Source organism: Epilithonimonas xixisoli (genome assembly GCF_004365655.1).
Classification (GTDB): Bacteria; Bacteroidota; Bacteroidia; order Flavobacteriales; family Weeksellaceae; genus Epilithonimonas; species Epilithonimonas xixisoli.
In genome coordinates, this window is the sequence record NZ_SOEO01000003.1 from 230,687 (window position 1) to 288,357 (window position 57,671).

General features: G+C 36.1%; 58 protein-coding genes (2 of these 58 running past the window's edge). 32 read left to right on the plus strand and 26 right to left on the minus strand.

Features of this window, described 5'->3' with window-relative positions; translation table 11 throughout:
• Positions 1-303: the 5' end (the start) of a tyrosine-type recombinase/integrase gene (locus tag B0I22_RS13060; RefSeq protein ID WP_133945593.1), read on the minus strand. 990 nt of this gene lie to the left of the window's left edge; the window shows 303 of its 1,293 coding nt (coding positions 1-303); the start codon lies at positions 301-303; the stop codon falls past the left edge of the window.
• Between the two features lie 660 nt (positions 304-963).
• Here B0I22_RS13060 and B0I22_RS13065 point away from each other — a divergent pair.
• From B0I22_RS13065 to B0I22_RS13075, 3 genes are all read left to right on the plus strand, one after another.
• Entirely contained in the window at positions 964-1,368 is a 405-nt protein-coding gene (locus B0I22_RS13065; protein ID WP_133945595.1) for a hypothetical protein, read from the plus strand.
• Positions 1,369-1,497: 129 nt separating this feature from the next.
• Complete coding sequence (locus tag B0I22_RS13070) at positions 1,498-2,835, plus strand: UDP-N-acetylmuramate--L-alanine ligase (RefSeq protein ID WP_133945597.1); 1,338 nt, start codon at positions 1,498-1,500, stop codon at positions 2,833-2,835.
• 11 nt (positions 2,836-2,846) lie between these two features.
• On the plus strand, positions 2,847-3,368 hold the full coding sequence (locus B0I22_RS13075) for a phage tail protein (protein WP_133945599.1): 522 nt from the start codon (positions 2,847-2,849) through the stop codon (positions 3,366-3,368).
• Here B0I22_RS13075 and B0I22_RS13080 read toward each other — a convergent pair.
• The 3 genes from B0I22_RS13080 to B0I22_RS13090 all read right to left on the minus strand — a co-directional run bounded on the left by B0I22_RS13080 (position 3,362) and on the right by B0I22_RS13090 (position 6,777).
• Positions 3,362-3,817, minus strand: a complete 456-nt coding sequence (locus B0I22_RS13080; RefSeq protein ID WP_133945601.1) for a thioredoxin family protein — start codon at positions 3,815-3,817, stop codon at positions 3,362-3,364. The two genes, B0I22_RS13075 and B0I22_RS13080, sit on opposite strands and share 7 nt — an antisense overlap.
• 32 nt (positions 3,818-3,849) lie before the next feature.
• On the minus strand, positions 3,850-5,940 hold the full coding sequence (locus B0I22_RS13085; protein ID WP_133945603.1) for a TonB-dependent receptor plug domain-containing protein: 2,091 nt from the start codon (positions 5,938-5,940) through the stop codon (positions 3,850-3,852).
• Between the two features lie 153 nt (positions 5,941-6,093).
• Positions 6,094-6,777, minus strand: coding sequence for a Bax inhibitor-1/YccA family protein (locus tag B0I22_RS13090; protein ID WP_133945605.1), 684 nt, complete (start codon positions 6,775-6,777; stop codon positions 6,094-6,096).
• 448 nt (positions 6,778-7,225) lie between these two features.
• Here B0I22_RS13090 and B0I22_RS13095 point away from each other — a divergent pair, with 448 nt between their 5' ends.
• From B0I22_RS13095 to B0I22_RS13105, 3 genes are read left to right on the plus strand one after another with little or no spacing between them, the layout of a single operon-like run.
• On the plus strand, positions 7,226-8,380 hold the full coding sequence (locus B0I22_RS13095) for a homogentisate 1,2-dioxygenase (protein WP_133945607.1): 1,155 nt from the start codon (positions 7,226-7,228) through the stop codon (positions 8,378-8,380).
• Between the two features lie 20 nt (positions 8,381-8,400).
• Positions 8,401-8,982 (plus strand): Crp/Fnr family transcriptional regulator, encoded by a 582-nt coding sequence (locus B0I22_RS13100; RefSeq protein ID WP_133945609.1) that lies wholly within the window; start codon positions 8,401-8,403, stop codon positions 8,980-8,982.
• Between the two features lie 55 nt (positions 8,983-9,037).
• Positions 9,038-9,454: a hypothetical protein gene (locus B0I22_RS13105; protein ID WP_133945610.1), complete on the plus strand. Its 417-nt coding sequence runs from the start codon at positions 9,038-9,040 to the stop codon at positions 9,452-9,454.
• Between the two features lie 36 nt (positions 9,455-9,490).
• On the opposite strand, the gene B0I22_RS13110 is transcribed toward B0I22_RS13105, so the two are convergent.
• Both B0I22_RS13110 and B0I22_RS13115 read right to left on the minus strand, forming a co-directional pair.
• A complete protein-coding gene (locus B0I22_RS13110; protein WP_166668238.1) occupies positions 9,491-9,931 on the minus strand; it encodes a hypothetical protein in 441 nt (146 codons plus the stop codon).
• 100 nt (positions 9,932-10,031) lie between these two features.
• Entirely contained in the window at positions 10,032-10,322 is a 291-nt protein-coding gene (locus B0I22_RS13115) for a hypothetical protein (RefSeq protein WP_133945614.1), read from the minus strand.
• A 165-nt stretch (positions 10,323-10,487) separates the two neighbouring features.
• On the opposite strand from B0I22_RS13115, the gene B0I22_RS13120 reads away from it, so the two are divergent.
• The 6 genes from B0I22_RS13120 to B0I22_RS13145 all read left to right on the plus strand — a co-directional run bounded on the left by B0I22_RS13120 (position 10,488) and on the right by B0I22_RS13145 (position 16,640).
• On the plus strand, positions 10,488-11,759 hold the full coding sequence (locus B0I22_RS13120) for an acetyl-CoA hydrolase/transferase family protein (protein ID WP_133945616.1): 1,272 nt from the start codon (positions 10,488-10,490) through the stop codon (positions 11,757-11,759).
• Positions 11,760-11,828: 69 nt separating this feature from the next.
• A complete protein-coding gene (locus tag B0I22_RS13125; RefSeq protein WP_133945618.1) occupies positions 11,829-12,623 on the plus strand; it encodes a hypothetical protein in 795 nt (264 codons plus the stop codon).
• Positions 12,624-12,956: 333 nt separating this feature from the next.
• A complete protein-coding gene (gene hppD / locus B0I22_RS13130) occupies positions 12,957-14,087 on the plus strand; it encodes a 4-hydroxyphenylpyruvate dioxygenase (protein ID WP_133945620.1) in 1,131 nt (376 codons plus the stop codon).
• Between the two features lie 90 nt (positions 14,088-14,177).
• Positions 14,178-15,434: a fumarylacetoacetase gene (gene fahA, locus B0I22_RS13135; RefSeq protein WP_133945622.1), complete on the plus strand. Its 1,257-nt coding sequence runs from the start codon at positions 14,178-14,180 to the stop codon at positions 15,432-15,434.
• Positions 15,435-15,535: 101 nt separating this feature from the next.
• Positions 15,536-16,360 (plus strand): flavin reductase family protein, encoded by an 825-nt coding sequence (locus tag B0I22_RS13140; RefSeq protein ID WP_133945624.1) that lies wholly within the window; start codon positions 15,536-15,538, stop codon positions 16,358-16,360.
• Between the two features lie 34 nt (positions 16,361-16,394).
• Positions 16,395-16,640, plus strand: coding sequence for a hypothetical protein (locus tag B0I22_RS13145; RefSeq protein WP_133945626.1), 246 nt, complete (start codon positions 16,395-16,397; stop codon positions 16,638-16,640).
• Here the strand turns inward: B0I22_RS13145 and B0I22_RS13150 are convergent.
• The 5 genes from B0I22_RS13150 to truA form a co-directional block, all read right to left on the minus strand.
• Positions 16,615-16,962, minus strand: coding sequence for a type II toxin-antitoxin system RelE/ParE family toxin (locus tag B0I22_RS13150; RefSeq protein ID WP_133945627.1), 348 nt, complete (start codon positions 16,960-16,962; stop codon positions 16,615-16,617). The genes B0I22_RS13145 and B0I22_RS13150 overlap by 26 nt on opposite strands.
• Entirely contained in the window at positions 16,952-17,182 is a 231-nt protein-coding gene (locus tag B0I22_RS13155) for a hypothetical protein (protein ID WP_133945629.1), read from the minus strand. The genes B0I22_RS13150 and B0I22_RS13155 overlap by 11 nt, the downstream gene beginning before the upstream one ends.
• Positions 17,183-17,237: 55 nt before the next feature.
• The gene (locus B0I22_RS13160) at positions 17,238-17,777 is read right to left on the minus strand and encodes a hypothetical protein (protein WP_133945631.1); all 540 of its coding nucleotides are present in this window, start codon (positions 17,775-17,777) and stop codon (positions 17,238-17,240) included.
• A 22-nt stretch (positions 17,778-17,799) separates the two neighbouring features.
• Entirely contained in the window at positions 17,800-19,548 is a 1,749-nt protein-coding gene (locus B0I22_RS13165; RefSeq protein ID WP_133945633.1) for an ABC transporter ATP-binding protein, read from the minus strand.
• Between the two features lie 95 nt (positions 19,549-19,643).
• Complete coding sequence (gene truA, locus B0I22_RS13170; RefSeq protein WP_133945635.1) at positions 19,644-20,378, minus strand: tRNA pseudouridine(38-40) synthase TruA; 735 nt, start codon at positions 20,376-20,378, stop codon at positions 19,644-19,646.
• A gap of 80 nt (positions 20,379-20,458) precedes the next feature.
• On the opposite strand from truA, the gene B0I22_RS13175 reads away from it, so the two are divergent.
• The 4 genes from B0I22_RS13175 to B0I22_RS13190 all read left to right on the plus strand — a co-directional run bounded on the left by B0I22_RS13175 (position 20,459) and on the right by B0I22_RS13190 (position 22,367).
• Entirely contained in the window at positions 20,459-20,761 is a 303-nt protein-coding gene (locus tag B0I22_RS13175) for a hypothetical protein (protein WP_133945637.1), read from the plus strand.
• Between the two features lie 19 nt (positions 20,762-20,780).
• On the plus strand, positions 20,781-21,275 hold the full coding sequence (locus B0I22_RS13180; RefSeq protein WP_133945639.1) for a metallophosphoesterase family protein: 495 nt from the start codon (positions 20,781-20,783) through the stop codon (positions 21,273-21,275).
• A 148-nt stretch (positions 21,276-21,423) separates the two neighbouring features.
• Positions 21,424-21,918, plus strand: coding sequence for a Smr/MutS family protein (locus B0I22_RS13185; protein ID WP_133945640.1), 495 nt, complete (start codon positions 21,424-21,426; stop codon positions 21,916-21,918).
• Positions 21,919-21,977: 59 nt separating this feature from the next.
• On the plus strand, positions 21,978-22,367 hold the full coding sequence (locus tag B0I22_RS13190) for a DUF1398 domain-containing protein (RefSeq protein ID WP_133945641.1): 390 nt from the start codon (positions 21,978-21,980) through the stop codon (positions 22,365-22,367).
• A 63-nt stretch (positions 22,368-22,430) separates the two neighbouring features.
• Here B0I22_RS13190 and B0I22_RS13195 read toward each other — a convergent pair whose 3' ends face one another.
• Positions 22,431-22,979 carry a YqgE/AlgH family protein gene (locus B0I22_RS13195; protein ID WP_133945642.1) on the minus strand — a complete coding sequence of 183 codons (549 nt, stop codon included), beginning with the start codon at positions 22,977-22,979 and terminating at the stop codon, positions 22,431-22,433.
• A 213-nt stretch (positions 22,980-23,192) separates the two neighbouring features.
• On the opposite strand from B0I22_RS13195, the gene pdxH reads away from it, so the two are divergent.
• Both pdxH and B0I22_RS13205 read left to right on the plus strand, forming a co-directional pair.
• Entirely contained in the window at positions 23,193-23,846 is a 654-nt protein-coding gene (gene pdxH / locus B0I22_RS13200) for a pyridoxamine 5'-phosphate oxidase (protein ID WP_133945644.1), read from the plus strand.
• Between the two features lie 88 nt (positions 23,847-23,934).
• Entirely contained in the window at positions 23,935-24,516 is a 582-nt protein-coding gene (locus B0I22_RS13205) for an N-acetylmuramoyl-L-alanine amidase family protein (protein WP_133945645.1), read from the plus strand.
• Between the two features lie 54 nt (positions 24,517-24,570).
• Here the strand turns inward: B0I22_RS13205 and B0I22_RS13210 are convergent, their stop codons facing one another.
• From B0I22_RS13210 to B0I22_RS13240, 7 genes are all read right to left on the minus strand, one after another.
• Positions 24,571-25,386, minus strand: coding sequence for an aminotransferase class IV (locus tag B0I22_RS13210; protein ID WP_133945646.1), 816 nt, complete (start codon positions 25,384-25,386; stop codon positions 24,571-24,573).
• Between the two features lie 51 nt (positions 25,387-25,437).
• The gene (locus B0I22_RS13215; RefSeq protein ID WP_133945647.1) at positions 25,438-25,824 is read right to left on the minus strand and encodes an START-like domain-containing protein; all 387 of its coding nucleotides are present in this window, start codon (positions 25,822-25,824) and stop codon (positions 25,438-25,440) included.
• Positions 25,825-26,223: 399 nt separating this feature from the next.
• Positions 26,224-27,402, minus strand: a complete 1,179-nt coding sequence (locus B0I22_RS13220) for an aspartate aminotransferase family protein (protein WP_133945648.1) — start codon at positions 27,400-27,402, stop codon at positions 26,224-26,226.
• Positions 27,403-27,649: 247 nt separating this feature from the next.
• Entirely contained in the window at positions 27,650-29,395 is a 1,746-nt protein-coding gene (locus tag B0I22_RS13225; RefSeq protein ID WP_133945649.1) for an OstA-like protein, read from the minus strand.
• Positions 29,395-29,874, minus strand: coding sequence for a Fur family transcriptional regulator (locus B0I22_RS13230; protein ID WP_133945650.1), 480 nt, complete (start codon positions 29,872-29,874; stop codon positions 29,395-29,397). The genes B0I22_RS13225 and B0I22_RS13230 overlap by 1 nt, the downstream gene beginning before the upstream one ends.
• A 28-nt stretch (positions 29,875-29,902) precedes the next feature.
• Positions 29,903-31,882: a KUP/HAK/KT family potassium transporter gene (locus B0I22_RS13235; protein WP_133945651.1), complete on the minus strand. Its 1,980-nt coding sequence runs from the start codon at positions 31,880-31,882 to the stop codon at positions 29,903-29,905.
• Positions 31,883-32,050: 168 nt separating this feature from the next.
• Positions 32,051-32,377, minus strand: a complete 327-nt coding sequence (locus B0I22_RS13240; protein WP_133946563.1) for a hypothetical protein — start codon at positions 32,375-32,377, stop codon at positions 32,051-32,053.
• A gap of 231 nt (positions 32,378-32,608) precedes the next feature.
• Between B0I22_RS13240 and B0I22_RS16170 the strand changes: the two genes are divergently transcribed.
• Positions 32,609-32,785: a C1orf53 family protein gene (locus tag B0I22_RS16170; RefSeq protein WP_157966692.1), complete on the plus strand. Its 177-nt coding sequence runs from the start codon at positions 32,609-32,611 to the stop codon at positions 32,783-32,785.
• 5 nt (positions 32,786-32,790) lie between these two features.
• A complete protein-coding gene (locus tag B0I22_RS13245) occupies positions 32,791-33,330 on the plus strand; it encodes a DUF4136 domain-containing protein (protein WP_133945653.1) in 540 nt (179 codons plus the stop codon).
• A gap of 111 nt (positions 33,331-33,441) precedes the next feature.
• Here the strand turns inward: B0I22_RS13245 and B0I22_RS13250 are convergent, their stop codons facing one another.
• From B0I22_RS13250 to B0I22_RS13260, 3 genes are all read right to left on the minus strand, one after another.
• Entirely contained in the window at positions 33,442-34,281 is an 840-nt protein-coding gene (locus B0I22_RS13250) for a restriction endonuclease (protein ID WP_133945655.1), read from the minus strand.
• A 46-nt stretch (positions 34,282-34,327) separates the two neighbouring features.
• The gene (locus tag B0I22_RS13255; protein WP_133945656.1) at positions 34,328-35,650 is read right to left on the minus strand and encodes a sensor histidine kinase; all 1,323 of its coding nucleotides are present in this window, start codon (positions 35,648-35,650) and stop codon (positions 34,328-34,330) included.
• A 102-nt stretch (positions 35,651-35,752) separates the two neighbouring features.
• The gene (locus tag B0I22_RS13260; RefSeq protein ID WP_133945658.1) at positions 35,753-37,096 is read right to left on the minus strand and encodes a sigma-54-dependent transcriptional regulator; all 1,344 of its coding nucleotides are present in this window, start codon (positions 37,094-37,096) and stop codon (positions 35,753-35,755) included.
• 214 nt (positions 37,097-37,310) lie between these two features.
• Between B0I22_RS13260 and B0I22_RS13265 the strand changes: the two genes are divergently transcribed.
• The 9 genes from B0I22_RS13265 to B0I22_RS13300 all read left to right on the plus strand — a co-directional run bounded on the left by B0I22_RS13265 (position 37,311) and on the right by B0I22_RS13300 (position 50,661).
• The gene (locus B0I22_RS13265) at positions 37,311-38,552 is read left to right on the plus strand and encodes an efflux RND transporter periplasmic adaptor subunit (RefSeq protein ID WP_133945659.1); all 1,242 of its coding nucleotides are present in this window, start codon (positions 37,311-37,313) and stop codon (positions 38,550-38,552) included.
• 44 nt (positions 38,553-38,596) lie between these two features.
• A complete protein-coding gene (locus B0I22_RS16175; protein WP_166668239.1) occupies positions 38,597-38,758 on the plus strand; it encodes a hypothetical protein in 162 nt (53 codons plus the stop codon).
• Positions 38,736-39,374 (plus strand): GIN domain-containing protein, encoded by a 639-nt coding sequence (locus B0I22_RS13270; RefSeq protein ID WP_133945661.1) that lies wholly within the window; start codon positions 38,736-38,738, stop codon positions 39,372-39,374. The genes B0I22_RS16175 and B0I22_RS13270 overlap by 23 nt, the downstream gene beginning before the upstream one ends.
• A 50-nt stretch (positions 39,375-39,424) precedes the next feature.
• The gene (locus B0I22_RS13275) at positions 39,425-40,867 is read left to right on the plus strand and encodes a DUF4932 domain-containing protein (protein ID WP_166668240.1); all 1,443 of its coding nucleotides are present in this window, start codon (positions 39,425-39,427) and stop codon (positions 40,865-40,867) included.
• A 26-nt stretch (positions 40,868-40,893) separates the two neighbouring features.
• A complete protein-coding gene (locus B0I22_RS13280; RefSeq protein ID WP_133945664.1) occupies positions 40,894-41,616 on the plus strand; it encodes an ABC transporter ATP-binding protein in 723 nt (240 codons plus the stop codon).
• An 86-nt stretch (positions 41,617-41,702) separates the two neighbouring features.
• Positions 41,703-44,117 carry an ABC transporter permease gene (locus B0I22_RS13285; protein WP_133945666.1) on the plus strand — a complete coding sequence of 805 codons (2,415 nt, stop codon included), beginning with the start codon at positions 41,703-41,705 and terminating at the stop codon, positions 44,115-44,117.
• 114 nt (positions 44,118-44,231) lie between these two features.
• Positions 44,232-46,658, plus strand: a complete 2,427-nt coding sequence (locus B0I22_RS13290) for an ABC transporter permease (RefSeq protein ID WP_133945667.1) — start codon at positions 44,232-44,234, stop codon at positions 46,656-46,658.
• Between the two features lie 94 nt (positions 46,659-46,752).
• Positions 46,753-48,039 carry a TolC family protein gene (locus B0I22_RS13295; RefSeq protein ID WP_133945669.1) on the plus strand — a complete coding sequence of 429 codons (1,287 nt, stop codon included), beginning with the start codon at positions 46,753-46,755 and terminating at the stop codon, positions 48,037-48,039.
• Between the two features lie 522 nt (positions 48,040-48,561).
• Positions 48,562-50,661 (plus strand): type IA DNA topoisomerase, encoded by a 2,100-nt coding sequence (locus B0I22_RS13300; RefSeq protein WP_133945670.1) that lies wholly within the window; start codon positions 48,562-48,564, stop codon positions 50,659-50,661.
• 65 nt (positions 50,662-50,726) lie between these two features.
• Here the strand turns inward: B0I22_RS13300 and B0I22_RS13305 are convergent, their stop codons facing one another.
• Complete coding sequence (locus tag B0I22_RS13305) at positions 50,727-52,214, minus strand: glycoside hydrolase family 28 protein (RefSeq protein WP_133945672.1); 1,488 nt, start codon at positions 52,212-52,214, stop codon at positions 50,727-50,729.
• Between the two features lie 503 nt (positions 52,215-52,717).
• On the opposite strand from B0I22_RS13305, the gene fabV reads away from it, so the two are divergent.
• A complete protein-coding gene (gene fabV / locus B0I22_RS13310) occupies positions 52,718-53,920 on the plus strand; it encodes an enoyl-ACP reductase FabV (RefSeq protein ID WP_133945674.1) in 1,203 nt (400 codons plus the stop codon).
• Positions 53,921-53,996: 76 nt separating this feature from the next.
• On the opposite strand, the gene B0I22_RS13315 is transcribed toward fabV, so the two are convergent.
• The 3 genes from B0I22_RS13315 to B0I22_RS13325 form a co-directional block, all read right to left on the minus strand.
• Positions 53,997-54,794 carry a lysophospholipid acyltransferase family protein gene (locus B0I22_RS13315; RefSeq protein WP_133945676.1) on the minus strand — a complete coding sequence of 266 codons (798 nt, stop codon included), beginning with the start codon at positions 54,792-54,794 and terminating at the stop codon, positions 53,997-53,999.
• Between the two features lie 43 nt (positions 54,795-54,837).
• Complete coding sequence (locus B0I22_RS13320) at positions 54,838-55,467, minus strand: NUDIX hydrolase (RefSeq protein WP_133945678.1); 630 nt, start codon at positions 55,465-55,467, stop codon at positions 54,838-54,840.
• A gap of 105 nt (positions 55,468-55,572) precedes the next feature.
• Positions 55,573-56,919 carry a TolC family protein gene (locus tag B0I22_RS13325; RefSeq protein ID WP_133945680.1) on the minus strand — a complete coding sequence of 449 codons (1,347 nt, stop codon included), beginning with the start codon at positions 56,917-56,919 and terminating at the stop codon, positions 55,573-55,575.
• A gap of 225 nt (positions 56,920-57,144) precedes the next feature.
• Between B0I22_RS13325 and B0I22_RS13330 the strand changes: the two genes are divergently transcribed.
• Together B0I22_RS13330 and B0I22_RS13335 are read left to right on the plus strand one after the other, a co-directional pair.
• Entirely contained in the window at positions 57,145-57,390 is a 246-nt protein-coding gene (locus B0I22_RS13330) for an addiction module protein (RefSeq protein ID WP_133945682.1), read from the plus strand.
• On the plus strand, positions 57,387-57,671 hold the 5' portion of the coding sequence (locus B0I22_RS13335) for a type II toxin-antitoxin system RelE/ParE family toxin (protein WP_133945684.1). Its footprint extends 9 nt past the window's final position; the window shows 285 of its 294 coding nt (coding positions 1-285); it begins with the start codon at positions 57,387-57,389; the stop codon falls past the right edge of the window. Before B0I22_RS13330 ends, B0I22_RS13335 begins: the two co-directional genes overlap by 4 nt.

Here is a 57,671-nt window from a genome sequence, read left to right on the forward strand (position 1 = left end):
CTCTATGCGATTGTAGAATTTATCAATCTTTTCAGCTAACCAATCTTTTGAGAAAATAACGCCTTTGGAATAATCGGAATTATATTCTTTCAAAACAAAGGTTTCCAACTCATTTAGCTCTGTGTAAAGTATTTTGAACTCTGGTTGGGTTTGGATAGGTCGGGATGTTTTTACGCTCCAGTATTTCGGATTGATGATTTTCCCTGTTTTGATTTGGAAAACATTATCTCTATCAATTGAAAAACGGATATAGATTTGAGCGTTCTCGGTTTTGTGTAAAACCCGAAATTTAACGGTTGCCATATTTGAAATTTTTGAACAATCAAATGTACAAAATCCGTTGGAATTAATTCCAACCAAATTCCAACCGTTCTGAAATTTAGTAAAACGCTATGCACTTACATACCATTGTAGAGTACTATAAATAAAGGGTTTGCGGTGTATTTTTAAGTTTTACGAAAATGCTATAAAACTCGTTTGTCGGGTACGCTAGGCACCTCAATGGTAAACCCTAATTCATTTATTGACAATGTTTTAGGGTTTTTTATTTTTGTTATGTTTGAAATTTGAGCATAAAAATTCTTTGGAAACAAAATAAAATAGGGAGACCAACTAAGCGTCCCCCTACTTATTCTTAAAAAAAACTATATAAGTGTGAATGGTATTTGTTCATAAACAATTATGTTGCCAAACATATTTTCTCAAATAAAATAAATTTCCCAAAACTCAAATTTATTTCAATCCAGTTTTTGTTTTAAATTTTAAAAATCGATTCACAAATTTTGTCGATCTTATTAAATTTATGCTTTACATAATAAAAGCTTAAGTTTATTTAGTTTTTCATTATCCTGTTTAACTGTTAAAGTTTCCCTTTTGTAAGGAAAATCGATTCGTTTAAGATTTTTGGCAACGATTTTGTAATGTAGTACTTACCTATTTATAATCACAAAACATTTTCACAATATGGAAGCCACAGAACTTAGACTCAACAATTTGGTCATCTATGAAGATGAGATCGTACCAGTAATCGGGATGGAAAATAAACACAATGGTCTTTTTGTAAAGATTGATTCCTTCACTGCGGTAGATCAAAGAAAGCTAAAACCGATTGCACTTACGGCAGAATGGTTTTCAAAATTGGGATTCAAGGAAGTGTATCGTTCATCTACTAGAGTGCGATTCGACCTTCCGAATTTTTGCAGATATGATTTTGACCTTAGTTCAAACAAAATTCTTGAAGGATTTTTGTTCTTTGGAAATTACATCAAATGCACCCATCTTCATCAATTACAAAATATCTATTTCACGCTCACAGGCGAGGAATTGAAAGTTGAACACAATCTTACACAAAAAGAGATTGTAGCTTAAAAAATAAAAAACCTGATTTGCAAAAACGAATCAGGTTTTTTTATATCTGAATTTAATGAAAGTAAAAATCTAGGTTCTGGCTTCTAACTTCTCACATCTTTCCTTACTTTTGTCTAAAATTATTCAGAATTGAAAACCCATTTCATTGCTATTGGCGGTTCTGCGATGCACAATCTTGCCATTGCGCTCAAAGATAAAGGCTATCAGGTCACAGGCTCAGATGATGCTATTTTCGAACCTTCAAAATCCAGATTGGACAAAAAAGGAATTCTTCCCGCAGAATTGGGCTGGTTTCCGGAAAAACTGACTTCGGATATTGATGCCGTAATTCTCGGAATGCACGCTCACGCAGACAATCCTGAGCTCGCAAAAGCAAAAGAATTAGGTTTGAAAATCTATTCTTATCCGGAATTTCTCTACGAACAATCCAAAGAAAAAACCAGAGTTGTCATCGGCGGTTCCCACGGGAAAACCACGATCACATCGATTATTCTTCACGTTCTAAATTTCCATCAGAAAGATATCGATTATATGGTCGGCGCCCAATTGGAAGGATTCGATTGTATGGTGAAAATTACGGATGACAATGATTTTATGATTCTCGAAGGCGACGAGTATTTGTCTTCTCCGGTTGATTTGCGTTCCAAATTTTTACTCTATCAACCCAATATCGCTTTGGTTTCCGGCATTGCTTGGGACCACATCAATGTTTTCAAAACCTTTGATGATTACATTGAGCAATTCAGAAAATTTGTGGCGAGCATCACGCCTGGAGGCGTTTTGGTTTATAACGAAGAAGATGCTGAAGTTGTTAAAGTAGTTGAAGAAGCCGAAAATTATTTCAGAAAAATCCCATACAAAACGCCAGCTTACAAAATAGAAAATAGAATTGTCAATCTGAAAACCGATATGGGCGATATTCCATTATCTGTTTTCGGAAAACACAACTTGCTGAATATGGAAGGTGCGAGATTCATCTGTTCGCAACTGGGCATTATGGAAGAAGAATTCTACGAAGCGATTATGAGTTTCAAAGGCGCTTCTAAACGTCTCGAAGTTGTCAAAAGAGCCGATGGAGGTTTGCTTTACAAAGATTTCGCACACGCACCAAGCAAAGTAAAAGCGACTGTTTCCGCATTTGCAGAACAGTTTGAAAAAACCGAAACGTTTGGATTTTTAGAATTGCACACGTACTCAAGTTTGAATCCGGTTTTCCTGGAGCAATACGACCACGCAATGGATGGTTTGGATAATGCGGTAGTTTTCTATTCCGAAGATGCTTTGAAAATCAAAAGAATGGACCCGATTTCTCCGGATTTGATTAAGGAAAAATTCAAAAATGAAAACCTGAAAGTCTTTACCAGTGCAGAAGACCTTCACGCATACTGGGAAACTTTGGACAAATCGAAAGGCGCTTTTGTAATGATGAGTTCCGGTAATTTCGGAGGTTTGGATTTGACGAAATAAATTAAATAATAATGAAACGGTTATTAAAGTTTGTTTTAATTTTAGTTGTTTTTGTGAGTTGTTCAACGGATAATTTTTATGAAACAAAAAGAACATTACAAACTGATAAAACTGATTATAAAATTGGAGAAAAAATTAGTTTGATTTTGAAAATTCAACCTGAAAAATCTGAAAAACTAATAAAAATTTACAGGAATTATCAAAACTTACAGGTTTCTTTTTCTTTGCTAAATTATGATGTTCACAATTCAAATGGGAAGATTGAGAAGAGAGAAAATGTACCAAATTCTGAAATTGAATCAATAACAATTACCAAACATAAGCCTTTTGAAAAAACCTTTGCTGGAAATATTATTGACAATGCGGATTCTGTGAAAATTGAATTTTTAGAATTAAATACTTCTGCAAACTTTGCAAAGAAAGATTTGATAAATGGTAAAGTCAGAATTCACGGATTGTGCATTCCAATTAACCCAGAGGCTGGTGCATCTTTAGAAGAGTATTTTGATATTGTTGATGTAAAAATTCACTGATGAATTACTAATTTTCCCAATAATAATTTCAAAGTCCCATTACCGACCAATCCTTCATTCCGAAACAAAACTTTCCCATTTCTATCAATCAAAATCCAACTTGGATAAACTTGTTTTTTGTTTGATGAAATCTCAACCGCCAATTCGTGAATCCCAGAATTTCCATTCGAAATATAATTGTAATTTTCACCAAAAAATTTAATCGATTCTTTGTTTTTTTCAGGATTAAAAGTGATAAAATAAACCTTGTCATTCATCAGATTTTTCAACTCCAAATCCTTCTCCACTTGATATTTCTGAATTTTACAAATCGAACACCAATCAGTTTTCATATAAATCAAAATTGGCTTGTCCAACTTTTTCGGTAAACTTTCAAATCCATAATTCTTCACTTCCTGTGAATTAAAAATTCCGGAAATCATTAATAATATGAAAGTCAATATTTTCATTAATCTAACTTCTAAAATCTAATTTCTAATCTCTACCTAATTTGGTATCTAATCCCCAAAAACGTCCGAATTCCCTGCATCGGCGCATAGCCATAAGTCGTATCAAAAGTGTGACCGTAAGGATTGCTCGCAACATCATCCACTTGATTGTCAAATGGGTCAAACGGACGAAGAATTGGATTTTTCGGTGTGAAATTTAATAGATTTCTTACGCCTCCATAAATCTCAAAACCATTTTCAAATTTCTTAGTCAGCTGAATATTCATCAACGTAAACCAAGGCGAATATTCCGGTCGGAAATCATCTGGAACAGTTGGCAATCGCATTGGGCCGTAGAATTGTCCCGTCAAATCCATCGAAAATTTATTAGCAAATTGATAACTCAAATTGTAAGTTCCGCTCCACTTCGGCGCGTGCAATTGCTGGATTCTCTCGCCTTCATTTTCCTGATAAACATCCATATAAGTCAATCCAAACATTAGCTGAATAGGCAAACTCCAATTCGTGCTAATGTCTGCTGAAATTCCTCTCGAAATCGCGTGTCCAGCCAAATTATCATAAATGATTTTATCCGGCTCCGAATCAAAATCGCCCACAATCTTATTGTTGAAATAAGAGTAAAATCCGTTCACATCCACGTTAATAAAATAATCTTGGATTGGAATTTTCATCAGATAACTCAAATTTGTATTCAAGGATTTTTCCGGCTTCAAATCATCTGCAATCACCACTTCCCGCGAACCAGTCAACGCCGCGTGGTCTTCTGTGAAAAGATTCACCACACGGAAACCTGTTCCAAAACTAAATCTCAAAGTATGGTAAGGGTTTGGCTCAAATTTCCAAGCCACTCTCGGGGAATGCACAGATTTGTGAATCTTGTGATAATCATATCGGTAACCCAAAAGCAAGGTGTTTTTATCATTAATTTCCAATTCGTCTTCTACATAAAATCCTAAAATTGGTGATTTCATCGGTTGATTTTCACCTTCAGAATTTGCTGTTCCAGGCGTATTGTCATCGTAGAAAGTCGATTTCGAAGTCGTTCCGCTTTTCAAAAGATGTTTGCCCAACTGCTTTTCCCAATTCATTTGTAGAAACAAAACTTTTTGAGTCGCCAAGTAAGAAGTGTTCCCGTAAAACGAACTCTGATGATGGTAATTGTAAGAATATTGAAGCAAAAATTTCTCCTTCAAAGGTAATTGATAAATTCCAAAAAACTCAAATCGGTTGGTGTAAATGCTTTCGCCGTAAACATCATTAGAACCTCGGTTTCGCTTTTGCCACTGCATTTCGCCACCAAATCTATCTTCACAAAAATACCTCAAAGCAAAACTCGCCTGTCGATTTTCTTTTCTTTTGAAATTCCATTTGTTGAAAATTGAGATTCTGTTTTGCAAAGGCGTGTCTGTGAAATTATCTTTATTCTGGTCAATTCTGTTTCCGAAATAGAAATAATTAAGACTCAACAAACTGGAAAAATTCTTGTTATCAAACATTTTTTTCGCAATATCAAGATTGATTTCACCTTGGTTTCCAGTCATCACATCGGTCGCAAAATCCGGCGCCTGCAAAGCATTTTTGGTAATGATATTAATGACGCCACCCATTGCTTCCGAACCGTAAATAGACGAAGCCGGACCTTTCGTTACCTCAATTCTATCAATCAAACTATTCGGAATTCCACTGAGTCCGTAAACTGTGGAAAGTGAACTGACAATGGGCATTCCATCAATCAAAATCATCGTGTAAGCGCCTTCCAAACCGTTGATGTGAATGTCGCCCGTATTACAAACCGCACAATTCAGCTGAGGTTTCACACCGTTGACCATCGCAATCGCTTCAAACATATTAGACGTTGGATTTTTCCTGAAAAATTGTTGCGAGTAAACATCTGTCGAAATCGGGCTGTTCAATTTCTGCACGGGAAATTGGGTGATTGTGACTTCGTCAATATCGTTTGATTTCTTCAAAGTGTCAATGGACGCGGTTAAGGAATCTTGCCGAATAGTTTCCACTACCTTCAAAGTGTCCACGGAAGAATTTAAAGAATCTTTCGGAATAGATTCAATTTGCGCATTAATTAAAACCGAAAATAAACTGAGTATGATGTAAAGTAATTTCATTAAAACAAAAATGTTAGACAAAGCTAACAATTTTATTAGAAATAAAAAATTTACTTTGGTTTTAATTTCTCGCACACAAAAAAAACTCATCAAAAAAATGATGAGTTTAATATTAATTGTCTAAAATCTAAAATCTAGATTCTAACATCTTTTCTAATCTCTTCTGCTCAAAAATATTCTCAGAATATACCAGAACAAAAGCATTATGGATGAGAATAATTGTAAAGCTGCGCCCACATATTGCCCTTTCGAGTATTGGTTTTTGATGTTATAAGTCTCATACAAAATACTCGCACTTGCCAACGCAACCATCGCCAAGGAGAACCAAAGTCCAAGATTGAACCCGAAAATTGCGCCAACCACAATCACGCCCAACGCTACAAATCCACCAATCACGATGATGTTTCTAAGGAAAGAAAAATCCTTGTTTGTAAGGAAAACTGCCGCCGTCAATCCAGCAAACATAAAAACTGTTACCAACGCTGCTTGCGTGATGATTTCTGGTGCGTACAAAGTTGCGATGCCCAACATCGGGAGAAAAATCACGGCTTGTATCAAAACAAACAATCCCAATCCCAGATATTGCGTCGTTTTTGAAACCGAGAACGACAATTTGGTTGCCAACATAGACACCATCCAAAACACACCGATGATGAGTAACCACGTGTATTTTCCAGACATCATAGACAATATCATTTCCATCGGAACCACTTTCAGCAAGATGCTTTCCACCGCTCCGAACGCCAAAATCGCCAATGCGACGTGCATATAAGTTTTTCTGTAAAATTCTGCTCTTTCGACTTCCGAAATCTCAGAAACCATTAATGAATCATTCATTTGTAAAAATTTTAATAATCTCAAAGATAACATTTTCTAATAAAAACGAATCTTAAGACTTTCATAATTATTTTTCAGGAGCCGGGAACCGGCTTTCCGTTGCAATTCCTCGCGCCTTGCTTTTCCCATCGCCTGCTGTGGGATTTCCACTGCAATCAGGGCTATGGGTTTCAGCATAAAAACAACAGTGTTCCTAAAAACATATTTTGTCATTCAGTAGGAATCTAGACTGCTGAGATTCCTACGGAATGACAAAGATTGTGTTTAATCTTACCTGAGCGAAGCGCCTTTATCTCAAAATAGTTATTTTTTTAATGGAATCGATGAATCTTTGATTTGCGAACCTTAAAGTGTTTTCAATAATTTCAAAAAAATCTTTGCGCTCTTTGCGTTAAAATCTAAGTGTCAGAAAAAAATATTACATTTGAGAAAAGCCAAATCCAACAAAATGAGATACGTTCAGTTAGGTAAGATTCCACCAAAAAGACACACGGTTTTCAAATCCGAACAAGACCAATTCTATTACGAGCAACTCTTTGGAACAGAGGGTTTTCACGGCATTGCATCGTTGTTGTATCACACGCATCGCCCGACTCAAATCAAATCCATTGGCGAAGCAAAAGACGTGACACCGAAAATCGCAGTCGAGAAAAACGTCACGCCAAGAATGATAAAAGGCGCAAAAGTGACCGCCGAAGATGACTTTTTGGAAAGCCGAAAGGTTCTGATGCTAAACAACGATTTGAAAATGGGTCTGGCAAAACCAAGAAAATCACCAGACTATTTTTATAAAAATGCAGAATGCGACGAGTTACTTTTCGTTCACGCCGGAAAAGGAATTCTGAAAACAATGCTCGGAAATATTGAGTTTTCTGTCGGCGATTATCTCATCATTCCGAGAGGAACAATTCATCAGCTAGAATTGGAATCTGAAGAAAACGTTTTCCTATTCATAGAAGCGCATTCCCCGATTTACACACCAAAACGTTACCGAAACGAATTCGGACAATTGCTGGAACATTCGCCTTTTTGCGAGCGTGATATTGTTCCGCCAACTTTCGTAGAACCGAAAAATGAGAAAGGCGATTTTCTCATCAAAGTCAAAAAGGAAAATCAAATGACGGATTTCATTTATGCCACTCATCCCTTTGATGTGGTTGGTTGGGACGGTTATTTTTATCCTTACAAATTCAATATCAAGAACTTCGAACCGATTACGGGGAGAATTCATCAACCGCCTCCGGTTCATCAGAACTTCGAAGCGCATAACTTTGTGGTTTGTTCTTTCGTGGCGAGAATGTACGATTATCATCCTCAGGCAATTCCTGCGCCGTACAACCATTCAAACATCGATTCCGATGAGGTTTTGTTTTATACAGAAGGCGATTTTATGAGCAGAAACCACGTGGATTTGATGGATTTTTCACTTCACCCTGGCGGAATTGTTCACGGCCCGCATCCAGGCGCGATGGAACGAAGCATCGGCAAAAAATCTACGGATGAATATGCGGTAATGGTTGACCCATTCCGACCTTTCAAACTGACGGAAGAAGCGATAAAAGTGGAAGACCCGAGTTACAAGACGAGTTGGTTGGAAGATTAATTTTAAATATAATTTCTTATATGTCCGATTTCGATTACTTGATAAATTATGCCCAAAATACATTTGGATTGGATGATGCTGACGTTAAAAGAATCGATGATTATTTTGAAATTCAAACGCCTAAAAAGAACGAAATTATACTTAATTCTGGAGAAGTTTGCAAAAATATTTATTTTGTCAAAAAAGGAATTCTAAGAACTTTCCATATCAATTCCAACGGAACGGAATTCACAAGATTGATTGTGAAAGAAAATCAGTTTTGTACGGTTTTGATTAGTTTCCAAGAGAAGATGGCTTCGCCGGCTTTTATTCAGGCTTTGGAAGATTGTGTTTTGTTCAGAATTTCTCAGGAGAATTTTCTTAGATTTGTTTCTCAATCCGAGAATGCAAAGAAAATCTACACAACTATTTTGGAAGAATTTCAGAATTTTCAAATCAAAAGATTGGAGTTTCTCACGCAATATTCTCCTCAAGAAAAAACTGAAATTTTCATTAAGGAAAATCCAGAATTAGAATCCCGAATCACAGACAAAATTATAGCGTCTTATCTACAAATTACGCCGGAAACTTACTCCCGATGTAAGAAAAAGTTGGAGTCTTGATTTGAATCAATTTTTTGAATGTGTAATTTCTTCAAATTTGATGAAAATTACACTTATGAAAACAATTTTGACTTTTATGATTTTGTTGCTTGGTTTTAATTTTAACCTTGCTCAGCAAAAAAAGATTGACAGCAGTTTTACCAAAGAAAAACATTTGAAATCCTACAAGCCATTGATGAAAACGGCTAATATCCTTTTGGCTTCGGGAGGCGGATTGATGCTGATTGGTGGGATTCTGATTGCAACTGATAATTCGGAAGATAATGGTTGGATTACAATTATTTCAGGACAAGAATTTGCAGGTGTGATGGTTATAATTGCTGGAATTATTACAGCTTCAGTTTCAATTCCGTTTTACATTACGGCTTATGTGAAAAAGCGTAAGTTAAAATTGTCTCCCGCAATTACTTACGAATATCAAAAGAATATGCAGATTCCAATTACTAATTTTGGGCTTGCTATCAATTTTTAAAAATGAGAAGCTAACATTTTTGTTAGCTTTTCGATTTTAAGTGAAATCCACATTTACCACTATCGTTTTTCTGTCTTTCAAAAAATGGATAAATAGATGTCTATCTTCCTCTCCAATAATTTTTCTTTCAAAAACTTTATTACCATTTTCAATTGATTCTTTTAGCGCATTGTCATTTTGTAATTCCTTGAGTAATTTACTGTAATCCGATAGAGATAATTCAATAATTGATTTGGAAAAGTAATCGCCGTGAAAATCTGGATAGCTTGAACTCTTAAATTTTATTTCTGCTGATTTAGGAATTTTTTGTTTTGTAACATATTCAAATTCATTATAATAAAAGCTTTTTGGTGGGTAAACCGCAGTGTATGAAAAATAGAAAGAAAGTAATGCAGAAGAAATGAATAAGTATAATACAAGCATATTATTGCTTAAATATTTCGATTGTATGTCAAATATATTTCGAATGTATTTCAATATTAAATATGGAATGATTATGAATACAGAAAAAATCAAAAATATAAAAATGAATAGAACTGTAATTACAATATGGTGATAGTCATTTAGATTTTCCATATCAATTCCCAGCAATCGGACTTCCAAAAATCCCAACCGCCATTTCTGCCCAAATTAGCATTAACAAAGCAACAATTCCCAAAACCAAAATCAATCTCGATTTGAAAGTTTTTACTTTTTTCAAAACAAAATCAAGCGTGAAAACGGTTGCAAACAGCAAGATTCCCATAATTACAAAATCGGACAAAGTCCAATTGACTTCTTTTGTAAACTGCATCGCAATCAATGGAATGCTCAATAAAACAAACGGAATTGAAAATAGAAGTACGCTTCTTTGATTAGTTGTTATCATAATTTTAAAGTTTAATTGGTTGTAAAGAACTTTGAATTACAAAGTAAATAAATATTTTTTAAACTTTCAAAATTATTTTCAAATTAATATGACTTTTTACCAAACTGATAACGCTCATTTTTTTGTTTATCTTTAGGATATAAATTTGTGAAAAATATTTAAGCGATGATCAATTACGTTACAGCAGAAGAGGCAGTTTCAATTATTAAAAGTGGCGACAGGATTTTCGGACACGGAAGTGCTTGTACGCCTAATATTTTGTATGATGAGTTGGCAAAACAATCTTCCAGGCTCAGCAATGTGGAGATGGTTTCCATCACGCAACAAGGTAATGTAGAAATTGCTAAACCTCAATATAAAGACAGTTTTTTCATCAATTCATTGTTTACTTCTACGCCGGTTCGTGAGGCTGTGAATGGTGAAAATGGAGATTATGTTCCGATTTTCCTGAGTGAGATTCCTGTGCTTTTCAAAAACGGAATTCTGCCAATTGATGTCGCTTTGATTACCGTTTCTCCGCCGGACGATCACGGTTATTGTACGCTTGGAACTTCTGTGGATGTTGCGAGAAGTGCGATTGATACTGCGAAAACAATCATTGCGGTTGTGAATCCAAAAATGCCTAGAACGCACGGCGACGGAATGATTCACATCAACCGAATCGAAAAGCTGGTTTGGAATGAGGAAGATCTTTTGACCATCGATTATGGCTCCAAAGTTGGCGCAGAAGAAATGCTGATAGGAAAGCACGTCGCAGAATTAATTGATGATAAAGCAACTTTACAAATGGGAATCGGAACCATTCCGGATGCGGTTTTGAAATGCCTTGGAAATCACAAAGACCTTGGCGTTCACACAGAAATGTTGAGCGATGGCGTGATTGATTTAATCCAAAATGACATCATTAATAATAAGTATAAAGGCACGCATACCAACAGAACAATTACAAGTTTTTGCTTCGGAACCAGAAAGTTATATGATTTTGTAGATGACAATCCTTCGATCGCGTTTATGGATGTTCAGCACGTGAATTTTCCTATTAACATTATGAAAAACAAAAAAATGCACGCGATAAATTCGGCTATCGAAATTGACATTACAGGTCAGGTTTGCGCAGATTCTATCGGGACTTACCAGTTCAGCGGAATCGGCGGACAAATGGATTTTATGCGAGGCGCCGCGTTGAGTGAAGGTGGAAAACCAATTATGGCACTTTCATCCAGAACCAAAAAAGGTGTTCCGAGAATTGTTCCTTTCCTCAAACAAGGCGCTGGCGTTGTAACAACGAGAGGTCATATTCATTACGTTGTGACGGAATTTGGAACGGCTTACTTGTACGGAAAAAATCTTCGTCAAAGAGCCAAAGCTTTGATTGATATTTCTCATCCTGATGACAGAGAAATGCTGGAGAGAGCGGCTTTTGAACGGTTTAAATAAAATTAAACAAACTTTTAATTTTTTCTCACTTTTGTTGTATATTTGATATAACACACAAGTATTTTTTAATTGAAATCAATTTATAACTTAATAAAAGAGGAAATTCGGAAGCAACCCAATATTCAGGAATCCATTTTGGGGAAAGCAAATCCGTGGAAAAGGAGTCATTATATCATTCTTTCTGAGATTATCAAAGAGGAACTTTCTAAAAAAGAAGAATTGCAGAATGAGAGAAAGTTTGAACTCGGAACCAGTATTTCTCATATCACTTTGCAACGTTTTTTTGAGAGTGATTATGATTATAAGACTCACAACGATCTGCGTTTTTTGAAAACGTTGGATAAGGTTTGTATTTTCCTGGGTTTCAAAGATCTAAGTGCTTTCGTGATGAATGTGAAGGATAAGAATCTTTATAACAAATCCGCATTCGAAAAGGAATTCACGACTGATATAGTTTACAAATATTGCCAGACAAATTTTGAGTTTTTCAAAGTTTTCCCCGAATTAAAGCTTGATATTTTCGATGATTTAATTTTTCCGGAAGCACCTTTCCGTGAGAGAATTAGAAATTACAGTTCACAACTTTGCGAGAGAAAATTGAAACTTGTTGTCAACAACAACCGATCCAATTTTGAGATTTTTGATTTGGATATTATTTCAGAAGAGCCTGAAAAAATCGTAGTGAAAACACAGGAGTTTTGGAATCTGGTGTTTGTGGTAGAGCACTCTGAGGAGGAATATATCGTGAATGAGCTTAATACCCAAATCTACTTCATCAAGAAAAAGAACAATGAATGGAAAATCTGGGACAATTACAATCCAAACTCTGGATTGCTTAATAATGAAATAGAAAAAAAGCCGTAAACAACGGCTTCATTTTTTCAATCTGTGCATTTATGTTTTTAGAATCCTGAATTTTTCTATAACAAATGTAACACTACAAATCCATAAAACTTAAACTTAAAAATACTTAAAACTACTTATTGTGTTTTCTTTATATATTTTCTGTTTTTATTAAATTAATAATTAACAAAAGATAATTATTTTAACAAATAATGCTTAAATTTAGTTAATTAGTGTAAAGTTAACATTTTTAATTAATGTAGTTTGCATTTTAAAACTAAAAACTAACAGATGTTAGTTTATTCCCAAAAAATTCTTATCTTGGCATCAACAGATATAAAAGTAAAAAGTAAAATGTCAACACTCACTTTTGCCGAGAAAATCGCACAAGCCGAGAATTTTCTCCCCATCAACGGAACAGATTATTTAGAGTTTTATGTAGGAAATGCCAAGCAGGCGGCCCATTTTTACAAAACCGCATTCGGTTTTCAGTCCGTAGCTTATGCTGGTCCGGAAACTGGCGTCAGAGATAGAGCGTCTTACGTTCTTCAGCAAGGAAAAATCAGATTGGTATTGACTTCGGGACTCAAGTCGGATTCTTCAATTTGTGAACATCAGAAAAAACACGGCGATGGTGTCAAGATTTTGGCACTTTGGGTAGATGATGCCGAGAAAGCCTTTGAAGAAACCACAAAACGTGGCGGGAAACCATATCTGGAGCCTCAAACTTTGACCGACGAATTCGGAGAAGTGAAGATGTCCGGAATCTACACTTATGGCGAAACAGTTCATATGTTCGTGGAACGTAAAAATTACAATGGAGCATTTATGCCAGGCTACGAACCTTGGAAAAGCGACTACAATCCGTCCGATGTTGGACTTCTGTACGTGGACCATTGCGTAGGAAATGTTGGCTGGGACAGGATGATTCCAACGGTTGAGTGGTACGAAAAAGTGATGGGATTTGTCAACATTCTTTCGTTTGACGACAAACAAATCAATACAGAATATTCCGCTTTAATGTCAAAAGTAATGTCCAACGGAAACGGATTTGCCAAGTTCCCAATCAATGAACCAGCCGAAGGTCAAAGAAAATCTCAGGTGGAGGAATATCTGGATTTCTACGAAGGCGAAGGCGTACAGCATATTGCCGTTGCGACAAAAGATATTGTCAAAACTGTTACAGAACTGAAAAGTCGTGGGATAGAATTCCTTTCGCCACCGCCAGAAGCCTATTACGAAATGATTCCGGATAGAGTGGGGAACATCGATGAAGACATTAAGAAACTTCAAAGTTTGGGAATTTTGGTGGATTGTGATGAGGAAGGTTATCTACTTCAAATTTTTACAAAACCAGTCGAAGACAGACCAACTTTGTTCTACGAAATCATCGAGAGACACGGCGCTCAGAGTTTCGGAGCCGGAAACTTCAAAGCCCTTTTCGAAGCCTTGGAAAAAGAACAGGAAAAACGTGGCAATTTATAAACCAAATCATTCACTATAGAATTAAAGCATTATTTTTAATGCTTTAATTTTTTGTCTAAATTCTAACATCTAAACTCTAACTTCTATATAATGAAATCATTCATAGAATATTCCTCAGATTCAGACTTTTCCATTCACAATATTCCGTTTGGTGTTTGTGTTTTTAACAAAGAATTTATTGCCTGCGCAACAAGAATTGGCGATATCGTCATCGATTTGGCAACCTTGTACGACCTTGGTTATTTTGAAGAAATCACCGAAATGGACGAAAATGTTTTCGAAGCCTACACCATCAACGAATTTATTGAACTTGGAAAACCTGTTACCAATAAAGTCAGAGAAAAAATCCAACAGCTTCTACTGGAAGATTCACTTCTTTCAAAAGACGAACGAACGATTACAGACTGCTTCTACAATCTCGACGAAATCCAAATGATGATGCCTTTGCACATCCCAAATTACACCGATTTTTACAGCAGTATCCAACACGCCACCAACGTCGGAATGATGTTCCGCGACCCAGCCAATGCACTTCTTCCAAACTGGAAACATTTGCCGGTTGGTTATCACGGTCGCGCGTCTTCCATTGTTTTATCAGGAATCGATATCATCAGACCTTGCGGACAAATCAAACCACCAGATGCAGACAAACCGATTTTCAGCGCGTCAAAACAACTCGATTTCGAATTGGAAATGGCTTTTGTGGTGAATAAAAATACAGATTTGGGCGATAGGATTTCTGTGGCTGAGGCAGAAGATGCGATTTTCGGAATGATGATTTTCAATGATTGGTCGGCAAGAGACATTCAAAGTTGGGAATATGTTCCGCTTGGTCCATTTTTAGGTAAGAATTTTGGCTCTTCTATTTCGCCTTGGATTGTAACTTTGGAAGCTTTGAAACCATTCAAAACAGAATCTCCAAAGCAAGAACCAGAAGTTTTAGATTATCTGAAATTTGAAGGAGATAAAAATTATGACATCAATCTCGAAGTTTATTTGAAACCAGAAAACTCCGAAGAAAATCTGATTTCGCAAAGCAATTACAAATTTATGTACTGGAATATGTTCCAGCAATTGGCGCATCATACCGTGAATGGTTGCAATGTGGAAGTTGGTGATGTTTATGCCAGCGGAACAATTTCTGGAGAAGATAAAAAATCGTACGGTTCGATGCTGGAATTGTCTTGGAAAGGCACAAAACCATTGCAACTCAAAAACGGAATCGAAAGAAAATTTATAGAAGACGGCGATACGATTACGATGAAAGCGTGGTCAGAAAAAGACGGCATCCGAGTTGGGTTTGGGGAAGTTTCTGGGAAGATTTTGCCGGCTATTTTACCAAAATAGACACAAAGGTTTTCACAAAGTTCACAAATTTTTTTTCTCCTTGTGGTCTTTGTGAAAAATCATTGTGAGCTTAGTGGTTAAAAATATTTTAAAGAAAAAAAATGAAAACAATCATCCCATCCGATATTTCAGCAGTTCAATTACAACAAGTAATGCAAACAGCGATTGCGCCGAGACCAATTGCTTTAGCAAGTACAATAAATGCAGAAGGAGAAATCAATCTTTCGCCTTTCAGTTTTTTCAATATGTTCAGCACGGTTCCACCGATTGTGATAATTTCGCCTTCCAGAAGAGTTCGTGATAATACGACCAAACATACTTTGGAAAATCTGAAAGAAGTTCCAGAATTGGTCATTGGAAATGTGAATTTCGAGATGGTTCAGCAGGTTTCCTTGGCGAGTACCGAATATGAAGATGGCGTGAATGAATTTATTAAATCAGGTTTAACAATGCAACCTGCAGACATTGTAAAACCACCTTTGATTGCAGAATCTCCCGTCAATTTCGAATGCAAAGTTCTTGAAATTAAAAGTTTAGGAGAACTTGGAGGCGCAGGAAATCTCGTGATTGCAGAAATTGTGAAAATTCATATCAATGAAAAATATCTGGATGAAGCCGGAAATCTAGACCAGAAACAATTGGATTTGGTAGCGAGATTGGGGAGTAATTTCTATTCCAGAAATAATGAAAACAATATCTTCGAAGTTCCTAAACCATTAGTGACGAAAGGAATCGGTTACGACAAGCTTCCTGACGAAATCAAACAAAGCGACATTTTTACAGGCAACGATTTGGGAATGTTGGCGAATGTGGAAATTTTACCAAATGGTCCTTTTTCATCAGAAAAAGATGTACATTTATTAGCTCAGAACTTTTTAAAAAACAATGAAATCGAAAATGCGTGGAATGTTTTAAAATCTGACTGATAGCCATTAAAAACTAAAAACCATCAATTAAACTATGAAAAAATCGGTGTATCAAACCATCATCAGCCTTCTGATTTTGGTAATTGTGATGTCGGTTTTTGCCGTTGTCAACATCCAGGTCAGTTTGACATATGAAACTGAGAATATGAAAGATTGCATTTCGCTGATTTCTGGGAGAAATCTTTGTCAGGAATTGTTAGTTTCGAAAATCATCATTGTGATTTGCCTGATTGTTGTTTCTGGAATGTTGAGTTTTAGGAGTAGGATTGTGAAAGATTAATTCTACTTTCTCTTTCAATTTTTGTGGGATTTTGGCGTGTGTCGAAGATGTCGACAATTTTTATTTGAAAATCATCGTCATTTATTGAATATATTATTTTGTAATTAGATTCGACAATATAATGGTAGTCAATGTTTTTATACATTAAAGAGAGTTCCTTTTGCCCAATTCTAGGATTGTTGATTAATCTATCAGGGGCTAAAAGAATTTTGGTAATGATTTTTTGAGCAACATTATAGCTTTTAGATTTTTCTTGATAATAAAGAAAAATTTCATCAATTTGTTGTTCAGAAAATTCTGACCAAACGATTTTATAAGCCATATTTAGAAAGAAGTTCTTCAGTTGTTTTGAATCTTCCATTTTCAAAATCATCCTCAGATTTTGCGATTCTTTCGTGAAGTTCTTCAACTGTAAAAGGTTTTAATTCTTTCTCAGACTGTTTGTTTTTTTTCAAAAGCTTCTCGAATTGAGAGATTAATTCCTCACTTTGAAGATTTAGAAAAGCTTGAACAAATTCTATTTTTCTCGTTTCGATATTCATTTTCAATATGTTTTAATCAAAATTACAAATTTATTTTTAAAGAAAATTATAACTATTAATTTATATTCTTTCGTGAGAGTTGTTGATTTTCAGCAATTTCAATTTTTTGAATCTCGTTATTATTATTTCCTTTAATATACGTAATTTTCACTTTTAATCCATCATAAAAAGTATTGGAATGATTTCCTCCAAAATGGTTGAATTCATATAAAGCATTGTCCAAATAATTAAATTGGATAGAATCAACATTAAATTTTTCGACAGTAGTTTTTCCACTTCTAGGATATGCGACTATTCTCTTAAAGTTTGAAATTTCTCCTTCAACTTTTTGAACTCTATCAGAATTAAGTAATTTAGTTAGTCTTTTCTCTGTATTGTCTTCTGAGAAAAACTTTAAATAAACGTAGCCTGAAAATGATATAATTACAAATGGACTTACTATGAATAAATAAAACTTTTTTTCAAAATCTGATTTTTTAAATTTAAGAATTGATAAAAAAAGGAAAAATGAAATGATAAAAATAACTAGCGAAACAGAACTAGAAGATGTGGAACTTGGAGAATCAAGTATTGACCAATAAGTGTAATATTTCATCAAATAAAGTTAATTATTTTTTCTAAATCACCGCATCTCCATCCGGCGAAACCACCTGAGCCCTGTAAAGCAAAGAGTAATACCCATTTTTCACAAGCAATTCCTGATGCGTTCCTTCTTCTACAATCAATCCGTGGTCCATCACGATGATTTTGTCTGCTTTTTCAATGGTCGAAAGTCGGTGCGCGATGAGAATTGATGTTCTGTTTTTCGTGATTTTTTCTGTCGCTCTTTGGATTAATTTTTCACTTTCGTGGTCGATGGATGAGGTCGCTTCATCAAGAATTAAAATTTTCGGGTCAGAAAGATAAGCTCTCAAAAATGACAACAATTGTCTCTGTCCAAGGGAAATGGAAGAGCCTCTTTCGCTCACCACATAATCATATCCGTTTGGTAAACTTTCAATAAATTCGTCAACGCCTATTTCTTTCGAAGCTTTTTTTACTTGTTCCAAAGTAATGCTTTCGTCGCCCAAAGTCAGGTTTTCAAAAATACTGCCGTGGAAAAGAAAAACGTCCTGAAGAACAACGCCGATATGACTTCGCAAATTATACAATTCATAATCCCGAATATCAACATCATCCAACATTATTTTTCCGGAATTAATATCATAAAGTCTGGTAATCAAACTGATAATCGTAGATTTTCCTGCGCCGGTTGCTCCAACGATTGCTACAGTTTCTCCAGAATTCACTTTGAAATCAATGCCTTTCAAAACCAATTGTTTCTCGTCATAAGCAAAATGAACATTCTGGAATTCAATCTTTCCATCGAAATGGTCTCGTGCAATTGTTCCGTTATTTGGCATCGCTTGGTCTTCATCCATCACGCCGAGAACCCTCTCCGCGCCTACAATTCCTCTCTGAATATTATTAAACCTATCCGCAATCTGTCTCAACGGACGAATCAGCATATTAATAAACTGAATAAAAGCAATGATTACACCGGGCGTAGATTTAATAAAACCACCATAAAATAGAATAAATCCAATAAAAAGTGAAGAAATCAATTCAACCACCGGAAAGAATAACGAAAAGATGAAAACCGTTCTCAACAAAGCTTTCTTCAATTCAATATTAATTTTATCAAACTTCGAAAACTCCGCTTCTTGTCGGTTGAAAACCTGAATCAAAGGCATTCCTGCCAAACGTTCCTGCACAAAACTGTTCTGGGTGGAAGTCCAACTTCTTTCCTGTCCAAAAGCCGTTTTCAGTTTTTTCTGAAAAATCCTTGTGATGACAACCATTATCGGAAGAATTGCCAAAGAAATCATACTCAGATGCGTGTCCACTTGGAACATCATAAAGAGGACAAAAGCGATTCTCAAAATGTCTCCAAAAACCATCAGAAATCCGTCTGTGTAAACTGTGGCAATCGTTTCTACATCGCCAACTGCTCTTGTTACGAGACTTCCAATCGGCGTTTTGTCAAAAAATGCAGTTCGGAAATAGATGAGTTTGTGATACAATCTTTCTCTAATGTCTCTAATCACATTCTGTGAAATGAAATTGGAGAAATAAACCAAGAAAAAGTTGAGAACCGTTTCCGAAACTACCAGCCCAATGAAGAGATAAATATGCTTCATCAAAGAACTTTTGTCGCGGAATTTGATGATGTCATTATCCACAATTTGCATCGAAAGATAGGGCCTGTAGGTGGAAATCATTGCCAAAACGATGGAGATAATCAATGTGAAAATAAACCAAGACCGGAATTTCATCCCAATCAGAAATAGTCGTTTTACAATGTCCCAGGTCGTTTGTTTCTTCATTTTTTTAGATTCCGAAGATTTTCCAGTGTTGAAAAAATCTTTGCAAAAATAAGGTTTTAAAAATTTAAATCTTAATTTGAAAACTTAAATATAAATTAAAACTCATAGCCAACATCCACCAAAAAAAGACCTTGCGCAGGTGCAGAGACGCCCGCTGAATTTCGGTATTTGTCTTCGATGATCTTTCGCAAGTCGTTTGGTTGTAATTTTTCAGTCCCGATTTCAACCATTGTTCCAACGATTGCTCTTACCATATTTCTCAGAAATCGATCTGCCGAAATTGTGAATTTCAATTGATTTTCAAACTGTTCCCATTCTGCTGTGTAGATTTTGCAAATGTTGGTTTTGTTGTCGGTGTGGAGTTTGGCAAAACTTGTGAAGTCATCATATTCGAAAAGGATTTTGCAGGCTTCGTTCATAGCATCGATGTTCAATGGTTTTTGACGCCAATATTGCCAGGAAGAATCTTTGGAAAATGGATCTTTTTCTAACGAAATATAATATTCATAGGTTCTGAAAGTCGCACTGAATCTCGCGTGCATATCGGCTGGAACTTCAAAAATTTGTTTGATGGAAATGTTTTCTGATAAAAAAGAATTGAGTTTATAGACCAAATTTTCATCCAGCTTTTGCTCAGTTTCAAAATGTGCAAACATCTTTTTGGCGTGCACGCCAGTGTCAGTTCTTCCTGCTCCCGTTGTTTTTATGGGCTCTCGCAGAATCATTGACAAGGCTTTTTCCAATTCCTCCTGCACAGAAATTTGGTTGGGCTGAATCTGATAACCAAAATATGCCGAACCGTTGTAAGAAAACTCTATAAAATATCTCATTTCGGCTGTAAATTTCCTGATTTTTTTTTAATTATAAAGAAAATCTTAATTCGTAATTTCGCATTTCCAAAATCATTAAAATGAAACGTCTGAACACCAACAAACTTTCCAATCCTGCAGAATTTATTAAGCTAATGGTCATCATTTTTGTTTTGGTTTCAGTTTTTCTATTCAGTCAAGGATCATCGCAAACGCAGATTGTTGTCAACGTCGTGGTTTTGCTGATCCTTTTTATTATTTTGCAATCGACATTTGTGATTTTGTACAAAAAGGGAATTAAGAGTTTGGCTTTTTGGCTTCTGATGATTTTATTATTAATGGGAATTTCGTTGGCTGTAGCAATCTGGTATTTTTCAAAATATGGAATTACTTTTCAGCTTTAATAATTAATCTAAATTCAAAATGAAACGTATTCTCCTGCTGTCAGACACACATTCTTACATCGATGATCGAATTCTCGATTATGCAAAAGACGCCGATGAAGTTTGGCATTGCGGCGATTTTGGGAATATGAAGGTGATTGAAGAATTAGAAAAAATAAAACCAATCCGTGGTGTTTACGGAAATATCGATGAAGCTAAAATCAGAACCATTTTCCCAGAAGTTTTGAGTTTCAAATGTGAAGAAGTGGATGTTTTGATGATTCATATCGGTGGTTATCCGGAACGATATTCTGCTTTGGCAAAGGAAGAAATTGTGAAAAAGAAACCGAAATTATTTATTTCTGGACACTCACATATCCTGAAAGCAATGTATGACAAAAGAAACAATTTGTTACATCTCAATCCAGGCGCTTGCGGAAAAGTCGGCTGGCACAAAGTGAGAACGATGATGCGATTCAACATTGATAAAGAAGAAATCAAAGATTTGGAAGTGATAGAATTGGGAAGCAAGTAGAGTGGGAGATTTTGAGCATTATAGATTAAAACAGATTATATAGAAAGTCCCAAAGGGCCGACAGATATTTAAGCATAAGAATTTATTCCTATGAAGTTTGAGAATTTTTAATCATTTATCAATCATCATTTATCAATTATAATTAAGAATGAAAATAGGAGACAAAGTTTCTGTCATAGATGACGATTTGAAAGGAATTATTTTGAAAATCATTGCCAATCAGGTGAAGATTGAGGACGAGCACGGTTTTACATATAATTTTTCAAAAGATCAATTAACAATTATTGATTCTGGTTTGTATGAGAATTCTCCTGTTATCAAAAAAAATGAAACCTCCAAAAACGTTTCCAAAAAGCACAACAAGAACCCATTAAAATTAGATCTTCATTTTCAATCTTTGGTTAGAAATCCGTCTGATTATGACGCATTCGAGAGATTAATGATTCAAAAGGAAAAACTATTGGAAACGATAGATTTTTGTCGGAAAAATCACATCAAAAACCTCGAAATCATCCACGGAATCGGCGACGGTGTTTTGCAGAAAATGGTCTATGATGTTTTGGAAGGCTTCTCGAATATCGAATACGACGAGCACGGATTTTTCTATCACGAATCTGGTAAAGTAGAAGTCAAATTTATTTAATTTTGCTTCGGCAGGAAACTTGACTCAAGATTATCAAATTAAAACAAAAAAAGCATAAAATGTTTACACTACAACAAATTCAAGATGCGCATTCCAACGTAGAAAGCGGAAAAGGATTTCCGCAATTTGCAAAAACAATCAGAGAATTGGGCGTTAGAAGTCTGGAAACTTTCGTGGAAGATGGTTCTACCAATTATTTAGGAAAAGATGATTACAAAGTTTCTGCGCCACTGCAATATGCGCCATTATTGATTTACGGCATTCCAAATCCGGAAAAATTCTTATCCGATTTACGAATTCATCAACAAGGCGGAACCGACTTCTTCCAGTTTTGTAAAGATTGCGCCGACAGCGGAATTTATAAATGGATAGTAGATCTCGATGCAAAAACCTGCACCTACTACACAGAAGACGGAACCAATATTTTCGAAGAACAAATCCCAATCTAATTGGGATTTTTTATTTTAAACATTTACAGAAAGTCTTTCATCTTTTTTCTATCATCTCCCAGTCTAATTGAGAGAAACATCCTCCGGCGCATTCGCCCAAAGCAGAAACTCGCCTCCCAGATTTTGCATAATATTTTTCCAAAGATTCTGGTCATTCGGAAGCGTGTAATCCAGATTATAGACATCCACAATCGTCCACAGTTTTCGTTGCAATTCACCTTCCAGTTGCAAGGCAGACCAGCCAGAATAGCCAGAAAAAACCTTGAGATCCGCCACGCTTATTTCTTGATTTACAACTGCAGAAATCACAGAATCAATATCTTCCGTAAGATAGAATTCGTGGTTGATTTCGATAAATTCTGGCGTTATTTTTTCGCCTTTTAGGATGAAGTAGATTCTTTCATTTTCCACTGGGCCACCCTCGTAGAGTTCCACCGGAAAGCCGAAAGCATTCATCAGTCGGGAGCTGATGTTTTGATTTTTTTTATTCAAGATGAGGCCAAAAGCGCCGTTCTCATTATGATCCACAATCAGAACAACCGAACGGGAAAATATATCGCCCGACACATCCGGCGTTGATATTAAAATTTTACCTTTGTAAGAGTAATTCATCTATCAAAGCTAAAAAAAATATTTTTTTTGAAAAAGAATTAAAGGAAAATTTAAGTTAAAATTACCAAAACTAAAACTATTTGGGCGCCTTTTTCCACCCACTGTTCCCTCCCGATTTCGCATCGGGATCCACTCAGGTCGAGGCGCGCTTCGCAAAAAAGAAATATTGTTTATCAAATCAACCTAAGTCATCATTTTAGAATTCAGAAACAAATGAATCAGTCAGAAAACCTCCACGATAAAAGAAAAATCTATGACAAGTCCCAACTCATAGAAACCGAAATCAAGGAAAATCCAATCGAGCAATTCCGGAACTGGTTTCTGGACGCCGAAGAAAATCCCCAAGTGTCCGAAGCCAACGCAATGGCAATCTCAACAGTTGAAGATGACGGCTGTCCCAGAACAAGAATGGTTTTGCTAAAATCCTATAATTGGGAAGGTTTTATTTTTTATACCAATTACGAAAGCCGAAAAGGAAAATCATTGGAGAAAACCCAGAAAGCTTGTCTGCATTTTTTCTGGCCAAGTCTGGAACGCCAAATTATCATCAAAGCCAATGTGGAAAGGATTGCGGAAAATCTTAGCGATGGTTATTTCCACTCTCGACCGAAAGGAAGCCAGTTGGGTGCAATGGTTTCACCGCAAAGTCAGGAAATCCCCGATCGCAGTTTCCTCGAAAATAAACTGAAAGATTTGGAATCCGAATTCGAAAACAAAGAAATCCCAAGACCGAAAAATTGGGGTGGCTACATCGCAAAACCTTACGAAATCGAATTTTGGCAAGGCAGACCCAATCGTCTTCACGACAGAATTATTTACACTTTGACCGCGGATTTTGATTGGAAAATATCCAGATTGGCGCCGTAAGATTAACATTTTTTATAAAATCCTTAACTTATATTTTGGTTTGTTTTCTCGTTCTTTGTTTTATTAACCATTATAAACAAAATTAATTATGAAAAATCTACTTAAAATCGCAAGTGTTCTTTCGCTTGGTATTTTGCTGTCTTTCAGTTTTTTAAAAGAGAAAAAAGTTGTGGTCATAGACGCAGGTCACGGCGGAACAGATTTGGGAGCGAACCGACACGGGATTTATGAAAAAGAAATAGTCCTCAATATCGCCAAGAAAATCAAAGCATTAAACCAAAATAAAAATATCGAAATCATCCTGACAAGAGACGATGACAGTTACCCGTCATTGACGGATAGAACAGGTAAAATCAATGAATTGAAACCGGACTATGCTATTTCTTTGCACGTTAACAATTCAATCAAAGAAACGGTAGAGAGAAGCGGAATGGAAGTTTACTCGCAAGAAAATGAGGCTTCGAAAAAATTGGCAAGTAAATTTTCTGAAAAGTTCCAAAATACGGTGCAAAAAACAGCAAATCTGCATATTTTAAGAGAATCTAAAACGCCAACCATTTTGCTGGATCTGGGATTCATCAACAATCCTAATGAGAGAAGCTATCTTGCCAGCGAAAAAGGACAAACTGAAACGGCTGAGAAAATCCTAAGTTTCATCAATGAAAACTAATTGAATTTTAAAGTTCAATCAATAAAAAATCCAGCATCTGCTGGATTTTGTTTTTTATAAAGAAGGATTGAAAGACTCACTCCATTTTTCTACCATTTCTGAAAAACGTGTATTTTCAAAAGTCTTATTTCTGATTTTGGAAACTGAATGGACACCTTTTTCGTCAGAAATTCTCAGGATTTCTTCTGCCTTTTGAGATTCGAATGCGATGATTTCTGCTTCTTCTATTTCAGCCAGTTTGTTTTTATGGATGAAAGTGACAAAGTTTTCCATCAGTGGCGAGATGTACGCGCCTTCCGTCTGTTTCGGGATTTTGATCACGTTGTCTTGCAGGAACAAAAGATTTCCGAAGATACTTCTTGCAATCTTCTTGTTTGGATTGAGGAGAATCACATCGTCCAAATCATTTTCTCTCGCATAGATTTGCGCATAGATATTTTCCGGAGAATGCACGCGGATATTACTCAAAAGATTAGCATTCACATTGATTTCCTTAATCAAATCCAGCTCCACATTTCCTTGGATTTTAAGAATATCTTCCATCTCATCCACTTCGAAAAAGAACGCTGTTTCGGATTTTGACAAAGCCTTCTCATCTTGGATTCTGTAAGTCATTAGTTGGATAATTCCGTTCAGAATACCTTGGTCCAAGACTTCTTTTTGAAACAAATCCTGGAAAAATTCTAAAGTATAAGTCAACGGAATGTTTAATCTCATTTTCCTCATCGAAGCCATTAGGAAAAAATAAGATTCCTCAGCCATTATGATTTGACCGTTTCTTATAAAAAATGAAACCCAAACCGAATCTCCAAATAGGAATGAACGGTTCAGTAGTTGTAAATTGTCTTGTGTGTAAACTATCTTCTGCATTGTGGTATTTAAAAAAATAATGAACGATCAAAAATCGTTCATCCATTTGTTTTAAGCGGCGCCTAATTTTATCTGTAGATTTTCTATCAAGTTTTCCCAATAGAGTTGGTTTTCTTCTTCATCGCCATCCTCGCAGAAGTCGGTGATGTTCAGAGAAAGGTCGTCTGTAATTTCATCAATCACGATAGAAAGTTCGAAGAAATATTTGGTTCCTTCGTCCTCTTCCCAACGGAATCTTACAAAACTTTCCGGCTTATAACGTATCAGTGTAGCCCTTTCAGCAGGACCACCGCCCCAGCTAAAAAAGAAATCGTCACCACGCTCTACAACGTCGTCTGCAAACCATTCTGATAATCCTTCTGCACTTGCCAAATACTCATACAAAATCTCCGAGAGACAATGCATATTGTATTCATACTGCACTTTCGTTTTCGCCATATTCTAATTCTAATTGTGGCGCAATATATAAATTAATTTCTTATTTCCAAATCAAAATGTCTATGGAAATACAAAATTTTTATAGAAATAATGTATGATTTTTATTAGCCGATTTGATACAGATGATTAATACTAATTTTTAGAATAATTGCGATCGCTTTTGAAGCTGGGTTTTATTTTTTATGGCAGCTATTCCGTCTTCCGTTCCCAATCTTTTTGCCCACGCTTTTCCAGCCACAAAAAAGGATTTCCACTCAAGCCGGGCTGCAGATTCAATATAAAATAAGATTTGTCGTTTCAAAAAGCGGCGAAGCTGCGTAATGTTGGTAGGAAATTAAGCTAATCATCAAAGTAGGTGCGAAGCACTGAAATGCTGGTTTCTTAATCTTATTCAAATATTTATTCCACTTCATTCAAAGCTTCTAAAATAATCGCGCAACCTTTCCGGATTTCATCTTCCGAGATGGTCAAAGGCGGGGAGATTCTCATATATTCATTTCGATAAAGTTGCCAAAACACAATCAATCCTTTTTCCATACATCTGGAAGCGACTTTCAAAGTATATTCTGGATTTCCAAGATTTACAGCCAACATCAAACCTTTTCCGTTCACATTTTTGATTTTTGGATGAACGAGCAATTCTCGGAAGAGTTTTTCTTTTTTATCAGTTTCCTCCATCAATCCACTTTCCAAAACTTCTTTCAACGTTGCAAGAGAAGCGGCAGCAATCAACGGATTTCCACCAAAAGTCGTAATGTGTCCCAACTTCGGCGAATGTGAAAGGCTGGTCATAATTTCTCTGGAACTCATAAAAGCACCCACCGGAACGCCGCCGCCCATTCCTTTTCCCATTACAAGAATATCGGGAACAATCCCAAAATGTTCGAACGCAAATAATTTTCCTGTACGTCCAAAACCCGGCTGAATCTCATCAAGAATCAACAAAGCACCAACTTCCTCACAACGCTTTTTCAGCTGAATAAAGTAATTGTCTTTTGGCATGATAAATCCTGCCGCACCTTGGATGGTTTCTACAATCACACAAGCCGTTTTCTCTGTGATTTTATCAAAATCATTCTCGTTATTGAACTCGATGAAATTGACCATTGGCAACAACGGACGGAATTCTCGTTTGTGAACTTCGTTTCCTGCAACCGAAAGTGCGCCGTGCGTGTTCCCGTGATAAGCTTCTTTGAACGCGATGATTTCTTCTCTTCCCGTGTAACGCTTTGCCAATTTCAAACTTCCGTCAATAGCTTCTGCACCGGAGTTTACGAGATAGGTCACTTCCAAAGGTTCTGGTGTGGATTGTGCCAAAAGTCTGCAAAGCTCAACCGGTTTTTCCTGTGCGTATTCGCCATAAACCATCACGTGAAGGTATTTGTCTGCTTGTTCTTTGATAGCGTTCACAACCTTGGGATGCGAATGTCCCAAAGTATTTGCAGAAACGCCGGCTACAAAGTCGAGATAAGCTTTTCCGTTTTTTCCGTAGATGTAGCTTCCTTCTGCTTTTTCTACTTCGAAACCTGCAGCGTACGGAGTTGTTTGGGCTTGGTATTGAAAGAAATCTTGTTTCATTTTTTTTAATAGATGTTAGAAATTAGATTTTAGAAATGGGATTTTGCATCCATTGATTTTCAGTAAGAAATGCTCTTCTTAATTCATTACAAAGTTCCGAAATTTTGAAGTTATGTTCTTTGAAATGACAAATGTTTCACCTCTGCGAAGCGCGCCCCGACTTGAACGTAGCTCATTTTTTTGTGGCTGGAAAAGCACAGGCAAAAAAATAGCGGGAGTGGAAGGCGGATGAGGCGCCCTAATAAAATTACTTCTTCACGCGAGTTGGCGTTTTCGGCTTGTTCTTTTCTTCGAGCTTCTTGCGTTCAGCATCGGCTCGTTCGAAGAGAGAATTATCTGATTCGTAAACGATTTCGGGATAGTTGGGTGTGTCGAGGAAAATATCGCCCCATTTCTGAGGCCGATCTTTGGTATTCCAATTGAAATCCTTGAAAAAACGTTCGTCTTTTGAAACTTTACTCATCGGATAGATGTCGGAATTGGCTCCTACATTGCAATCGACCTGCTCCAAGCGGCGTTCTATGAAATGCGCTACAATCTCTCCGCAAGTGGAAAGCGCCACGCCAATTCTGGTGACTTCTTTCGTTTTTTCATTGGTGTCATCAGCATAAGTGATGGCTTGTGCATTGCCGACAGCTTTTGCAATGTCAATCGAATTATCCTTGAGATAAACAATCATATTCTTGCTTTTGATTTGATTGAATTCATCTTTCAAATTCAAAGAATCTGCTTTGCTGATTGCGAATGCGTTGCCCAAAACGCGGATGGAATCTGTAATCTCTTTTTCGGGATCGCTGTAGATTCGGATTTCGTCGCCAGTGATTTGTTTTGCACCCATCCAAAGCATTGGTTTGCGCATCAGGTGCATCTCGCCATCGGTCTCGTTGAAACTAAGAGAATCTGCGCGGCCTTGCATATTGGGTTTGAAAATTCTTACTTTTCTGAAAGCTCTCACGAAGCTTTTTTTCTTGAGTGCGTTTGCCGAATCTGGTTTTTGAAAACTCAGGAATTTGTCCGCCGACATATAGACGGAATCTTTGCTGAGAACCTTGACCAAATAAGGTTTGTCCGTCACCATTGCAGAATCTTTTTTCTCGTAGATTTCGCCGTAACCACCTTTGATGTAGCGTTTTTCTTTTGGATCGTCTAAGGTCACATTTCCGGTTCCTTTTCCAAAGCCTGTATTTCTGTTGAAGTAAAGTTTGTCACCCGTCAGAACTTTTTCGTTGTAATGGATTCTGGAATTTTTGTTGAGGAAAGATTCGTTGGTTTTGGAATTATGCGTTCCTAATTCTGTGTAAACGTAATTTCTTGGATTGTCTTTGGCTCGAATGGTTGTTGGACCAAAGAAGTCTGAAACGCCGGTGTTTTGATTGGTTTTGATATTATCGCTGACAATGGTGTATTTATCAGTTTCGATATTGGAACGTCCAATGAAATCGATCATTTTAGTATTGAGATGATAGGTCGCTGTTTTGGTGTACATCACGCTTCCGTCATTGCTATAAATCGTTCCGCCGGTGTTGAAATAAGCGGTGTTTGGGATTTTGTCGTAATAAAGTGTTTCTGTTTTGATGGTTTGCTTTGGATCGGTAAGCACGACGTTTCTTTTGGCAATTCCACGTTCTGTGTTGCCATCGTATTCCATTTCTTCTGCAGTGATTTTGCTTCCGTCGGTCGTGGTGAGAACCACATTTCCGATAGCTTTCAGGAAGTTTTCTTTTTGATAAAAAACCACTTCGTCTGCTGTGAGAATAGAACCTTGCTGCTCGAACATCACATTTCCAGAAAAAACAGGATTGCCTTCGTATTTGTCCGCTTTGACTCCAAAATTATCAGAATGCTTGTGCTGAACTTTCTTCGAAGCTTCTTTCTTAGGATTTGGATTATTAAAAAAAGGATCTTTTACCAAACCGGGATTTTGGGTAGGCGTTACCTGTCCAAATAGTTTGATAACAATGAAAAATAGAATTAGAAAAAAGGATTTCTTCATTAATTTTCAGACTTCTTGTGTCCGTAAAAATACAGAGAGTGCGTATCAATACTCACGCCAAATGCCTTCTCGATAGAGTCTTTGATGCCTTGGATTCTTGGATCGCAAAACTCGATAATCTCTTCGATTTCTTTGTCAGAATCTTGTTTGTAAATCACCAAATGATCGTGTTGCTTATCAAAATAAGATTTCTCGTAAGAAGATGTACTCAATGTTTTTTCTCCGAACTGGTGCTTTCTGATCAAGCCTGCATCCAGGAAAATCTCAATTGTGTTGTAGATTGTAGCCTTGCTCACGTGGTATTTTTTCTGCATCATCAGAAGATAGAGATCGTCCACGTTGAAGTGATGTTCCATATTGTAGATTTCTTCCAAAATGGTGTAGCGTTCCGGCGTGTTCCGGAAACCTTTATCCATAAGGTATTGTCTTAGAACATCTTTTATAGTTGCGATATTCAACTCTTTTTGTTTCGTATCCATCTTACAAAATTAGCGATTTTTTTTCTGATTAATCAAAATGCTTGCCTTCGAGTCTTTCTATCTTCTCAGTTTTGATTTTCTGATCGAGTAGTGGTGCAGATTCCACCACCACATTGTGGCTGGCAACACCGTATGCAGTGAAATCATTACTTCCTAATTTCTTCACAAAATTGTAGATATTAAGAATAATCTTATCTCGAATTGTCAATAAGAAATCATTGATATAAACATTATCAATAATCACAAATTTAAGATCCGGCGGAATATTGTGAGCACGCAAAGACGGATGGGAACTTCTGGCTGGGATGGTGCCTTCTTCCATCATATCTGTCAATACTTGCTGGAAATAATCATTGATTCTTCTGTCTCGTTTAAATCCTAAAAGAAAACTGATTTTGTAAATCGTTCCAGGCAAAACTTCTTCTACATTGTATTTGAAACTATAAGGATCTTCTTGATTGACGATATTTAAAATGAAATAATGATCCGCTCTTTTAGGCTGAGCTCTGATAATTGAATAAATAATCTTCGATTCCACTTCGTCTTCTCTTTTTGCACGGCTGATGAAGGCAAGATTGGTCGCGTATTTTGGAATCGTCTCATCCAGTTTCATATCCTTGATGGTCGAAATATATTTCTCAAGTTTTACAAATTTGATAAATGTTGTCTTGATGATTCTACCATTGTACCAAGCGTACATACAGATTCCGATGAAGCCGGCAAGAAGAACAGACATCCAACCGCCATCCATAAATTTGATGATATTGGCACTGAAAAATCCTCCTTCGATACTAATATAAATAACGGCGAAAATTCCGATAAAGACTTTTTTAGTTCGTGATTTTAGGAACCAGAAAATCAAAAGAATCGTTGTCATCAGCATCGTTACAGTGATGGAAAGTCCGTAAGCGGCCTCCATTTTACTTGATTCTTTGAAGAATAAAACCACTACAAAACAAAGTAACAATAATCCCCAGTTGATTTTAGGAATATACATTTGACCTTTGATTCCCGATGGATATTCGATTTCCTGATTTGGCCAAAAGTTGAGTGACATTGCTTCGGAAAACATCGTAAAAGCGCCTGTAATTACCGCTTGACTGGCGATGATTGCTGCCATTGTTGCGAGAACCACGGCTGGGATAATAAACCATTCAGGCATAATTCCGAAGAAAGGATTCTTTCCTTGGAACACTTCATTGTAATTATTAAGAAGCCAAGCGCCTTGTCCTAAGTAGTTCAGAATCAGCATTATTTTTACGAAAATCCAACTCACTCGGATATTCTTGATGCCGCAATGTCCAAGATCAGAATATAAGGCTTCTGCACCAGTCGTACAAAGAAAAACGGCGCCCAAAATCACAATCGCACTTGGAGAATTGTAGATTAATTTGACTGCGTAATAAGGATTGAAAGCCTTCAAGACCATCGGGTGATCTATCAAATGAACCAATCCGAAACCTCCTAAAACCAAAAACCAAATGACCATAATTGGTCCGAAAAATTTACCAATGAAACTGGTTCCAAACTGCTGAACGAAAAAGATGATGACCAAAATAACCAATGTTATCGGGACAATCGGCGGTTTATGCATTACGAGTTCCAGACCTTCTATGGCAGAAATCACAGTCATAGATGGGGTGATGATGCTGTCTGCCACGAGAGTTGCCGCACCAATGATTGCAATAATGTAGAGCCACTTTTTCTTAAATCGTTTGACGAGAGAGTACAGAGAAAGTATGCCGCCTTCGCCTTTGTTATCAGCTTTAAGCGCGATGATAACATATTTGATAGTCGTCTGCAAAGTCAGGGTCCAAATGATGCAAGACAATGCACCTTCAATATATTCTTCGGAGATAATGCCGCCAGCTTTTCCAGCGTTGATGATGGCTTTCATTACGTACAACGGCGATGTTCCGATGTCTCCGAAAACGATTCCTAATGAAACTAAAACGCCAACTGCGGAAAGTTTTTTCAGGTCAAAATGACCACTACTATCTTGCGACATAATTAATTATTCTAAAAAATAATTTTGCAAATTTAGATTATTTTACAATCTGAAAATTTTTTTTAATGAAAATGTAATATAGGAAGCTGAAATATTTTGGGTTTTAAAATTATTGAATTGATAATCAGTTGGTTAATTTGTTTCTGAAAGTCTGATTAACTTTAAATTTTACAAATATTTGATGAAACTCCAGAATTTTCTTTTTTTGAGATAGTTTAAGTTTTGGTCATTGTCATAAGCTTCTCTTTCAAAGCTGATATTGCGGTAAGCGCGTTCTGGATTTTTGTATTTTAAATATTTGATATAATATTCTGACAAGTACCAAATGTAAAATGGAATGATGAGCAATTCCAATTGCTGACGAATGTGGATTTTTTCGTGATTGATGAGAATCTTGTTTTGTCTGTATTCTTTTTTCTTCAGCAAAATAAACGGGAAAAGTGTAATCCCCGAAATTTTAGTATTTTTGAGTAATCTTTGACAGACGATGATAATCATTGTTTAGATGTGAGATATTTAGAAGTTAGATTTTAAATGTTCATTTGTTGTTTTAAAATGATATTTGGAACAGCGAATCTGCAACCCGACTTGAACGGAGCTCATTTTTTTGTGGCTGGAATTTAGCGATGGCAAAAAATAGCGGGAGTGGAAGGCGGAAATAGTTGCCATAAAAATTTAACTTATTAATCTATCAAAGATAAATATTTTGGTACAGTTTTTTAACTTATGAAACTAAATGACATCAAAGAAAATGAGGACTTTTATTATAACGAGCAAGGTTATAAGGTTTTCACAGAAAAATTCCACCTGAAACGTGGCTATTGCTGTAAAAGTGGATGCAGACATTGCCCGTATGGCTATGATAAAAAGACGGATACATTTATTAAAAAATCAAAAAATTAAATAAAATGAAAAAATATTTCTTCATATTACTAGCAGCGGTTTCTTTGGGAGTGACTTCTTGTAGCCCTTTCCAAGTGAAATCAGATTATTCTGCCACGGCAAATTTTGCGAATTATAAAACTTATTTGCTGAGAACAGACGATTTGAAACTGAATGACCTCGACAAAGACAGAGTTTTGAATGAATTGTCTAAACAATTGCAATCCAAAGCTTTAACTTCTGGTCAAAATCCGGATTTGATTGTGAATGTAAAAGCATCGCACAAAAAAGTTCAAGACATTACGACTTCTATGGGAGGCGGAATGGGCTGGGGTTGGGGACGACCTTGGGGCTGGGGCGGTGGCTTCGGAATGGGAAATACCTGGACGAACAATTACAACAGCGGAACCATAGTGATTGACATCGTGGATGCGAAAACACAAAAGTTGGTTTGGCAGGGAATCGGAAGCGGACTTTCTGTAGATTCTCCAAAGTCTAAACAAAAACAAATCCCGCAAGTTGTGGCTGAGATAATGGCGAATTATCCGCCCCAGAAAGGGAAATAGTTTTAAATATATCTCGCAGATTTTACAGATTTCGCAGATGAATATTTCAAAAATCTGCCTAATTTACAAAATCTGCGAGAAGCATAGAAACCGCTATCATTAGCGGTTTTTTTATTCTGATATTTTTGTAATCATCAGTTCTTTTGCTTCTTTCAAGACTTCTGATTTTTTATTTTGATTAAGATTCAAAACGTCTAGCAAATTTTGGTTATTGAATAATTCCTTTACCAGAACACATTTTTTCTCCAATAATTTCTGCTTTTGTTTTCCATCCAAAGTCGTGAGGCAAGTGATTGGATAAAGCGCATTTTGGTCAACTAGATTTTTAATCGACTTGTTTTTCGGGAAATCCCAGGACAGCAATCTCAGTCCATAATATTCTGAAAAAGCCACAGAATCCTTGGTGAAATAAGTATTCGTAATCAGCCAACCGTCGGTAAATTTGGTTTGAGTTTCAAATAAATTATAATCGATTCCAGAGATGTCTTTGATTCTCGACAAAACGTACATCGGCGTTGTGACGGATATTTTTGTGTCTTCCGCATTTCGGAATTTGCATTCTACCCAATAAGTTTTCTCATCTTTTTTAGCGATGACATCTGCTTCGTGCGTTACCGAATGTCCTTTTATCAATTGTCCGGTTTCCGTTTTGTAACCAATATTTTGAAACACTCTCGAAATCCATTGCTCAAAATAAAATCCTGCAGGTCCCAATTCCAGCAACGCTTTTTTCAAACTGTACCGCGCCGCGACAGAATTCGATATTTTCTTCAATTCCTCAAAAGCCATTCTGTACAATTCGCCGGTTGTGATGCCTTCAAAACATTTCGGCAAAACCGTTTCCAAGACTTTTCTCACAGACTGTTCGTCCGCTCCCGAATTCCTAAGTGAGTTTTCCAGTTTCGAGATTTCAAATTCTACCGTTTCGCCAGCGTTGTTTTTGATTTTCATAATTGTGCTTTTATGTCTTTATTCTTTACTCTTTTTTCTTGTGTCTTTATTGCTCTACAAACCAGATTTCAAATCTACTTCCTTTTTCCAAAGGTTTATAATTAAGATAACCTTTATGCGCCTCAATAATGCTTTTGCTCAAAGTTAAACCAATTCCGGAACCGCTGATTCTTGTAGTGAAGAATGGAAGGAAAATTTTGTCCTTAATTTCATTTGAGATTCCAATTCCGTTGTCTTCTACGCTTAAAAGAATTCGTTTGTTAAAGGTTTTAATTTCAGTTTTAATAATTCTTTCTGAATAATTGTCTGCAACTGCGTAAATCGCGTTCAGATAAAGATTAATCAGACATCTTTCAATCATTTTCTGGTCAGCAAAGATTACTTGGTTTTCTAACGAATTGATAATTTTAATTTGATTTTTATCGAATTCCGGTTTGAGGAAATTAAGCGCAGATTCCACGATATTTGTTAGAGAAATAGTTTTGAAAACCGGCTTTGGAAGTTCGGCAACTTGGCGATAATCATCCACGAAATTCAGTAATTGTTTCGATTTTGAATTGATAATCATCAAACTTTCCTTCATTTCTTCTTGGTCTTCTTTTTCAACAATTTCCTGATTGGCAATATATTCAAGATTTTGAATTAAGCTATTGACCGGCGTTAAAGTATTCAGAAGTTCGTGAGAAATGACTTTCATCAAATTATTCCAAGCCAGTTTTTCTTTTTGTTCAATGATTTTCTGAACGGATTCCAAACTGATGATGCAGAAACGATTTTTCACATTCTGTACTTTTTTTGTTCGAAGAGAAAAGGATTGTTTCAAATTTTCATTAATCGAAATATCGAAAAATTCCTGCGAGTTTTCGTAATTGGTTTGCTCAATGATTTTATAAAATTCTGATGTTTTAGCTTCGTATAAATCCCAAGAATTATATTTTGGAATCTGAAGAATTTCCAAGAAAATTGGATTCACATAAAAAACTTCCCATTGATTATTTTTTTCTGACAGAATCATCAATCCGATTTCTAATTGATTCAAGATTTCCTCATACAAAAGTTTGTACGAAGACAACGAAAGATGCTCTTCTTTGCTTTGATAATAGAGTTTTACAGCATTATCGACCAAGCTGTTTTCTTCGGTTTTCGGAAACAATGAAAAATCTTTTTTCTGAATCGCCAAAAGTAATTTTTCCGTTTTTTGAATATAAGATAAAGCGGAAGTCTGCGCCAAAATGATGCATCCAATCGTTATCATCGTGAACAAAGCGAAATTAATCCACTTGTTCTGAGAATAAAAATCAAATGCAAAAATCCCACAGACGATTGCCAGCAGAATAAATATAATCCAGAATATTTTTTGTTTATTCATTTTATTTTTGTTGGATGCTGGATGAAGGATGTTTGATGTCTTGCAATTCGGAAATTATTTTAAAATATAATATAAAAAACATCCATCATCAAACACCCAGCTTTATAAACTAAATTTTTCCATTCTTCTGTAAAGCGCTGCTCGAGATAATCCCAAATCTTCCGCCGCTAAAGAAATATTTCCACGGTGTTTTTTCAAAGCTTTTTTGATGAGGATTTCTTCCATTTCTTCAATGTTCAAATTGACAATTGTTTTCTCGGATTCTTCATCTTGAGGCATCAGCAATTTAAGATTTTTTTCGTTGGAAAGAATCACGCTTCTTTCGATGCAATGGTCTAGCTCGCGGATATTTCCCGGCCAGGAATAATGCGTTAATTCCGAAATTAAATTTTCATTTAAAATCAAGTCAGGTTTATGATATTTCTGTTTGTATTTATCCAAAAAATAATCAGCTAAATTTGAAATATCTTCCAAACGTTCTCTCAGACTCGGAATATTTAATTCAACGGTATTGATTCTATAATATAAATCTTTTCGGAAACGATTTTCGGAAACACCTTTTTTAAGATTTTCATTGGTCGCAAAAATAAATCTCACATCCAACAATCTTTCTTTGCTTTCCCCGATTCTAGACAATTTTCTATTTTGAATCAAACTCAATAATTTGGTCTGAAGATGAAGTGGAAGATTCCCTATTTCATCAAGGAAAACAGTTCCGTTTTCTGCATTTTCGATTTTTCCTGCGTAATCTTGATGCGCATCTGTGAATGCTCCTTTCTTGTAACCGAACAATTCGGATTCAAAAAGATTTTCAGAAAGACTTCCTAAGTCGATATGAACAAATGGCTGATTTTTCCTTTCTGACAATTCGTGAATATGTTCCGCTAAAACATATTTTCCAGTTCCGTTTTCTCCCAAAAGCAAGACATTTGCATCAGTCGGGGCAACTCGTTCAATTTGACCCATTACTTCCTGCATCGCGGGAGATTTTGTTTCTAATTGATATTGATTGGTTTTGATGCTGATATTTTCCCACTGATTCAGTTTTTTGTTTTTTCGGGAAATATCGACGGCGAGATTCACAGAAGCGTATAATTTTTCGTTATTCCAAGGTTTCAGAATAAAATCTGACGCGCCGTTTTTTAAAGCTTCAACCGCCAATTCTACTTCGCCGTAAGCGGTCATCAGGATAATTGGAAGCTGTGGTTCCAACGTTTTGATTTCATTCATCCAATACAATCCGTCTTGCCCGCTCTCAAAACCTTTCCGAAAATTCATATCGAGAAGAACCGTATCAACTTGTTGCTCCGCTAAAAACTTCAGAATATTCTTCGGCTGGCTGAGACAGCTGACTTCTGTAAAAAATTTCTTAAGCCAAACTCTCGCCGAAAATAAAATATCCTCGTCGTCATCTACAATTAAAATATGAGCTTCTTTTTTTCGCATTTTTGAATTTAAAATTAAGGCTTCGACTCCGCTCAGCCTGACAACTATTAACTATCAACTAAAATTGTCCGTTTCCGCACAAAAAGTGTTCGATAATGAACAGTTTTAAAATTAATAAATTGAAGTTTAATCACATTTTCAGAGCGTTACAGAATTATAAATCTCTGGCATTTGCATTGTGTAATTATCTGTAAGCAAATTAGTTATCTAAAATATGGATACGAAAATAGTAAAAAAGAAATCTAAACTAAAATTAATATCAATTATCATTGTTTCTGCATTGGCAGTTTCTGTTTTTGGATGGTATTTCCTGAATCAGAAAAAAACTTATAATGTAAAGTCGGAAGATATCACGATTGATGAAGTGACCAATGGGAAATTCGAAGATATGTTGATGGTAACTGCGCAGACGCAATCTCTTAATTCTTCTCTTGTGAATGTTTTGGAAGGTGGTGCTGTGAAAGAAATTTTTGCGGAAGACGGACAAATATTGACGAAAGGACAACCAATCGCAAGAGTTTACAATCCGAATACGGAATTCAATTATCTGAATCAGGAAACGGGAATTATGCAACAAATCAGCCAGATGAGAAGTTCACTTTTAGAACTGAAAAATCAGGAATTCAATCTGGATAAGGAATTGCTTCAGTCTCAAAATGATTACAATACTGCGTTGCAGACTTTTAATCTTCAAAAAAGACTGTACGATGCGGAAATCGGAAAGAAAACTGATTATGATATTGCACTTCAGAATTTGAATTATCAAAAAGACAGAAAACAAATTGTAGAAAAAGGAGCTTCGAATGAGAAACTTTCTAGAAATTCTCAGTTTTCAGCAATCAATAATTCCATTAATCAAATGGAAAAAAGCTTGAATATTCTTCGTTCCAACAAAAATAATTTCCTGATAATGTCGCCGGCCTCGGGAAGATTGTCGTCATTCAATATTTCTCTCGGACAAAATTTGACAAGCGGAGAAAGCATCGGGAAAATCGATTTGATGGACGGTTACAAGTTGGTTGCAAAAGTCGATGAATATTACATTAATAAATTAACCAACGGAATCAAAGGAACGCTTGACAACAACGGAAAAGAATATGAAGTCATCATCACGAAAATTCTTCCTGAAGTGAAAGACGGACAGTTTTCTGTGGAACTGAATTTCATTGATGCGAAAATCGAAAACCTGAAAATTGGGATGACTTTCGGAGTGAAACTGAAATTGTCTGCCGATACGCAAAGTATGATGATTCCGAAAGGTAATTTCTACAAAGACACGAACGGAAAATGGATTTTTGTAGTGAAAAATAACAAAGCTGAAAAACGAAACATCAGTTTGGGAAGAGAAAATCCTCTTTATTATGAAGTGACTTCTGGACTGAAACAAGGCGAATCTGTGATTACTTCAGATTATTCTGAATTGAAAAAATACGAAATGCTTGAAATTCAAAAATAACAGCCAGAGATTGATTATTAAATAAAACTAAAAAAAATATAACAATGCAAAAACTATTATTACTATTAATAACAATGATTGTCGGCCTTTTTGTGACTTCAACAACGTTGAAAGGAAATGATTTTTCGAATGTGATTCAGAAATCAGAAACTAAAACTTTTAATTTGAGTTCTTTTCAATGCTGTGAAAACTTCTCAGGCGATTGAAGTGGAAATTGTAAAGTCAGACGAAGAAAAAGCGGTTGCGACAAGTACGCATTTGTCAGAACTTAAAATCGAAGTGAAAAATAAAACTCTTTATGTGCAATATAAACCGAATGTTTCTCTTCAGAATGCCGATACAAAAGTGGTTGTGTACGCAAAAGACCTTATAAAAGCAGAAGCTGGAAACGCATCTTTTATAAAATTGAAAAGTGTTTTTGAAAATGCTGAACAAACTTTTGAAAGTAACGGAAGCGGGAAAATTTATGCAGATTCAAAAGCTTCGGCTGTTAATATTAATACAAATAGTGCAGGCGGATTTTCAGGAAAAATCAATACAAAAAACCTGAAGGTGAATGCTAATTCTGCTAGTGTTGTGAAAATGAGTGGTTCTGCTGATAATGCGGAAATCAATGTAGACAGCGCAAGTTCTTTGGATGCAAAAAATATGAATATTCAAACCGCAAAAGCAACTGCAAGAGCAACATCATCAATTATTTTAAGTATTTCCAAAGAGTTGACAGCTTCTGCAAGTTCATTAGGTGAAATCAGATATAAAACTTTATCTGGAATCAGGTTTTCTGCTAGCAGAAGTTCCGGTGGAACAATCGATTCAATTTAAAATAAAACTATTCTTTCAAAAAACTCAGATTTTAAATGATGACCTTGAAGATGATTTATAAAAGCGTATTGACCCTGTTGATGTTTTTATTTGCTGTGAATCTGAAATCTCAATCAAAAGTTGATGTGGAATTCAGTCCTAATATTTCGACTTATTCCATTGTTGAATATTTGGTTGCAAAAGAGCAGGGAAGACTTTTCTATATTGATGGAAAAACAGACATTAGTTATCTTCCGTTAGCAGATTTGGCCAATAAGGAAATGGAGAAATATGATAATTCTAAAATCATAAAAGCGATGCAGGATTATCTGAAAATTGCAGGTCAACAACAGGATTTGTCTTATCAGGCTTTATTGAAACATAATATTTTTCCCGCAACAGGATTCGCTTTCCCAATTGAAGAAAATGATATTGCCAAGAAAGAAGCTGGGGAGAAATTTGCAGAACAGTTGAGGGAATTTTACATCGAAAGAAATTTAGGGAAATTCTTCAAAGACCAAAGCTATTTTATAGAAGGAGCAAAGAACGAGGTCAGAAAAAATATTCCTGCTTCTTATATGTCGAAAATGGAAAAATATTATGGAGCGAAGTTTTTGGCGTACAGATTTTACGTTAATCCATTTGATGTTTTGCCTTACAGCGAGGTTTTCTGGCACGGCAACGGACCGATGTTCAAGTCTGACAAAGGACAAATCGCGAATATGATTAGCAGTGCGTATGTTCCGTTGAAAAAGAAAAATAATCTCAAAGATTACACAGAATTTGGATTCAATCATCCTGAGACGACCAATTTTTTAATTACGCACGAATTTGGACATTCCTTCGTCAATCAATATTTAGGTCAATACGAATCTAAAATTAATCAAAGTAATAACCTGATGTCTGAAGCTTTTATTGGGAAAATGGACGGACAAGGTTACTCTTATTGGCCGTCTTGTGTGGGCGAACATATCGTAAGAACGGGAGAAATCAGAATTGCTTTGACTAATGGAAATCCTCAGTTGGCTGAAAAATTAAGAAAACAACACATCCAAGAAAATTCTTTTGTTCTCATTCCAGACTTCGAAAAGAAAATGGAAGAGTATGAAAACAACAGAAAAAAATATAAAACATTTAAAGAATTTGTTCCTGAGTTGTTAACTGTTTTAGATGAGACAAGTGTAGAAAAAGTAAGAGAAAAATTGGGTTTGCCTAATGAAAAATACCAGATTACTTTGACGCTTACTGTTCCTGAAAATAGTGGAGATGTTTATATCACAGGAAATCAATCTGCCATCGGTTCTTGGAATCCTCAGAAAATTAAACTCTATAAAACCAACGAAACTACCAGACAAATTACTTTCGATACTTATCCTGATTTGAGATTTAAATTAACTAAAGGAAGTTGGCAGACAGAAGGAATTATTGACGGAATCGAAGAAGGTAAAGATGTAGCCTTATCAATTGATAAAAACACGAGTCTGAATTACACCATTAAAAACTGGAAACAATAATTAACAAATCTAAAAAATATACAACAATGATAAACATTCAAAACCTTTCAAAAATCTATAAAACTGAAGATGTTCAAACCAACGCTTTGAACAATGTAAGCCTCAACATCAAAGATGGCGAATTTGTAGCGATAATGGGGCCTTCAGGTTGTGGGAAATCGACTTTTCTTAATATTCTTGGTTTGCTGGACAGCGCTTCTTCAGGTTCTTATCAGTTTGAATCAACGGAAACCATCGGAACTTCTGAGAAGAAAAAATCAGACATCAGAAAGAAAAATATCGGTTTCATTTTCCAGAATTTTAATTTGATTGATGAACTTACGGTTTATGAAAACATCGAATTGCCATTGATTTACAACGGTGTTTCTTCCTCAGAAAGAAAAAGACGAGTGGAGGAAATTATGGAGAAAATCAACATTGCGCACAGAGCAAAACATTATCCACAGCAACTTTCCGGAGGTCAACAGCAGAGAGCGGCGGTTGCAAGAGCGTTGGTCACGAGACCAAAACTAATTCTTGCTGATGAGCCAACTGGAAATCTTGATAGTTCCAACGGAAATGAGGTGATGAATCTCTTGGCAGAACTGCACAGAGAAGGTTCTACAATCGCAATGGTAACGCACTCTTCTTACGATGCAGGTTACGCTTCCAGAATCGTGAATATGAAAGATGGCGAGATTTTTAGTGAAGAACATTCTTCTCAAAGAAAAGATGTTTTCGAAAAAGCAGACGCAAAAAATTTCGAATAATTGTTAAATAAAGGATGTCTGATGATTGGATGTGGGATGAATAATTTCCGACATCCAGCATCCTTCCTGCAACAAAAAAATAAATTATGCTAAACAACTGGCTCAAAATTGCCTTCATCAATTATAAAAAGAATTGGCTTTCCACAATCATCAATCTGTTTGGATTGACAATCGGATTGACAGGATTTATGCTCATCCTGATGCATTGGAATGACGAAGAATCTTACGAAAAATGGAATCCAAAGAAGGAAAATATCTACGCTTTCCAAACTCATAACAAAGCAGAAAATACTTATGGAAATAATATTTCTGTTCCAATGGCGGAGCGCGCTGTGAAAGTGATTCCGGAGGTTAAGGATTTCGTTTTGTTCAATGGTTCCGGAATGGGATATAAAATGACCACAAAAACCAAAACTGTTTATCAGGGAGATGGAATGTCTGTTTCTGAAAGTTTCTTCAATTTCTTCCCATTCAAATTGGTTTCCGGAAGTTATAAAGATGCTTTGAAAGGCGATAAAGTTATTGCTCTTTCCACAAAAGCGGCCAAAAACCTTTTTGGAAAAACCAATGTTGCGGGAGAAACTGTGAAATTCGATAATGGAAGTTTTGTAGTAACCGCGGTTTATGAATTGCCAAAAGAAAACAGCCAGATAAAACCGGAGTTTATCATTTCGCCATTTGAGCAGATGAAAAATGACAAAGAACAATGGGGAAATTTCAATTACGGATGTTTCTTTTTGCTTAAACCGGGAACAGATGTGGAAGCTTTGCAACAGAAATTCTACGACAATATCTTTTTATACAGAGCAAAAATAAATGCGCAAGGAGCAGGAGTAACTCCAGTGAAATATTTGGAATTGTACGGACCGACAGGAAGTTTGTTCACACCAATTGATGAGATAAAATTGCACGCCAAAGCATCGTGGTTTGGAACTGGAGATTTCAAAACGATGATGATTCTATTCACACTTTCGGTTTTGATTGTTGTTTTGTCAGCCATTAATTTTATTAATTTAAAGACAGCTCAGGCCTCTCAAAGAGCTAAAGAAATAGGTGTCAGAAAAGCGATTGGAAGCACAAAATCAAATTTAGTTCTTCAGTTTTTGTTGGAAACTTTTGTGATTTGTTTTGCATCGTATCTTTTGTCTTTAGCTTTAACAGAATTGCTTTTGCCAAGCTTCAACAAGTTTTACGACAAAGAAATAGTGATGAATGATTGGCATATTTACTATTATTCATTTGCAATGGTTTTGGCTGTTACATTGATTTCGGGATTGATTCCGGCAACTTATTTAGCCAACTTCAAAGCGATAGAAACCTTGAAAGGAAATTTCGCCATAAGTAAACACGGAATATGGCTGAGAAATGGAATTTTGACCTTGCAATTGATTATTTCATCCTTCTTCATTATTGGTGGATTGATTGTTAACAGTCAAGTAAAGCATATGATGGACAAAGACCTTGGCTTTAGTGGAAAGCAAGTTTTGTTGATTAATTTCAGTGAGAATGATGCAAAACCTTGGTTGAAGTACGAACGCATCAAAAACGAGATGAAAAAAATCGAAGGTGTTGCCGATGTTTCTTATGGAGAAGCGGCTCCCGGAAGTAATAGATACAGTAATTCTAATATGGATTATATGGACAAAAGTATCTTCGCTCAGCACGGTTCTATGGATTACAACTACCTCCAGTTTATGGATGTCAAACTGAAAAAAGGACGCTGGTTAAATCCAAATCTCGCTTCTGATACTATCGCTAATGTTTTGGTCAATGAGGCTTTTGTTAGAAAATTTGGATGGACAGATGACCAGGCTTTTAAAAATGAAGTTCGTCCTGGATTTGATAATAAACCTTACCATATTGTAGGAATTGTAAAGGATTTCAATGTTTTCAATCCTCGTATAGATGTAGACCCAATCATATTTTTCCATTACAGAGAAACCGAATGGAAACGATACAATGTTTACAATATTCAGCTAAAATTAAAAGCAGATGATATCGATGGAACGGTAAAAAGAATCAAAAAATATTGGCAAAACAATGTAGAACCAGGTTATCCTTTTGATTATTATTTTGTGGATAAAAAATTTGCCGAGAGTTTTGTCAAATATCAAAAACAGCAGACACTTTTCACAATCCTGAATGCAATGGTTTTGATGGTAGCATTACTCGGATTATTCGCTTTGTCATCATTGATGATTGAGCAGAAACTGAAAGATGTTGCCATCAGAAAAACATTGGGCGCATCCGACAAAACTTTGATTGTTGGTTTGACAAAACAATTCCTCTGGATTACTTTGATAGCAGTTTTAATCAGTATTCCAATCAGTTATTATCTAATGAATGAATGGCTGAAAGATTTCGCTTACCGAATTGATATGCCGGTTTTCCCGTTCGTCCTCAGTCTGATTTTATTATTGATTTTAACATTCGCAGTGGTGAGCATCAAAGCCTACCAAGCCACAAAAGTGAATCTTGTGAAATATCTAAAATACGAGTAAAACGGGGAGGTTTGAAGAAGGGTGCTGGATGTTTTTTAACTCAGAAATTAAACTTCCATCTTCCCTCACCCAACTTCCCACCCAAAATCATTTATCAACTATCATTCATCAATTATGTTAAAAAACTGGCTCAAAATAGCATTCATCAACTACAGAAAAAACTGGCTTTCTACCATTATCAATATCTTGGGATTGAGCGTTGGTCTGTGCGTTTTTTTGTTGATATTCATCCATTGGCAAGATGAAAAATCTTATGAAGATTGGGTTCCGAATAAGGAGAATATATATTTGGTCGAGAATCATATTGATAGTTTTGGAGATATGTCGCAGTCCAGTTATCCTCAATTGTATGCTTCCAAAGAGAAGTTTCCAGAGATTGAAGATTATACGATTGCTAATATTTGGGATTGGTATAAAACAAGATTGATTGCAGGCGATAATTCTAGCTACTCTTCGATAGGACAAGTTTCTAGTCAGTTTTTTAAATTTTTCCCTTTTGAAACTGTTGCTGGTGATATTAATAATGCGATGAAAGATAAATCTCAAATTGCATTATCGGAAAAAACGGCGATACAATTATTCGGGGACGATTATAAAAATAGCATTGGGAAAACGGTAAAAAAAGACCAAAATGGTAATATTTACACAGTTTCTTTGATTTATAAATTGCCAGAGAAAAATTCGGTTTTCAAAGCAGATTATCTCATATTGGAAACTCAGCCCAAAGATAATGACCAATGGTTAAGCTATAGTTTTTTTGGTTTGTTTAAATTGAAGCCAGGAACAGATGTTCAGAAATTGGAAGCAAAATTGTCCAAACAACAAGCGGAACAAGAAGAGATTCTATCCAAAAAATGGGGTGCTCCATTTGATAAAAACAAACCTGCAAAAGTTTACCTGACTCCAATCACAAAAATAAAATTGGATGCAAAAGGCGATGGGATCTTAAAAGGAGATAAGAAATCTTTGAAGATATTATTGGGTTTATCAATTCTGATCCTGATGTTGACAGGCATCAATTTAATAAATCTGAAGACTGCACAATCTGCCCAAAGAGCAAAAGAAGTTGGCGTAAGAAAAGTGGTTGGTAGCTCCAAAACAAATTTAATTTTCCAGTTTTTAATAGAGACTTTTATCATTTGTTTGGTGGCTTATCTAGTTGCATTGGCTTTATTAGAATTGCTTTTACCATCTTATAACCAATATTTAGGCAAACAAATTAAACTTAACGACCCTGATGTTTTTATAGGTTCCGGTCTATTATTGATTGTATTTGCATTATTTGCAGGGATCATTCCATCTGTTTATTTATCGAATTTCAAACCTATCAATACTTTGAAAGGTAATTTCTCCCGAAGCAAACAAGGCGTTTGGCTGAGGAATTTTATTCTGACATTACAGCTTGTGATTTCATCATTTTTCATTATTTGCTCATTGATTATCCATTTGCAGGTAAAATTTATGATGAAGAAAGAGTTGGGTTTCAAAGGGAATCAAGTGATTCAAATCGATTTCAAAAAAACAAATTATAATGAGAAAGATTATGATGTCAAAAAGTACGAACTGCTTAGAAATGAAGTCAGAAAAATCCCAGGCGTTGTAGCAACTACAGGTTCTGTACAATCTCTGGGAATGGGATTACGTAATGCTTCCAGTGCAAAAAATGCTGCCGATACAACCAAAGTTGTGAACAATGTTGCATTGGGCGGAATGGAAGAAAATTATTTCAAATTCTATGATATGAAAATCGTTGCAGGACGTAACCTAGATTGGAGAAAAGCCTCAGATACTATTAATGGAACCGTCATTAATGAAACTTTTGCAAAGAAAATGGGATGGAGCAATCAGCAGGCAATTGGTAAAGAAATTCTGCCAGGTTGGGAAGATAAGAAGAAGTACAAAATTCTGGGCGTTGTAAAGGATTTCTATTATGGCGGAGTTGATAAACCAATAGAATCGGCTTCTTTTTATAACTACCAGAGAAACTGGTCAAAAAATAGTATGACCAATCTGCAAATAAAAATAGATGCAAACGATATCAACGGAACCTTGGAAAGAATCAAAGAATTCTGGACAACCAAAGCAGAACCGGGTTATCCTTATGATTACAATTTTGTAGATAAACAATTTGCTAAAACATTTGAGAAATTCCAGAAACAACAAACATTGTTCACAACTTTAAATATCGTGGTTTTGGTCATTGCATTGTTAGGATTATTTGCATTATCATCATTATTAATTGAACAAAAATTGAAAGACGTAGCCATCAAAAAAACTTTGGGAGCAGACGAAAGGACGATTGTCTGGGATTTGACCAAAAGATTTTTACTGATTTGTGTAATTGCGGTTTTCATCAGTATTCCATTTGGTTATTATGCGATGAACGAATGGCTGAAAGATTTCGCTTATAGGATTGATATGCCCGTTTGGCCTTACGTTTTGAGTATGATTTTGTTACTGATTTTAACATTCGCAGTCGTGAGTTTCAAAGCTTACCGAGCTACAAAAATTAACCTTGTCAAATATCTGAAATACGAGTAAAGCAGGAAGTTTGATGATGGAAGCTGGAGGTTTTTTTATATCATATTTAAAACATCCAGCTTCCATCATCCATCTTCCAACCAAAATTTCCACAATGAAAAAACTATTCTTCATATTCATCATCAATTTTTTCCCAGCGCAAGAAAGTTGGACGCTGAAACAATGTCTGGATTATGCGTCTGCCAATCATCCTTTGGTGAAGCAATCTGCCATCAACATTCAAAAAAATGACCGATTGATTTCTGCGTCCAAAGGAATGTTACTTCCGTCTGTGGATGCTGGGGTCAATCACAATTACAATTTTGGAAACGGGATTAATCCGCAGAATAACCAGCGCGAGGCCATCAACACGCAAACCGACAATCTCTACGCTCAAGCGAATTGGGAACTTTTGAATTGGCGAAATTATCTCAATATTTCTCTGTCCAAAATCAACAAAGAAACTTCTACGTTCCGAATGAAGCAAACGCAGAATGAGATTAAACTAAATGTCATTCAGATGTTTTTCACTTACCAAAACAGCAAAAGTTGGCTCGAGGTTTTGCAAACGCAATTAGCCGGAATTGAAGATCAAATCAAACGGACAGAAAAAGAAGTTGAAATTGGGAATCGGCCGAAAAGCGATATTTATGACATCAAAGCCAATCTCGGAACAATGCAGGAACAATGGGTTTCTGCGAAGAATCAAAGAGATCTTTCGAAGATTAATTTGCTTAATGCTTTAGCGATTACAAATGATACTTTAGATTTTACAATGACCGAAGAAAACCTTGCCATTTCAAATTTTAACGATGCTAATTTCATCCAAAATCTTCTCGAGAAAAATCCCGCTTATCAAACGACTTTGGCGGAAATCAAAGCGCAACAAAAAAGTGTGGATGTTGCAAAATCTGGTTATTTGCCAACCTTGAACGGTTCCTACACTTGGTCCAGTTTTTACAACAGGGTTTTGGGAGAACCAGCAATTAATTTTTCGGAACAAATTAAAATGAACAAAAATCAGCAATTAGGTTTCGGGCTCAATATTCCTATTTTCAATAAGTTACAAGTCAAAAACAATGTCGAGATTGCGAAATTGAACGTCATCAATTCCAATTACGACAAAGATATTGTGATTAATAATCTCACTCAAAGTATCAATTCCATCAAAACCCAATTTTTGAATGCGCAGGAAAAATACAATCTTCTGGAAGCCAACTTCGAAAACCAAAAACTATCTTTCCAAAAATCCGAAGAAAAATACAAGGAAGGCTTGATGGACGCGTACACATTCTTTGTTGTAAGAAATGGTTGGTTACAAGCAAATTACAATCTAATCAATAGTAAAAATGACGTTATCCAACAAACCGAATTACTAAAAGTTTTCGAAGCTGGATTTTAAAAAAAATACATTCACATTCCATATTATTTTCTCAAATCCTTCTGATGGCTCACACTTCGGAGGGATTTTTGTTTGAATAAATTTGGGCGCCTTTATCCGCCTTCCGTTCCCAATCTTTTTTGCTCACGATTTCTCAATAATTTAGAACCAAAGTCAAAGCAAAAAAGGATTTCCACTCAAGTCGGGGCGCGCTTCGCAAATTTGAAGATTTGTCTTTCAATCCAACGTTTCTCGTCCAATTCAAATCTGCAAAATCAGCTATATCTGCGAGAAAAATAAAATCTTTGATGAGCGAAGCGTCTTTGCGAATCTTAAAATATTTTCAATAATTTCAAAAAAACCTTTGCGCACTTTGCGTTTAAAACAACAATTCCAAAATTAAATCTCTAATAAGCGAAGCGCTTCGTAAACCTAAATTATTTTCTATAAATTCAAAAAACTTTGTGAACTTTGTGTTCAAGATCCCTCGTTTTTTCAATTTAAAAATCGCATTTTTGCAAGCCTTATTTCAAGCCAAGTCAGATGAAACTTTGTATAGCCGAAAAACCCAGCGTTGCCCGTGATATTGCCAAAGTTTTGGGTGCTACAACTCCCAAAAACGGTTATATGGAAGGAAACGGCTATTGCGTCACTTGGACTTTCGGACATCTTTGCACATTGAAAGAACCGCAGGATTACGCACCACATTTCAAATCCTGGGATTTAATTTTCTTGCCCATTATTCCAAAAAACTTCGGAATAAAATTGATTGATAACAATGGCGTCGAAAAACAATTCAACACGATAGCGAAATTGGTGGAGGAATGCGATGAAGTTATCAATTGTGGTGATGCTGGGCAAGAGGGAGAACTCATCCAGCGTTGGGTGTTGCAAAAGGCGAAATGCGACAAACCAATGAAACGCTTGTGGATTTCGTCTTTGACAGAAGATTCCATCAAAGAAGGTTTTGAAAATTTGAAACCTGCGGAAGATTACAAAAACTTGTATCAGGCTGGAAATGCAAGAGCAATCGGCGATTGGCTTTTGGGAATCAATGCCACGAGATTATTCACGAAAAAATTTGGAGGAAACAAAGCGGTTTTGTCAATCGGACGGGTTCAAACGCCGACTTTGGCAATGCTCGTTCAGCGTCAAAAAGAGATCGATGCGTTTTCTCAGGAAGAATATTGGGAACTTAAAACCAAGTATCGAGACGTCCTTTTTAGTGCATCAATCGACCGATTAAAAACTTTAGAAAAAGCAGAAAAAGGTTTAGAATATCTCAAGAAAAATCAATTCGAAATTGTCTCTTTTGAAATCAAAGAAGGAAAAGAAAAGAACCCAAGATTATTCGATTTGACGGGACTTCAGGTGGAAGCAAATAAGAAATTTGGATTCTCTGCGGAACATACACTTAATTATATCCAAAGTCTTTACGAGAAAAAACACACGACTTATCCAAGAGTAGATACGACTTACTTATCAGAAAATCTCTATCCAAAAATCGGTGGAATTCTGAAAAGTATGACGATTTATTCAGACTTGATTTCGCCTTTACTTTCTCAACCAATCCCGAAAACAAAAGCGGTTTTTGATGATACGAAAGTAACAGACCACCACGCGATTATTCCAACAGAAATTCCGCCTTCATCAAATTTGAGTCGTGAGGAGAAACTGATTTATGACCTTGTTGCCAAAAGATTCATCGCCGTTTTCTACCCCGAATGTAAGATTTCAAACACTTTGGTAGAAGGACAAGTTGGAACGATTCCGTTCAAAGCGTCGGGAAAACAAATCCTGGAACCAGGCTGGCGAGCGGTTTATGCCAAAGACAAAAAGGACGAATCTGAAAAAGAAAATAAAGACGAGGAACAAACAATCCCGGAATTTGTAGCCGGCGAAAAAGGCGACCACGCACCATTGATTCATCAGGGGAAAACTTCGCCACCAAAACCTTACACAGAAGCGACTTTGCTGAGAGCAATGGAAACCGCAGGGAAACAAGTGGAAGATGAGGAACTTCGCGAAATGCTCAAAAATAACGGAATCGGAAGACCATCAACCCGCGCCAACATCATCGAAACCTTATTCCGAAGAAAATACATCGAACGTAAAAAGAAAAACCTGGTTGCAACTTCTATTGGGATTGATTTGATTGACACCATCGAAGATGAAGTTCTCAAAAGTCCCGAACTCACGGGAGAATGGGAATCAAAACTTAGAAGAATCGAAAAAGGCGAGTACGAAGCCAACCAATTCAAAGACGAATTGATAGAAATGGTAACGGAATTGACAAGAAAAGTCATAAGCTCCAAAGGGAAAGTGATTAATTTTGAGGAAGAAAAACCGGCTCCACCAAAAGAAAAAGTACCAAGAGTAAAAACCGAAATCATCTGGACAGAAACCCAATGTCCAAAGTGCAAAGCCAACAATTTGATGAAAGGAAAAACCGCCATCGGATGTTCGGATTTCAAAGCTTGTGGTTTCAAAGTTTCATTCGAAATATTCGGAAAAAAACTGTCAGAAAAGCAACTTCAAGATTTGATTCTTAAAAGCAAAACTTCCAAACTGAAAGGTTTTACAGGAGGTCAGGAAGAAGGAATTTTGTTGATGAACGAAGATTTTTCAATCTCATTAAAATAGAAAAAACCCTTTCAGCTTCAATCTGAAAGGGTTTTGAAAATAACACCTTTAATAATTGTAAAAAATTATTTCACAACAATTGCTTTCTTCAGATTACTATCGATTTTATAATCTGTACTGTTATTGATTTTAACATTTTCGAAAACGATATTGTTGGCATTTTTCCCAACAATTCCTTTTTTACTCGTGATATTTACGTTTTTAAAGAATAGATTCTCAATCAGTTTCTCAGGAAGTCCACTGAAACTGAAAGCCGTTTCTGCCGAAGAACAATTGATATTGCTCACAAAAAAATCGTGGAAATAAGGCACTTTGTCTCCAGAATGTTGCGCCTCTTCGCTTTCTTTCGTGCTTCCAACCGGCGCGTCTGCGTAGAAAGTGTCAAAGAAAATGGCAGATTTCACAATGTTTTTCATTTCGATATTATCAATAAAAATCTGACTCACATCGCCACCTCTTCCAGAGTTGCTTTTTACACGGATTCCGATGTCCGTTCCGTCGAAAGTACAATTGGAAACAAATATATTTTTCATTCCGCCATCCGTATTACTTCCGATTACGAAACCTCCGTGACCCTCACCAACAGTACATTCTGCGATGATGACATTTTGCAAATTTGCTTCACCGTTTTTAGGTGTTCCGCTGGATTTCATACAAATCCCGTCGTCGCCGGCGTTCACTTTTGTGTTGTAAATAATCACATTTTTCGAAGCACTGATATCAATTCCGTCTCCATTTTGAGCCCATTTTGGATTATAAACAGTTGTGTTTCTGATGACAAGATTTGTAATTTGTTTCGGATTGATGACAAATTTCGGAGAGTTTCGGAACGTTGGTCCATCAATCAAAAGATTGGTCACTTTTGATAATGTGAACATCATAGGTCTCAAGAAATGGTGCAACTGCTGGTACATATCAATCGTCGCATTGGGCGTTTTTGTAATCACTTTTGCCAGTTGCTCACCATTTTTTGCCGACTCGCTTGGCCACCAGATTTTCCCATCGTCGCTCAGCGTGCTTCCTTTTTTCGCCAGCAATTCTTTCCATTGCGCATCCGTCGTTTTGAATTTCTTCACAGGACGCCAAGCTTCTCCGGCGCCGTCGAAAATCCCTTTTCCGGTGAAGGAAACGTCTTTCAAATTATTTCCCCAAATCGGAGCCGTCACTTCAAATTTCCCAGACGACGTTTCTCTCATTGGAAATTGCTTTACATCACTGCTGAATTGCACGATTGCGCCTTCCTCCACGTGAAAATCGATTTTACTTTTAAGCTCGATTGGACCCGTTAACCAAGTTCCAGCTGGGACAATCAATCTTCCGCCACCATTCGCGGAGATTGTTGTGATTGCTTTTTCGAAGACTCTTGTGTTCAAGGTTTTTCCATCAGCAACACCTCCAAAATCTTTGAAGTTGTAATCCTTTTCTGGAATATTAGGCAAAACCATTTGTCCAAATTTGAATGGCGCTTTGTCAATGTAATATTGGATGTCATTTTTCTGCGCAGAAATGAGTGTTGCAACAGAAAACGCAAGACCTATTAATAGTTTTTTCATTGTTTATTGATATGAATTCTTTTGATTAATTATAAATGTTTTAGTTAAGTCAGTTCATTAATTATAATTTGGGCAACTTTTCCGCCTTCCGTTCCCAATCTTTTTGCCTAACCTTTCCAGCCACAAAAAAGGATTTCCACTCAAGTCGGGTTGCGTTAGATTCGCTGTTTCAATTTTATTTTAAATTAAAAGTCTTCGACTCCGCTCAGACTGACAATGTATAAATAAAACAATTGGTATTCGAATTGTCACACTGAGCATTTCGGCTTCGCTCAATATAAACTCTGTCGAAGTGCTTTCCGCAATAATAAGAGCAACTGCTTGCTGGTAAAATTAAAAAAAATAACAACTTGCGCAATCGATTGCATAAAATAAAGATTTACATATTCGTAAAGTCTGATTAATGCTAATCAAATTAAAATTGAATAAGTTCTTTTTAAACAAAAAATTCCGATTATTTGCTCAAATTTCTTTAATTTGCAATGCTAAAAATAATTTCAACAATGATTATTCAACCAAGAACAAGAGGATTTATATGTTTGACGGCACATCCAGATGGCGCACTTCAGGCAGTTAAAAATCAAATAGAATATGTAAAGTCCAAAGGTGCCATCAAAAACGGACCAAAAAAAGTTTTGGTAATCGGTGCTTCTACAGGTTTTGGACTTTCTTCCAGAATCACGGCGGCTTTCGGTTCCGATGCGGCAACAGTTGGTGTTTTCTTCGAGAAACCAGCTTCTGAAGGTAAAATGGGAACTGCAGGCTGGTACAATTCTGCCGCTTTCGAAAAAGAAGCGCACGAAGCTGGACTTTATGCCAAAAGTATCAATGGCGATGCATTCTCAGACGACATCAAAAAACAAACAATTGAATTAATTAAAAAAGACTTAGGTCAGGTTGATTTGGTAGTTTACAGTTTGGCTTCTCCAAGAAGAACGCATCCAAAAACGGGCGTTGCACATTCATCAGTTCTTAAACCAATTGGGCAAGCTTACACCAACAAAACTGTTGATTTCCACACAGGCGTAGTTTCTGATGTGACGATTGCTCCAGTTGAAAACGAAGAAGATATTCCAAACACGGTTGCCGTAATGGGTGGCGAAGATTGGAAATTCTGGATGGAAGATTTGAAAGCGGCTGGTGTTTTAGCTGACGGTGTTCAAACGGTTGCCTATTCTTACATCGGCCCTGAACTGACTTTCCCAATCTACAGAAACGGAACCATCGGACAAGCGAAAAACGACCTTGAAGCGACTGTGACTGTTTTAAATGATTTATTGAAAGACCTTAACGGAAAATCTTATGTTTCTGTAAACAAGGCGTTGGTAACTCAGTCTAGTTCTGCGATTCCTGTAGTGCCATTGTATATTTCTTTACTGTATAAAGTGATGAAAGCGAAAGGAACGCACGAAGGAACAATCGAGCAAATTCAAAGACTTTTTGCTGACAGACTTTACACGGAAAATGGCGAAGTTCCTTTGGATGAAGCTGGTAGAATCCGTGTTGACGATTGGGAAATGGCGGATGATGTTCAGGCTGAAGTTGACAAGTTGTGGAAAGAAACTACTACTGAAAACCTTTCTGAAATCAGTGATATTGCTGGTTACAGAAAAGAATTCTTCAATCTTTTCGGTTTCGAAGTTGACGGAATCGATTATGAGAAAGATGCTAATGAGAATGTTCAAGTTCCAAGTATTGAAGCTTAATTAAGACTAAGAGATAATAGACTTATTAGGTTCTTAAAATAAAACAAAAACGGCTACTTTTTCAGTAGCCGTTTTTTTATTGTTGAGACTGGGATTTTATTTCTTTTTGTTTTGCGTCGTACTCGTGAAGCAAGTTATGTTCTGGCGTTTGCTCGATGGCATGCATTATTTTGTCTAGGATTTGAGTGGCGGACTCATTATCATAATCAATGTCTAAAGCTTGTTTGAACTCCAACGTTGGCTTTACTCCAGTCACTTTTATCTTTAATCCTTTCTTGTCAAATGCTCTTCTGAAACCATTAATTTTAATGGGGATCACTATTGGTCTTTGGTTTTTAATCAGCTTTGCAGTTCCTTTTCGGCCTTGTGCGTAAGCGGAAGTTGTTCCTTGCGGAAATGTGATGACCCAACCATTATCAAGCGCTTTCATAATGTTTTCGACCTCGGTGAGATCTACCATTCTGTTCACGTTTTGACCTTCGGCTCTCCAAGTTCTTTTTACAGTAACGGCACCAGCAATTTTGAAAATCCTTGCAAGAAGTCCTTTGTTCATCGTTTCTTCTGCTGCGACATAATAGAAATCTACTTTTGGATTGAGAAGGTAAACTGGATTCTTGATCGTATTATGAAAACCATTATTCACCGAGCAAAAAGTATGATACATCGCGGCGACATCGGCAAAATAAGTCTGATGATTGGAAACAAACAGCACGTTGCTGTCCGGAAGATCAGCCAGATTTTCTGTCCCTGAAATTTTGAGCTTATTGAAGCCATTGAATCTCCGGTAAGAAACCAATCCAAGAATAAAAATAATAAACCTTTTCAAAACATAGATGTTTCCAAAAGAATCGGTAAAAATATTTTTTTTTGCCATTGATAATTAATTATAATTTCTAAGGTCAGAAATTACTGCAAAATTAGACAATTTTTAACAAGTTGCTAAACTCGCTGAGAATCATTGAAGTAGCGCCCCAAATGATGTAGCCATTAAAATCTATCACGGGAACTTCTGCACCGTTTGTAGATGGCAAAACCATATTTTTTGGCTGGTCGGGAAGACTTAATAAAGATGAAATTGGAAACTCTATCAATTCCACGGCTTCGCTTTCCTGAAGGAAAAATTCTGGATTCTTTTTGGTGTAAGAAACAAAGGAATGAACATAGAAATTACTTGGCGGAATGTAAATCGGCGACATTTCGCGGATGATTCTGACGTAATGTTCATCAATTCCCAATTCCTCTGAAGTTTCACGTTTTGCGGTGTGGGCAAAGTCCAAATCTTCTTTTTCTCTTTTTCCACCAGGCAAGGATATTTGTCCGCTGTGTCTGTCTCTTTCGTTTTGAGAACGAACAATCAATGGAAAATGCCACTCGTTATTCTTAAGATAAAGCAGAATGTTGACGGCTGCAAACTTTGGATTCCTTGTCAAAATATCTTCGTAACTGAACACAGGACGATAGGGCGGAGAATAGATTTTGTGCGCATTTTCGCCCAATAATTCCGCTTGTTTGATGTCTCTAAGTAAGTCTTTTCCAAAAATCTGCATATCTCAAAGATAAGGAAATTTGAAGTATTGAAGATGCTAATTCCACATAAAAAAAGTCGCAAAGATTGACTTTGCGACTTTTGAATTTTATTAATTGAAAATATTTTAAAGCGTAATCCCACGTCCAGCGTAGAAATCCAGAACTTTGATACTGAACAGATAATTGTACTTTGCTTGAGCCACAGAACCTTGCGCATTAGCAAAATTGTTTCTCGCAATCGTCACATCATAAATAGTTGAACGTCCAGCTTCATAACTTTTCTCTGCAAAATCTAAGGCTAATCTCGTGCTTTTTTCAGCTTCTATCGCGGCAACATAGATTTCATAATTAGAATCAGCATTGAACTGAGCTTGCTGAATATCCTGCTTCAACTGAAACTTTTGTTGTTCCAAATTATTCTTCGCAATCACTTCATTGATTTTCGTTTGCTCCACCTGCAGTTTTGTAATTCCTTTGTTGAAAATCGGAATGTTTGCAGACAAACTTAGTTGCTGTCCAAAGTTTTCTCTGTATTGATCCGCAAAACTATGTTCCTTGATGTAAAGCTGTGGTGTTCCGCTGATGTTGTTGGTATTCAGTCGGTTGTTGTAGAAACTTCCAATTCCAGCCGTGGCAGAAATCGTGGGGTAAAAATTGGTTTTTACGACTTCGGTTTGAGCTTCTGCCGCTTTTATTCTTATTTCTGCCGCTTTCACGATTGGTTGAGAAGTGTAAGCAATATTAAGAACTTCTTCCACAGATTCGGTTTGAGGCGTCAATTCATCTGGGACAGGAATATCTACCACATCAAAAGTTTTATAATCCTGAAGCTGAAGAAGCTGAGCCATTGCAAACAATGCTTTATCAACATTGATTTGAGCTGTTTTCACATTCTGTTTTTCTCTTGCCAATGACGCTGTTGCTTCTGCTAAAACGGTTTGTGCAGTTGTGCCCACATCTGTCGTTATTTTGGCTCGGTCGTATAACCTTTGTGCATTTTCCATCGCACTTTCAGAGATTTTTTTGATTTCTCTGTTTAGCATCACGTTGAGATATTGCTGAGCAATTTGGAGCGAAATATTATTTTTTATGGTTTCAATATCCTGCAAACTTGCATCTAAATCGAAACCTGTTTTACGAATCGTTTTCTCTAATCTTCCATTGTTGTAAACCAAAATATTGGCGCCAACATTCGCATTATTATTGAAGTTATCATTTCTAATACTCGTATTCACAAACTGCGAATTTCCAAAACTAGCTGAGTTAGAAATCGTTCCGGAAACACCAGGCAAATATTCTCTCTTTGCCATTTCAAGATTTTTTGTCTGTACATCTTTGTTGTAAGCCTGTGCTTGGATTTGCAAGTTGTTTTTAATGGCATAATCCACACATTCCTGAATCGTCCATTTTTTCTGAGAAAATACCAAAACTCCGATAGACAAAAGCGAAATACAAAAAACTTTTTTAAGCATAAAAGAAAAATTATATACAATAAGACTTCAAAACATCCAAAATGTTACAACATAGTTTAAAAAATCACCATACTGTAATTTATGAAAAATTGTAAAATGGAAATTTTATTTTCGTTACCTTTATTGTTTAAATTTTCCTTTTTTTGACTAATTTTGAATTGTTTCTTTTTGATGGAATTAGTCACTAAAAGAAATTTTCACATTATAATTTAAAACTTTAAGACAATGAACCTACAATATATACACGATAACAAAGGAAATGCAACTGCTGTTATTATCCCGATTGAAGAGTGGCAGTCTTTAAAGGAAAAATATGAAGGTCTGCAGGATGAAGAATTTCAAAATTTTGATATTCCAGATTGGCATAAAAAAATATTGGATGAGCGTTTGGAAGATTATCGCAAAAATCCGAACAGTAATATGGATTTTGATGTAATGATGAAAAGTATTAGAGAGAAATATAGTTTATGAGTTTTGTCTTCGAAAATAGACCTAGAGTCTATGATGATATTATAGAAGCTGTAGATTATTATTTCACAATAAATCCCAGTTTGGCGGTAGATTTTTTGGACAGAATAGAAGAAGCTAAGACCAAAATACTTAATACGCCCGAAGGTTTTGAAGTAAAACGTCCTCACATAAGAACCGTCCTTTTGAAACAATTTGATTATCATATTTATTATACGATAGATGGATTTCAAATTATTATTCTCGCAATTTTGCACGCGCAAAGCGGACAAGAGAAAATTGAT

Coding starts and splice junctions, on each gene's coding strand:
- B0I22_RS13175 (WP_133945637.1), top strand. CDS start 20,459: ATGAAACGTCTGAACACCAACAAACTTTCCAATCCTGCAGAATTTATT.
- B0I22_RS13155 (WP_133945629.1), bottom strand. CDS start 17,182: ATGAATATCGAAACGAGAAAAATAGAATTTGTTCAAGCTTTTCTAAAT.
- B0I22_RS13260 (WP_133945658.1), bottom strand. CDS start 37,096: ATGCGAAAAAAAGAAGCTCATATTTTAATTGTAGATGACGACGAGGAT.
- B0I22_RS13250 (WP_133945655.1), bottom strand. CDS start 34,281: ATGAAAATCAAAAACAACGCTGGCGAAACGGTAGAATTTGAAATCTCG.
- B0I22_RS13235 (WP_133945651.1), bottom strand. CDS start 31,882: ATGTCGCAAGATAGTAGTGGTCATTTTGACCTGAAAAAACTTTCCGCA.
- B0I22_RS13090 (WP_133945605.1), bottom strand. CDS start 6,777: ATGAATGATTCATTAATGGTTTCTGAGATTTCGGAAGTCGAAAGAGCA.
- B0I22_RS16170 (WP_157966692.1), top strand. CDS start 32,609: ATGAAACTAAATGACATCAAAGAAAATGAGGACTTTTATTATAACGAG.
- B0I22_RS13245 (WP_133945653.1), top strand. CDS start 32,791: ATGAAAAAATATTTCTTCATATTACTAGCAGCGGTTTCTTTGGGAGTG.
- B0I22_RS13145 (WP_133945626.1), top strand. CDS start 16,395: ATGAAAAAATCGGTGTATCAAACCATCATCAGCCTTCTGATTTTGGTA.
- B0I22_RS13140 (WP_133945624.1), top strand. CDS start 15,536: ATGAAAACAATCATCCCATCCGATATTTCAGCAGTTCAATTACAACAA.
- B0I22_RS16175 (WP_166668239.1), top strand. CDS start 38,597: ATGCAAAAACTATTATTACTATTAATAACAATGATTGTCGGCCTTTTT.
- B0I22_RS13230 (WP_133945650.1), bottom strand. CDS start 29,874: ATGGATACGAAACAAAAAGAGTTGAATATCGCAACTATAAAAGATGTT.
- B0I22_RS13315 (WP_133945676.1), bottom strand. CDS start 54,794: ATGGCAAAAAAAAATATTTTTACCGATTCTTTTGGAAACATCTATGTT.
- B0I22_RS13080 (WP_133945601.1), bottom strand. CDS start 3,817: ATGAAAATATTGACTTTCATATTATTAATGATTTCCGGAATTTTTAAT.
- B0I22_RS13295 (WP_133945669.1), top strand. CDS start 46,753: ATGAAAAAACTATTCTTCATATTCATCATCAATTTTTTCCCAGCGCAA.
- B0I22_RS13205 (WP_133945645.1), top strand. CDS start 23,935: ATGAAAAATCTACTTAAAATCGCAAGTGTTCTTTCGCTTGGTATTTTG.
- B0I22_RS13280 (WP_133945664.1), top strand. CDS start 40,894: ATGATAAACATTCAAAACCTTTCAAAAATCTATAAAACTGAAGATGTT.
- B0I22_RS13275 (WP_166668240.1), top strand. CDS start 39,425: ATGATTTATAAAAGCGTATTGACCCTGTTGATGTTTTTATTTGCTGTG.
- B0I22_RS13120 (WP_133945616.1), top strand. CDS start 10,488: ATGATCAATTACGTTACAGCAGAAGAGGCAGTTTCAATTATTAAAAGT.
- B0I22_RS13185 (WP_133945640.1), top strand. CDS start 21,424: ATGAAAATAGGAGACAAAGTTTCTGTCATAGATGACGATTTGAAAGGA.
- B0I22_RS13095 (WP_133945607.1), top strand. CDS start 7,226: ATGAGATACGTTCAGTTAGGTAAGATTCCACCAAAAAGACACACGGTT.
- B0I22_RS13320 (WP_133945678.1), bottom strand. CDS start 55,467: ATGCAGATTTTTGGAAAAGACTTACTTAGAGACATCAAACAAGCGGAA.
- B0I22_RS13160 (WP_133945631.1), bottom strand. CDS start 17,777: ATGAAATATTACACTTATTGGTCAATACTTGATTCTCCAAGTTCCACA.
- B0I22_RS13225 (WP_133945649.1), bottom strand. CDS start 29,395: ATGAAGAAATCCTTTTTTCTAATTCTATTTTTCATTGTTATCAAACTA.
- pdxH (WP_133945644.1), top strand. CDS start 23,193: ATGAATCAGTCAGAAAACCTCCACGATAAAAGAAAAATCTATGACAAG.
- B0I22_RS13330 (WP_133945682.1), top strand. CDS start 57,145: ATGAACCTACAATATATACACGATAACAAAGGAAATGCAACTGCTGTT.
- B0I22_RS13325 (WP_133945680.1), bottom strand. CDS start 56,919: ATGCTTAAAAAAGTTTTTTGTATTTCGCTTTTGTCTATCGGAGTTTTG.
- B0I22_RS13180 (WP_133945639.1), top strand. CDS start 20,781: ATGAAACGTATTCTCCTGCTGTCAGACACACATTCTTACATCGATGAT.
- fabV (WP_133945674.1), top strand. CDS start 52,718: ATGATTATTCAACCAAGAACAAGAGGATTTATATGTTTGACGGCACAT.
- B0I22_RS13085 (WP_133945603.1), bottom strand. CDS start 5,940: ATGAAATTACTTTACATCATACTCAGTTTATTTTCGGTTTTAATTAAT.
- hppD (WP_133945620.1), top strand. CDS start 12,957: ATGTCAACACTCACTTTTGCCGAGAAAATCGCACAAGCCGAGAATTTT.
- B0I22_RS13285 (WP_133945666.1), top strand. CDS start 41,703: ATGCTAAACAACTGGCTCAAAATTGCCTTCATCAATTATAAAAAGAAT.
- B0I22_RS13115 (WP_133945614.1), bottom strand. CDS start 10,322: ATGATAACAACTAATCAAAGAAGCGTACTTCTATTTTCAATTCCGTTT.
- B0I22_RS13255 (WP_133945656.1), bottom strand. CDS start 35,650: ATGAATAAACAAAAAATATTCTGGATTATATTTATTCTGCTGGCAATC.
- B0I22_RS13220 (WP_133945648.1), bottom strand. CDS start 27,402: ATGAAACAAGATTTCTTTCAATACCAAGCCCAAACAACTCCGTACGCT.
- B0I22_RS13075 (WP_133945599.1), top strand. CDS start 2,847: ATGAAACGGTTATTAAAGTTTGTTTTAATTTTAGTTGTTTTTGTGAGT.
- truA (WP_133945635.1), bottom strand. CDS start 20,378: ATGAGATATTTTATAGAGTTTTCTTACAACGGTTCGGCATATTTTGGT.
- B0I22_RS13215 (WP_133945647.1), bottom strand. CDS start 25,824: ATGGCGAAAACGAAAGTGCAGTATGAATACAATATGCATTGTCTCTCG.
- B0I22_RS13210 (WP_133945646.1), bottom strand. CDS start 25,386: ATGCAGAAGATAGTTTACACACAAGACAATTTACAACTACTGAACCGT.
- B0I22_RS13195 (WP_133945642.1), bottom strand. CDS start 22,979: ATGAATTACTCTTACAAAGGTAAAATTTTAATATCAACGCCGGATGTG.
- B0I22_RS13305 (WP_133945672.1), bottom strand. CDS start 52,214: ATGAAAAAACTATTAATAGGTCTTGCGTTTTCTGTTGCAACACTCATT.
- fahA (WP_133945622.1), top strand. CDS start 14,178: ATGAAATCATTCATAGAATATTCCTCAGATTCAGACTTTTCCATTCAC.
- B0I22_RS13300 (WP_133945670.1), top strand. CDS start 48,562: ATGAAACTTTGTATAGCCGAAAAACCCAGCGTTGCCCGTGATATTGCC.
- B0I22_RS13190 (WP_133945641.1), top strand. CDS start 21,978: ATGTTTACACTACAACAAATTCAAGATGCGCATTCCAACGTAGAAAGC.
- B0I22_RS13165 (WP_133945633.1), bottom strand. CDS start 19,548: ATGAAGAAACAAACGACCTGGGACATTGTAAAACGACTATTTCTGATT.
- B0I22_RS13265 (WP_133945659.1), top strand. CDS start 37,311: ATGGATACGAAAATAGTAAAAAAGAAATCTAAACTAAAATTAATATCA.
- B0I22_RS13100 (WP_133945609.1), top strand. CDS start 8,401: ATGTCCGATTTCGATTACTTGATAAATTATGCCCAAAATACATTTGGA.
- B0I22_RS13290 (WP_133945667.1), top strand. CDS start 44,232: ATGTTAAAAAACTGGCTCAAAATAGCATTCATCAACTACAGAAAAAAC.
- B0I22_RS13105 (WP_133945610.1), top strand. CDS start 9,038: ATGAAAACAATTTTGACTTTTATGATTTTGTTGCTTGGTTTTAATTTT.
- B0I22_RS13150 (WP_133945627.1), bottom strand. CDS start 16,962: ATGGCTTATAAAATCGTTTGGTCAGAATTTTCTGAACAACAAATTGAT.
- B0I22_RS13065 (WP_133945595.1), top strand. CDS start 964: ATGGAAGCCACAGAACTTAGACTCAACAATTTGGTCATCTATGAAGAT.